The organism is Eikenella sp. NML99-0057, assembly GCF_001648535.1.
GTDB lineage: Bacteria > Pseudomonadota > Gammaproteobacteria > Burkholderiales > Neisseriaceae > Eikenella > Eikenella exigua.
Genome location: NZ_LXST01000001.1, coordinates 1 through 56,049, shown reverse-complemented (window position 1 = coordinate 56,049; position 56,049 = coordinate 1). Strand labels below are relative to the sequence as shown.

Annotated in this window: 55 protein-coding genes, 3 pseudogenes and 1 riboswitch (1 of these 59 only partly in view); of the genes and pseudogenes, 19 read left to right on the top strand and 39 right to left on the bottom strand. The window is 54.4% G+C overall.

The annotated features are described in order from the left end of the window. A protein-coding gene (locus A7Q03_RS10485; protein ID WP_231863688.1) for a DUF6348 family protein crosses the window boundary here: on the top strand, positions 1 to 86 show its end. The gene continues 274 nt to the left of window position 1, outside the view; only the last 86 of its 360 coding nucleotides appear in the window; its start codon lies beyond the left edge, outside the window; the stop codon is at positions 84 to 86. A gap of 354 nt (positions 87 to 440) precedes the next feature. Here A7Q03_RS10485 and A7Q03_RS00250 read toward each other — a convergent pair whose 3' ends face one another. Next, positions 441 to 1,136, bottom strand: a complete 696-nt coding sequence (locus tag A7Q03_RS00250) for a Bax inhibitor-1 family protein (RefSeq protein WP_067447318.1) — start codon at positions 1,134 to 1,136, stop codon at positions 441 to 443. Between the two features lie 204 nt (positions 1,137 to 1,340). Here A7Q03_RS00250 and aroE point away from each other — a divergent pair, with 204 nt between their 5' ends. From aroE to A7Q03_RS00225, 5 genes are all read left to right on the top strand, one after another. After that, positions 1,341 to 2,156, top strand: a complete 816-nt coding sequence (gene aroE / locus A7Q03_RS00245) for a shikimate dehydrogenase (RefSeq protein ID WP_082880663.1) — start codon at positions 1,341 to 1,343, stop codon at positions 2,154 to 2,156. Between the two features lie 170 nt (positions 2,157 to 2,326). After that, positions 2,327 to 2,797: a preQ(1) synthase gene (queF, locus tag A7Q03_RS00240; RefSeq protein WP_064105635.1), complete on the top strand. Its 471-nt coding sequence runs from the start codon at positions 2,327 to 2,329 to the stop codon at positions 2,795 to 2,797. 391 nt (positions 2,798 to 3,188) lie between these two features. After that, positions 3,189 to 3,632, top strand: a complete 444-nt coding sequence (locus A7Q03_RS00235; protein WP_067446234.1) for a hypothetical protein — start codon at positions 3,189 to 3,191, stop codon at positions 3,630 to 3,632. 122 nt (positions 3,633 to 3,754) lie between these two features. Then, the gene (locus tag A7Q03_RS00230; RefSeq protein WP_067438517.1) at positions 3,755 to 4,474 is read left to right on the top strand and encodes a 7-cyano-7-deazaguanine/7-aminomethyl-7-deazaguanine transporter; all 720 of its coding nucleotides are present in this window, start codon (positions 3,755 to 3,757) and stop codon (positions 4,472 to 4,474) included. 212 nt (positions 4,475 to 4,686) lie between these two features. Further along, positions 4,687 to 5,364 carry a M48 family metallopeptidase gene (locus tag A7Q03_RS00225; RefSeq protein ID WP_067446231.1) on the top strand — a complete coding sequence of 226 codons (678 nt, stop codon included), beginning with the start codon at positions 4,687 to 4,689 and terminating at the stop codon, positions 5,362 to 5,364. Between the two features lie 529 nt (positions 5,365 to 5,893). On the opposite strand, the pseudogene A7Q03_RS10480 reads toward A7Q03_RS00225, so the two are convergent. The 3 genes and pseudogenes from A7Q03_RS10480 to A7Q03_RS00215 all read right to left on the bottom strand — a co-directional run. Beyond that, a pseudogene (locus A7Q03_RS10480) lies at positions 5,894 to 6,070 on the bottom strand (peptide chain release factor-like protein); the annotation flags it as partial. 163 nt (positions 6,071 to 6,233) lie between these two features. After that, positions 6,234 to 7,082 (bottom strand): RtcB family protein, encoded by an 849-nt coding sequence (locus A7Q03_RS00220; protein WP_231881744.1) that lies wholly within the window; start codon positions 7,080 to 7,082, stop codon positions 6,234 to 6,236. 450 nt (positions 7,083 to 7,532) lie between these two features. Further along, on the bottom strand, positions 7,533 to 7,889 hold the full coding sequence (locus tag A7Q03_RS00215; RefSeq protein ID WP_067438504.1) for a hypothetical protein: 357 nt from the start codon (positions 7,887 to 7,889) through the stop codon (positions 7,533 to 7,535). Positions 7,890 to 8,412: 523 nt separating this feature from the next. Here A7Q03_RS00215 and folP point away from each other — a divergent pair. The 4 genes from folP to yecR all read left to right on the top strand — a co-directional run bounded on the left by folP (position 8,413) and on the right by yecR (position 11,508). Continuing rightward, positions 8,413 to 9,255 carry a dihydropteroate synthase gene (gene folP / locus A7Q03_RS00210; protein WP_067446227.1) on the top strand — a complete coding sequence of 281 codons (843 nt, stop codon included), beginning with the start codon at positions 8,413 to 8,415 and terminating at the stop codon, positions 9,253 to 9,255. 121 nt (positions 9,256 to 9,376) lie between these two features. Beyond that, on the top strand, positions 9,377 to 9,604 hold the full coding sequence (locus A7Q03_RS00205; RefSeq protein WP_067446224.1) for a sulfurtransferase TusA family protein: 228 nt from the start codon (positions 9,377 to 9,379) through the stop codon (positions 9,602 to 9,604). Positions 9,605 to 9,724: 120 nt separating this feature from the next. Beyond that, the gene (pyrC, locus tag A7Q03_RS00200) at positions 9,725 to 10,762 is read left to right on the top strand and encodes a dihydroorotase (protein WP_067446221.1); all 1,038 of its coding nucleotides are present in this window, start codon (positions 9,725 to 9,727) and stop codon (positions 10,760 to 10,762) included. A gap of 329 nt (positions 10,763 to 11,091) precedes the next feature. Next, positions 11,092 to 11,508, top strand: coding sequence for a YecR family lipoprotein (yecR, locus tag A7Q03_RS09600; protein WP_082880628.1), 417 nt, complete (start codon positions 11,092 to 11,094; stop codon positions 11,506 to 11,508). 218 nt (positions 11,509 to 11,726) lie between these two features. On the opposite strand, the gene xth is transcribed toward yecR, so the two are convergent. The 7 genes from xth to yihA all read right to left on the bottom strand — a co-directional run bounded on the left by xth (position 11,727) and on the right by yihA (position 17,207). Next, the gene (gene xth, locus A7Q03_RS00195) at positions 11,727 to 12,494 is read right to left on the bottom strand and encodes an exodeoxyribonuclease III (protein WP_067446213.1); all 768 of its coding nucleotides are present in this window, start codon (positions 12,492 to 12,494) and stop codon (positions 11,727 to 11,729) included. 99 nt (positions 12,495 to 12,593) lie between these two features. Further along, positions 12,594 to 12,788 carry a Fe-S cluster assembly protein IscX gene (iscX, locus tag A7Q03_RS00190; RefSeq protein ID WP_003822048.1) on the bottom strand — a complete coding sequence of 65 codons (195 nt, stop codon included), beginning with the start codon at positions 12,786 to 12,788 and terminating at the stop codon, positions 12,594 to 12,596. A gap of 54 nt (positions 12,789 to 12,842) precedes the next feature. Then, a complete protein-coding gene (fdx, locus tag A7Q03_RS00185; RefSeq protein WP_003822051.1) occupies positions 12,843 to 13,184 on the bottom strand; it encodes an ISC system 2Fe-2S type ferredoxin in 342 nt (113 codons plus the stop codon). Positions 13,185 to 13,382: 198 nt separating this feature from the next. Then, entirely contained in the window at positions 13,383 to 14,438 is a 1,056-nt protein-coding gene (mltB, locus tag A7Q03_RS00180) for a lytic murein transglycosylase B (protein ID WP_153705632.1), read from the bottom strand. 148 nt (positions 14,439 to 14,586) lie between these two features. After that, a complete protein-coding gene (locus tag A7Q03_RS00175; RefSeq protein ID WP_067446210.1) occupies positions 14,587 to 15,864 on the bottom strand; it encodes an N-acetylmuramoyl-L-alanine amidase in 1,278 nt (425 codons plus the stop codon). Next, complete coding sequence (gene tsaE / locus A7Q03_RS00170) at positions 15,834 to 16,316, bottom strand: tRNA (adenosine(37)-N6)-threonylcarbamoyltransferase complex ATPase subunit type 1 TsaE (protein ID WP_067446208.1); 483 nt, start codon at positions 16,314 to 16,316, stop codon at positions 15,834 to 15,836. The genes A7Q03_RS00175 and tsaE overlap by 31 nt, the downstream gene beginning before the upstream one ends. 231 nt (positions 16,317 to 16,547) lie before the next feature. Further along, entirely contained in the window at positions 16,548 to 17,207 is a 660-nt protein-coding gene (yihA, locus tag A7Q03_RS00165; protein ID WP_067446206.1) for a ribosome biogenesis GTP-binding protein YihA/YsxC, read from the bottom strand. A gap of 573 nt (positions 17,208 to 17,780) precedes the next feature. Here yihA and A7Q03_RS00160 point away from each other — a divergent pair. Continuing rightward, the gene (locus tag A7Q03_RS00160) at positions 17,781 to 18,134 is read left to right on the top strand and encodes a YgiW/YdeI family stress tolerance OB fold protein (RefSeq protein WP_067446204.1); all 354 of its coding nucleotides are present in this window, start codon (positions 17,781 to 17,783) and stop codon (positions 18,132 to 18,134) included. 170 nt (positions 18,135 to 18,304) lie between these two features. Next, the gene (locus tag A7Q03_RS10315) at positions 18,305 to 18,436 is read left to right on the top strand and encodes a PepSY domain-containing protein (RefSeq protein WP_167738617.1); all 132 of its coding nucleotides are present in this window, start codon (positions 18,305 to 18,307) and stop codon (positions 18,434 to 18,436) included. A gap of 136 nt (positions 18,437 to 18,572) precedes the next feature. On the opposite strand, the gene A7Q03_RS10475 is transcribed toward A7Q03_RS10315, so the two are convergent. The 11 genes and pseudogenes from A7Q03_RS10475 to A7Q03_RS00115 form a co-directional block, all read right to left on the bottom strand. Next, the gene (locus tag A7Q03_RS10475) at positions 18,573 to 18,830 is read right to left on the bottom strand and encodes a hypothetical protein (RefSeq protein WP_231863685.1); all 258 of its coding nucleotides are present in this window, start codon (positions 18,828 to 18,830) and stop codon (positions 18,573 to 18,575) included. An 18-nt stretch (positions 18,831 to 18,848) separates the two neighbouring features. Further along, positions 18,849 to 19,067 carry a hypothetical protein gene (locus tag A7Q03_RS10470; RefSeq protein ID WP_231863684.1) on the bottom strand — a complete coding sequence of 73 codons (219 nt, stop codon included), beginning with the start codon at positions 19,065 to 19,067 and terminating at the stop codon, positions 18,849 to 18,851. Between the two features lie 69 nt (positions 19,068 to 19,136). Then, positions 19,137 to 19,484 (bottom strand): class I SAM-dependent methyltransferase, encoded by a 348-nt coding sequence (locus tag A7Q03_RS10465; protein ID WP_231863683.1) that lies wholly within the window; start codon positions 19,482 to 19,484, stop codon positions 19,137 to 19,139. Positions 19,485 to 19,756: 272 nt separating this feature from the next. Continuing rightward, a complete protein-coding gene (gene serC / locus A7Q03_RS00150) occupies positions 19,757 to 20,860 on the bottom strand; it encodes a 3-phosphoserine/phosphohydroxythreonine transaminase (protein ID WP_067446202.1) in 1,104 nt (367 codons plus the stop codon). A 336-nt stretch (positions 20,861 to 21,196) separates the two neighbouring features. Continuing rightward, positions 21,197 to 21,450, bottom strand: a pseudogene (gene ilvN, locus A7Q03_RS10005) (acetolactate synthase small subunit); the annotation flags it as partial. A gap of 501 nt (positions 21,451 to 21,951) precedes the next feature. Next, positions 21,952 to 23,991, bottom strand: coding sequence for an ATP-dependent DNA helicase RecG (gene recG / locus A7Q03_RS00140; RefSeq protein ID WP_067446200.1), 2,040 nt, complete (start codon positions 23,989 to 23,991; stop codon positions 21,952 to 21,954). A gap of 153 nt (positions 23,992 to 24,144) precedes the next feature. Continuing rightward, positions 24,145 to 24,738 carry an SMC-Scp complex subunit ScpB gene (gene scpB, locus A7Q03_RS00135; RefSeq protein ID WP_067447314.1) on the bottom strand — a complete coding sequence of 198 codons (594 nt, stop codon included), beginning with the start codon at positions 24,736 to 24,738 and terminating at the stop codon, positions 24,145 to 24,147. A 93-nt stretch (positions 24,739 to 24,831) separates the two neighbouring features. After that, a complete protein-coding gene (locus A7Q03_RS00130; RefSeq protein WP_067446197.1) occupies positions 24,832 to 25,215 on the bottom strand; it encodes a hypothetical protein in 384 nt (127 codons plus the stop codon). A 157-nt stretch (positions 25,216 to 25,372) separates the two neighbouring features. Further along, positions 25,373 to 26,428, bottom strand: coding sequence for an alanine racemase (alr, locus tag A7Q03_RS00125; protein WP_067446193.1), 1,056 nt, complete (start codon positions 26,426 to 26,428; stop codon positions 25,373 to 25,375). A gap of 208 nt (positions 26,429 to 26,636) precedes the next feature. Continuing rightward, complete coding sequence (locus tag A7Q03_RS00120) at positions 26,637 to 27,590, bottom strand: peptidylprolyl isomerase (RefSeq protein WP_067444928.1); 954 nt, start codon at positions 27,588 to 27,590, stop codon at positions 26,637 to 26,639. Next, complete coding sequence (locus A7Q03_RS00115; RefSeq protein ID WP_231863682.1) at positions 27,587 to 29,938, bottom strand: LPS-assembly protein LptD; 2,352 nt, start codon at positions 29,936 to 29,938, stop codon at positions 27,587 to 27,589. Before A7Q03_RS00115 ends, A7Q03_RS00120 begins: the two co-directional genes overlap by 4 nt. 20 nt (positions 29,939 to 29,958) lie before the next feature. Between A7Q03_RS00115 and amgK the strand changes: the two genes are divergently transcribed. Next, entirely contained in the window at positions 29,959 to 30,963 is a 1,005-nt protein-coding gene (amgK, locus tag A7Q03_RS00110; protein ID WP_067446192.1) for an N-acetylmuramate/N-acetylglucosamine kinase AmgK, read from the top strand. Between the two features lie 187 nt (positions 30,964 to 31,150). Beyond that, entirely contained in the window at positions 31,151 to 31,960 is an 810-nt protein-coding gene (locus A7Q03_RS00105) for a CPBP family intramembrane glutamic endopeptidase (RefSeq protein ID WP_067446187.1), read from the top strand. A 184-nt stretch (positions 31,961 to 32,144) separates the two neighbouring features. Here the strand turns inward: A7Q03_RS00105 and aroB are convergent, their stop codons facing one another. The 7 genes from aroB to pilM are packed head-to-tail and all read right to left on the bottom strand — an operon-like array spanning position 32,145 to position 38,935. After that, positions 32,145 to 33,221, bottom strand: coding sequence for a 3-dehydroquinate synthase (gene aroB, locus A7Q03_RS00100; RefSeq protein WP_067446185.1), 1,077 nt, complete (start codon positions 33,219 to 33,221; stop codon positions 32,145 to 32,147). Next, on the bottom strand, positions 33,221 to 33,769 hold the full coding sequence (locus tag A7Q03_RS00095) for a shikimate kinase (RefSeq protein ID WP_067446183.1): 549 nt from the start codon (positions 33,767 to 33,769) through the stop codon (positions 33,221 to 33,223). The genes aroB and A7Q03_RS00095 overlap by 1 nt, the downstream gene beginning before the upstream one ends. A gap of 29 nt (positions 33,770 to 33,798) precedes the next feature. Beyond that, positions 33,799 to 35,922, bottom strand: coding sequence for a type IV pilus secretin family protein (pilQ, locus tag A7Q03_RS00090; RefSeq protein ID WP_193563047.1), 2,124 nt, complete (start codon positions 35,920 to 35,922; stop codon positions 33,799 to 33,801). 21 nt (positions 35,923 to 35,943) lie between these two features. Further along, positions 35,944 to 36,483, bottom strand: a complete 540-nt coding sequence (locus A7Q03_RS00085) for a pilus assembly protein PilP (protein WP_067446180.1) — start codon at positions 36,481 to 36,483, stop codon at positions 35,944 to 35,946. 30 nt (positions 36,484 to 36,513) lie between these two features. Beyond that, positions 36,514 to 37,128, bottom strand: coding sequence for a type 4a pilus biogenesis protein PilO (locus tag A7Q03_RS00080; RefSeq protein WP_067446176.1), 615 nt, complete (start codon positions 37,126 to 37,128; stop codon positions 36,514 to 36,516). A 15-nt stretch (positions 37,129 to 37,143) separates the two neighbouring features. Beyond that, positions 37,144 to 37,833 (bottom strand): PilN domain-containing protein, encoded by a 690-nt coding sequence (locus tag A7Q03_RS00075; RefSeq protein WP_067446171.1) that lies wholly within the window; start codon positions 37,831 to 37,833, stop codon positions 37,144 to 37,146. A gap of 1 nt (position 37,834) precedes the next feature. Beyond that, the gene (gene pilM / locus A7Q03_RS00070) at positions 37,835 to 38,935 is read right to left on the bottom strand and encodes a type IV pilus biogenesis protein PilM (RefSeq protein ID WP_067438439.1); all 1,101 of its coding nucleotides are present in this window, start codon (positions 38,933 to 38,935) and stop codon (positions 37,835 to 37,837) included. 131 nt (positions 38,936 to 39,066) lie between these two features. Here pilM and A7Q03_RS00065 point away from each other — a divergent pair, with 131 nt between their 5' ends. Continuing rightward, positions 39,067 to 41,433 carry a penicillin-binding protein 1A gene (locus A7Q03_RS00065; RefSeq protein ID WP_067446168.1) on the top strand — a complete coding sequence of 789 codons (2,367 nt, stop codon included), beginning with the start codon at positions 39,067 to 39,069 and terminating at the stop codon, positions 41,431 to 41,433. A 585-nt stretch (positions 41,434 to 42,018) separates the two neighbouring features. Next, positions 42,019 to 43,236 carry an aromatic amino acid transporter gene (locus A7Q03_RS00060; protein WP_067447308.1) on the top strand — a complete coding sequence of 406 codons (1,218 nt, stop codon included), beginning with the start codon at positions 42,019 to 42,021 and terminating at the stop codon, positions 43,234 to 43,236. A gap of 134 nt (positions 43,237 to 43,370) precedes the next feature. Here A7Q03_RS00060 and cytX read toward each other — a convergent pair whose 3' ends face one another. The 7 genes from cytX to A7Q03_RS00030 all read right to left on the bottom strand — a co-directional run bounded on the left by cytX (position 43,371) and on the right by A7Q03_RS00030 (position 48,410). Then, positions 43,371 to 44,582 carry a putative hydroxymethylpyrimidine transporter CytX gene (cytX, locus tag A7Q03_RS00055; protein ID WP_067446167.1) on the bottom strand — a complete coding sequence of 404 codons (1,212 nt, stop codon included), beginning with the start codon at positions 44,580 to 44,582 and terminating at the stop codon, positions 43,371 to 43,373. Positions 44,583 to 44,746: 164 nt separating this feature from the next. After that, a riboswitch (TPP riboswitch) is annotated at positions 44,747 to 44,841 on the bottom strand. Positions 44,842 to 45,238: 397 nt separating this feature from the next. After that, positions 45,239 to 45,802, bottom strand: coding sequence for a hypothetical protein (locus tag A7Q03_RS00050; RefSeq protein ID WP_082880627.1), 564 nt, complete (start codon positions 45,800 to 45,802; stop codon positions 45,239 to 45,241). Between the two features lie 138 nt (positions 45,803 to 45,940). Next, a complete protein-coding gene (gene ruvX, locus A7Q03_RS00045) occupies positions 45,941 to 46,387 on the bottom strand; it encodes a Holliday junction resolvase RuvX (protein ID WP_067446158.1) in 447 nt (148 codons plus the stop codon). After that, a complete protein-coding gene (locus tag A7Q03_RS00040; RefSeq protein ID WP_067446155.1) occupies positions 46,380 to 46,928 on the bottom strand; it encodes a YqgE/AlgH family protein in 549 nt (182 codons plus the stop codon). Before A7Q03_RS00040 ends, ruvX begins: the two co-directional genes overlap by 8 nt. 375 nt (positions 46,929 to 47,303) lie before the next feature. After that, entirely contained in the window at positions 47,304 to 47,468 is a 165-nt protein-coding gene (locus A7Q03_RS10000; protein WP_156496181.1) for a hypothetical protein, read from the bottom strand. Between the two features lie 115 nt (positions 47,469 to 47,583). Beyond that, the gene (locus A7Q03_RS00035; RefSeq protein ID WP_067446154.1) at positions 47,584 to 47,796 is read right to left on the bottom strand and encodes a hypothetical protein; all 213 of its coding nucleotides are present in this window, start codon (positions 47,794 to 47,796) and stop codon (positions 47,584 to 47,586) included. An 11-nt stretch (positions 47,797 to 47,807) separates the two neighbouring features. Then, the gene (locus A7Q03_RS00030) at positions 47,808 to 48,410 is read right to left on the bottom strand and encodes a C40 family peptidase (RefSeq protein ID WP_067446150.1); all 603 of its coding nucleotides are present in this window, start codon (positions 48,408 to 48,410) and stop codon (positions 47,808 to 47,810) included. A gap of 166 nt (positions 48,411 to 48,576) precedes the next feature. On the opposite strand from A7Q03_RS00030, the gene A7Q03_RS00025 reads away from it, so the two are divergent. Further along, positions 48,577 to 50,244, top strand: a complete 1,668-nt coding sequence (locus tag A7Q03_RS00025; protein WP_067446146.1) for an AarF/ABC1/UbiB kinase family protein — start codon at positions 48,577 to 48,579, stop codon at positions 50,242 to 50,244. A 270-nt stretch (positions 50,245 to 50,514) separates the two neighbouring features. Here A7Q03_RS00025 and A7Q03_RS10795 read toward each other — a convergent pair whose 3' ends face one another. Beyond that, the gene (locus tag A7Q03_RS10795; protein ID WP_304438732.1) at positions 50,515 to 51,306 is read right to left on the bottom strand and encodes an L-serine ammonia-lyase; all 792 of its coding nucleotides are present in this window, start codon (positions 51,304 to 51,306) and stop codon (positions 50,515 to 50,517) included. 54 nt (positions 51,307 to 51,360) lie between these two features. Continuing rightward, positions 51,361 to 51,806 (bottom strand): annotated as a pseudogene (locus A7Q03_RS10790) (serine dehydratase beta chain). A gap of 506 nt (positions 51,807 to 52,312) precedes the next feature. On the opposite strand from A7Q03_RS10790, the gene A7Q03_RS00015 reads away from it, so the two are divergent. Beyond that, the gene (locus A7Q03_RS00015; RefSeq protein WP_345840829.1) at positions 52,313 to 52,486 is read left to right on the top strand and encodes a hypothetical protein; all 174 of its coding nucleotides are present in this window, start codon (positions 52,313 to 52,315) and stop codon (positions 52,484 to 52,486) included. Positions 52,487 to 52,659: 173 nt separating this feature from the next. On the opposite strand, the gene xseA is transcribed toward A7Q03_RS00015, so the two are convergent. After that, complete coding sequence (gene xseA, locus A7Q03_RS00010) at positions 52,660 to 54,012, bottom strand: exodeoxyribonuclease VII large subunit (protein ID WP_067446142.1); 1,353 nt, start codon at positions 54,010 to 54,012, stop codon at positions 52,660 to 52,662. A gap of 166 nt (positions 54,013 to 54,178) precedes the next feature. On the opposite strand from xseA, the gene A7Q03_RS00005 reads away from it, so the two are divergent. Next, positions 54,179 to 55,774 (top strand): peptide chain release factor 3, encoded by a 1,596-nt coding sequence (locus A7Q03_RS00005; protein WP_067446140.1) that lies wholly within the window; start codon positions 54,179 to 54,181, stop codon positions 55,772 to 55,774. Positions 55,775 to 56,049: the final 275 nt, after the last annotated feature.

The window sequence follows — 56,049 nt, the reverse complement described above, 5'->3', positions numbered from 1 at the left end:
TACACAACTTCTGCACCAACAACCTGCACATTTTGCTCGATGCGTTCAATACCGGTGAAAACCTTGCCCACACGAAATCTGGATAAGCTGCAACGGTGAAAGTTTTCAAGCAATTCTGGGTTACTGGGTGACCAAAGGCGCCAGTGATAGTGGTATGGCAAACCATGAAAACGCAATACCATTAATCCACTTTTTTATGCCCAAGCCGAAAACGAAACACTGAATGCAGAGTTTATGATAGACAACCAAGACAATGCCGCTGCCGAGAAACAGCTTGCCCAATTCCCCTAGCCGCGCAAAGAAGCCTATTACAGCATATGGTGGTGCATCATGCTCAAGCCGTTGGCTTCAGCGTAATAACGTTGAGCTATATATTTTTCCATAACAAAAGGCTACCTGAAATTTTTCAGGTAGCCTTTATCCAATCTACTTAAAGCGACTTAGTCTTCACCGGCAAATGCCAACAGCAGGCGCAGCAGGCTGACGAAGATGTTGTAGATGGCAACAAACAAAGTCAGCGCGGCACTAATGTGACTGTCTTCACCGCCTTCAATGATCACGCGCACCTGCCACATAATCAGCACAGAGCTCACGATCACAAACAGGGCGGATACGGTGAGCGAGAGCGCGGGAATCTGCAGGAAGAAGCTGGCAACCATGGCAATAACGGCCACCACGAAACCCACGCTAACGAAGCGGGCGATGCTGTTGGTTTGGAAGGTGGGCGATTTGGCCATGGCTGCCATGCTCAGAAATACGGCGGCAGTCATGACGGCGGCAATGCCGATGAGTTCTATGCCGTTGGAAAGCGCCAGGCTGTAGTTCAAAATCGGACCCAGCGTGAAGCCCAGGCCGAAAGTGAGCACCATCAGCAGGGCAGCACCCACATTGCTGTGGCGGTTTTTCTCGATTAGAAAGCTAATGCCGTAGAAAAAGGCGAAGAAAATGCCCACAGCAATCCAATAGTTGCCGGTAAAGCTGAACAGGCTCAGACCGGTGGCCATGGCGACGAATGCGCCGGCAGCCGCCGGAAGAAACGAGAGCCCGAGTAAGCCGTAGGTTTTACGCAAAATGGTGCTTTGTGCGGAAACGCTGCTGCCCACGTCGGTGTAATCGTAAACATTGCGTGGTTGCATGTGGAAAAACTCCTCTTGAATATCAAATAAAAAAGAAACGAATATTGATTGTAGCAGCAAATACGCCGTTTGCAAAAAATTCAGCCGGCCGCTGCTGCCTGCTTCGGCAGTCAAACAGTAAGATGGGGCGACATGGCAGATTTGCAAGCGTTGAGGCATATATTTGGCTATAATTCAGCACTTTTCTTTTCTCTGCTGCACACCATGCCTGCTTCCCATTACGCCGTTTTCGGCAACCCCGTGGCTCACAGCCGCTCACCAACTATCCACCAAATGTTTGCCGCCCAAGAAGGCGTGACCATCAAATATGAACGATTGCTGGCCGAACCGAGCTGCTTCGCCCAAACTGCCGCCGCCTTTTTCGCTGCGGGCGGCGTGGGCGCAAACGTAACTGTGCCTTTCAAAACCGATGCCTATGCCTGGGCAGACAGCCTTTCCGAGCGCGCCCGCGCCGCCGGCGCAGCCAACACGCTGATTAGGCAGGGGAACAGCCAAATCCACGCCGACAACACCGATGGCTTCGGCTTGGTGGCCGATATTGGCCGCAACTTTCAGGTAGCCCTAGCCGGCAAGCGCATCCTCCTCATCGGCGCCTGCGGTGCAGCGCGCGGCGTGATTCTGCCTCTGCTCGAATGCCGCCCAGCCAGTCTCACTATTGCTAACCGCACCGCTGCCAAAGCGCAAGAGCTGGCTGCCATTTTCGGCATCCGTGCCGCCGAGGTGGGCGAGCTGCCTGCCGCCGGTTTCGATATTATTATCAACGCTACCTCCGGTAGTCTGAGTGGCCAAGTGCCCGCCATTGCCCCTGCCGTGTTTGCCCAATGCGAACTCGCCTACGATATGGCCTACGGCCGCGAGCCCACCGCCTTTATGCGCTTCGCCGCCGAAGCAGGCGCACGGCAGAGCGCCGACGGCTTGGGCATGCTGGTGGAGCAAGCCGCCGAATCCTACCGCCTCTGGCGCGGTTTTTCCCCAAAAACCGCGCCCGTACTCGCAGCCCTGCGCGCCGGAGAGATTTAGCGCAAACCTGCCAAAGGCTACCTGAAATTTTGGCCTTGCAGAAACTCAGCTTCCTTTGGAAACTTCGTTGAAGCTGCGCTTTCAGGTAGCCTAAAAATCCTTTATAATCCGCTCCTTTTTTCCAAACCGCGGTTCGCAACCCTCCCGCGTTACCAAAACTAAGGACTCCCATGCGCAACAAAGAAGAGCTCAGCGGCCTTTCCCTGCTGGGCAACACCGGCACGCAATATCCCTCAACCTACGCCCCCGAAATCCTCGAAGCGTTCGACAACAAACACCCCGGCAACGATTACTTCGTCAAATTCGTCTGCCCCGAATTCACCAGCCTGTGCCCGCTTACCGGCCAGCCCGATTTCGCCACCATCCTCATCCGCTATATCCCCGACATCAAAATGGTGGAAAGCAAATCGCTCAAACTCTACCTCTTCAGCTTCCGCAACCATGGCGACTTTCATGAAGACTGCATCAACATCATCATGAAAGACCTCATCAAACTGATGAACCCGAAATACATCGAAGTGTTCGGCGAATTCACCCCGCGCGGCGGCATCGCTATTCATCCGTTCGCCAACTATGGCCGCCCCGGCACGCCGTTCGAGCAAATGGCGCGCGAGCGGCTATTTACACACGATATGCAGTAAGCCTGCGAGCTACCTGAAACCCATGTCGATTGCTGAGATTAAAAACCGTGCCGTCTCTCTTCCCCCGCTGGATAACGCAGCACTGGCCGTCGAAATCTGCCGGCTGAAACAGCACAGTACAGCATTGCTAGCCTGTATTGCATTTTACAAGCCAACCGCCGCATCAGCCTGAACAAAGCCAACCAGCTCACCCTCTCCCTGCCGGTTGTCAGCAATCAAAAGAAAGCCGCTTTTGAACAGGTCTACCGCATCATGCAGACAGAATTTGAACAAGAAACATAGCGGCAATATTTTTCAGGTAGCCTATACTGGTTTACTAACCTCACTTTTTCCTTTGAAACCAGTGGCAAAATTAAATTATCCCATCCACTAATTAAGAAAATTCAGCATAATGAATCAATTCATCCGTTTCCAACAAATTACTAGTGATAATGACTTACTGGAATGGGAAATTATCGCATCAAATAACCAGTCCACATTCTGTACGAAGATTTATACTGGCAAAAAGAACTGTATATCCATCTTGAACGATCTCCGCACCTTGAGTAAACAACTTAATGGAATTTATGATTTACGATTAGGTGGTTTGGGGGAAGAGTATGCAGGAGGAGCTTTCGCTGCACGATTACACTTTTCAGAAATTTATCATAGTAGATTATTTATTAAAATATATTTAGAAACTGAGTATTTTAGGTTCAAATCCAGAATGGTTGGCAGCATGGCAACAATGTATTTTGTAACAGAACCGGGTTTATTCAATACTTTCATCACCCAATTTTCCGGTATGCTAAATGAGTTTCGTGATGATGCAATATTGCCTTGCATTGAATTTTGAGCCTATTAATATTAATTAATTATATAATTTAAAACTCGATATTTTTAGCCAGTTTCCAACCCCCGCGCTGTTCGCAACCCTCCCGCGTAGATTTTTATCTAAACCAAAACTAAGGACCATTCATGCAAAACTATCGCTTTACCCCCGCCCAACAGCAGCAAGCCCTCCGTTGGCTCATTTTCTTCCACATCCTGGTGATTGCCGCCAGCAACTATCTCGTGCAGTTTCCCTTCAGCGTCACCCTGCCCAACGGCTTCGAAGTGCATTCCACCTGGGGCGCGCTCAGTTTCCCCTTCATCTTCCTCGCCACCGATTTAACCGTGCGCATCTTCGGCCAAAGCCTCGCCCGACGCATTATCTTCTTCGTTATGTTCCCCGCCTTGCTCGTTTCTTATGCCTTTTCCGTGCTGTTTCAAGAAGGCGCGTGGACAGGCTGGAGCGCGCTTGCTGTGTTCGTGATGCCCGTGTTCCGCATCGCCCTGGCCAGCTTTGCCGCCTATGCCGTGGGCCAAATCCTCGATATTGTCGTGTTCAACCGCCTGCGCCAGCTGAAATCCTGGTGGATTGCCCCCACCGCCTCCACCTTCGCCGGCAACGCCGTGGATACCGTGCTTTTCTTCTCCATCGCCTTCGCCGGCAGCAGCGATGCCTTTATGGCCGCCAACTGGCCGCACATCGCCTTTGTTGATTACTTGTTCAAACTCGTGATCGGCACACTCTTCTTCCTGCCCGCCTACGGCCTCATCCTCAACATCCTCACCCGCAAGCTCACCACTTTGCACCAAGCTGTTGTCACCGAAGCCGTATCCGCCCAGCCGGAAGCCGCCGGTCAATCCAATTAAACTTTCAGGTAGCCTTTTGTTTGCTCAAAGGCTACCTGAAACTAAAACCGTAGGCCGGGCATTCATGCCAAATAGCAGTTTTAGGCACAAATATCGGGCATAAGCTTACCAGCCATCGGCTGGTGTAGCTGTACCAGCATAAATATTTTCAGGTAGCCTTAGGCTACCTGAAACCATATAAATCAAACCCCAAAGCCGACCTGAAGTCTACCATGCCCCTCCTCACCCACACCCTCGCCAACGGCCACACCATCCAGCTCCACCTCAGCCGCCGTGCCAAGAAAAACATTATCCTGCGGGCGCACAGCGAACATAGCCTGCGGCTCAGCATTCCTCCGCAGCTAAGCCTACCCGAGTTGCGCCGCTGGCTACAACATAACGAAACTGCCCTGCAGCAAATGCTCCGGCGCCGCCCCACCCCGTCCGCTGCCCCCAGCCACCTCTGGCTCTATGGCCAGCCGCACCAACTGCAATCCCACGCCCAAGCCGCCGTCCAAATCCAGCCCGGCCGTATCCTCTTGCCCGCAGCCGAATGGCCGCAACAGCAAGCCCTCCTGTGCCAACACCTCCAGCCGCTGGCCGAAGCCTACCTTCTCCCCCGCCTCGCCACACACGCCCAGCGCCTGCAACTCATTCCCGAGCACACCGCCCTCAGCCGCGCCAAAACCTTCTGGGGCGTATGCCGCCGCCGCAATATCCGCCTCAACTGGCGGCTCGTCGGCGCACCCGAATACGTGGCCGACTACGTCTGCGTGCACGAACTCTGCCACCTGCGCCACCCCAACCACAGCCCAGCCTTTTGGGCAGAAGTCGAACAACACTCTCCGCACCGACCCGCCGCTACCGCCTGGCTCAAACAGCACGGCCGCGAGTTGTTCCTACTGGGCTAAAACAATTTCAGGTAGCCTTTCCGTTGCTGGACGCGCAAAGTGCGCGGAAACACACACATGCGGTTTTAATACTCAGACAACAGCCCGCCTGCCCACGCCCCCACGACAACCAACCGTTTTCAGGTAGCCTTTCCCTTTGCGGGGTGCATAGGTATGTGCGGAACCACACGCACGCGGTTTGAAACATCGGGCGACAGCGCGCATGCCTGCGGCAAAACCCTACACACCGCTCAAACAACACGGCATCGCCATACCGGCTGCCAATGTGCCGAATAAGGAAACGCTACCTGAAAACCTGTAGGTCGGATTCTTGAATCCGACTTCCCGAATGGCGGCCTATCCACCAGATACGGCTATTTAAACCACAAAGGCTACCTGAAATTTAAGGTAGCCTTTCCCATTGCCCGCGCCGTCAAGCCTGTTCGCGGAAATCTTCCCCCTTAAATACCCGTCTCGGGTTGCCGCGCTCCACTTGATAGAGTAATTTGTGTGCATCGGCGGCGTGTTGGCGCAGGGCGGTTTAGTGGTGTTCGGCCAGTTTGAGCGCGAGCAGCCTCAGTGTGCGTTTTTTGTTGGCGTGCTGACCGCATTCGCTCTCGGCACGCACGGCGATGCCGCTAGCGAGGTGGACTGCGCGCACGGCGGAGTCGGTTTTGTTCACGTGCTGCCCGCCTTTGCTGCTGGCACGGTAGGTTTGGAATTCGATGCCTTCGTCTCTGCCGGCAGCGCGGAAATCTCAAATAAACTAAACACGCCGATATACCAGTTTTGCATGGGTGCTGCCACACGGTATCGGGGTCGAGGTACACGCCGAGGCTGGAGAGCTGCGGATCTTCGGCGAAATCTTGGCGGCTGTCGAGCCGAGTGGGCTAGTTCGGGTCGGCGTAATAGACGAGCAACAGCGGCGTATGGCGGTATTTGGCGATGGCGGGCTGGCTACAGTTGCAGCGGGCTGGGCTGAGGTCGGGCGCTTGGAAGTGGCGATACCCGGGCCAGTAGTAGTTATGGCATTGCGGCAGGCAGTATTTGCTGCCGTCGAGAAAGCGCACCATCTGCAGAGGGAGGCGGTGGCGACGGTGTTGCGGATACACAGTGTCGATGTCGTATGAACTGTACACCTGCTTATCGGCTTCGGGGCTGTTTTCAGGTAACCCTTGGTGGCCGTGCGCCTCCACATGGCGGCGCAAAACCTGCTGGCCGAGCCCGCGCGAGCCGCTGTGCACGAGCAGTTGCAGGCAGCCTGTATCGAAGCTTTCAGGTAGCCTCTCGGAGCGGTAAACGGTATCTACGGTTTGCAGTTCGGCAAAATGGTTGCCGCCGCCGATGGTACCTAAGGCTACCTGAAAAGGATGCTGCGGCAAGATTTCGTTAATCCGCTCCTGCCAGCTTTCATCCAGCGGCGCATCGATGCTGCCGAGCTGTTTGGCCAATTTGGCGGGTTTGGCTTTGTGTGCGGGCAAATCGGTTTGCCACAGCGCCATACCGCAGCCGATGTCGTTGCCGATGAGCGCGGGATAAAAACAGCCGAAGCTAAAAAATGCCGCGCCGACGGGATAGCCGCGCCCGGCGTGCAAATCGGGCATACCGGCCACCCGGCGCATCTGTGGCAGGCAGGCGGTGTTTTGGAACTGTTGGATGGCGTTGCCTTCAATCCAGGTATTTGAACCGGCTATTAAAACAATGTTTTCAGAAATGATTTGGGGATTTTGTGTGCCCATAATGTACTTTCTTGCGGCGGATAAATCCGTTTGCGCACAGCTCTGCCACAAACGTGCACATACAGTGGAGACAGGTTGAAACAGCAAGTAAATTCATCTGCAGAGTGCAAACGGCAGGTGCGGCAAAGCAGCGCATTAAATACAGTTTACAAAATAGGAAGAAAGCAACCCGAAGCGGGTGGCACAAAAAAAGGAATAGCCTCAGGCTTCTGAGCTGCAAAGAGTTGAGAGTTGAACGGAGGATTGAAGCGTACGGCATGATAAACTCCTTTCTTTGCAGTGATGAATGAATAATTGAAAACCTGTGCGTGGTAGCGGTCGATACCGGCTACGGCAAGTGCATAATAGAAAAGGTGCATAGGTCATTGTATTTTTCCCGCACCATGCCCTGTGTAGCAAACAATAAAAACCGGCTGTCTGGTAATAGACAGCCGGTTTCGAATATTGCAATTAGCCCAAGTTGCGTTCGGCGTTAATCAGAGAACGGCGAGCCAAAGCCAAGTTAGCTTTGCTTCTGTCCAGCACAGAGTACAAAAACAGACCGTCATGACGGGGCAGCGGACGCAGCAGGTGATATTGGGTACCCAGGGTCATCAAAACGTCTTCTACTTCATCCTTCAAACCAAGCATTTGCATGGTTTTCTTTTTGGCACGGATTACTTCTGTGTTACCTGCGGCGGCAATTTCCAAATCGATTGAGGGGCTACCGCCACCGGCCAACAACATACCGCTGGAGTAATCCACTACTGCGGCAGCCAGGGCGCCATCCACGTTCAACATTTCCGCTACGGTTTTATCGTAATTCATTTTCGACAAGATCTCCACAAAAACAAAATAAAAACAAATAATTTAAAGATTCCCGAAACCAATTCATACTCTCTACTTTGTAACTCAGGAAGGCTTGGCAGGCCTTATTATCCAAACAACATCACCTGCTTCTATTAGTTGGCTGGACTAGGCAGCTGGCTGTATAAAGCTTCTCCACTACCCTCAACGCTGAATCGCAGTATATGCCTTTTACTTTTCAAAGTAAATATTAACACCGACAGATATTGTATGCATTTGATGCACAGCAACTTCTGGCACCCACACCCAAGTGCCATGATATTTTTGTTTCTTAATCCCATAAGGCCAAAAATATCCGCGCCCTAGCCACCGCTAAACACTGTTCAAGCTGACTATTTTTTCACTGCATAATATCATTTTTTTCAGCTATTTTCGTTTCAAACACACCGCACTAATCCTATTTCCACTACCTAGCACAACAAAGAAGACCTTTTCTCAGCGCAGGCTTATAATTCTGTTTTCCCTCTTTTTCAGGTAGCCTCACATGACACAACCCACCTGGCAAGCCGGGCGTTTCCGCATCGATTTATCCACGCCCAAAATCATGGGCATCATCAACCTCACCCCCGATTCCTTCTCCGACGGCGGCACATACTCCCGCAGTAGCAGCGCCGCCCTCGCCCATGCCGAACGCCTGCTCGCCGAAGGCGCACACATTCTCGATATCGGCGGCGAATCCACCCGCCCCGGTGCCGACCACGTTTCCCCCGAAGAAGAATGGGCACGACTGCAACCTATCGTGAGCGAAATCATCAAATGGAACGTCCCGCTCAGCGTGGACACCCGCCGCACCGCCATCATGCAACGCCTGCTCGGCAAGGGCCTGGCCGACATCATCAACGACGTATCCGCCCTGGAAGACAGCGGCGCCATCGAACTGCTCGCCGCCTACCCCAACTCCGGCATCTGCCTAATGCACATGCAGGGCCTGCCCGAAACTATGCAAAACAACCCGCAATACCAAAACGTAGTAAGCGAAGTGGCGGGCTACCTGAAAGCCCGTGCCCAAGCCTGCCAAGCCGCCGGCATCTGCTCTGAACGCATCGTGCTCGATCCCGGCTTCGGCTTCGGCAAAACCCTCCAACACAACATCCAACTCATGCACCACCTGCCCGATTTGCAGGCACAAACCGGCCTACCCCTGCTCATCGGCGTATCGCGCAAACGCATGATCGGCGAAATCACCGGTGAGGCCGACCCCGCACAGCGCATCCACGGCAGCGTAGCCGCCGCCCTCTATGCCGCCGAACGCGGCGCCGCCATCCTGCGCGTGCACGACGTGAAAGCCACCGCCGACGCGTTGAAAGTGTGGCAGGCTTTGCACTAGGCTGTTGCCACATTAAAAAGGCTACCTGAAAATTCAGGTAGCCTTTTTTCACCACAGGCTCAGTCCACACCCCACTTTCCGCTATAATCCACTCCCATCCAACCATATAGAAACCACCATCATGTCCCCCACCCTGGAGCTCGACCTCAGCGGCCTCAAATGCCCTTTGCCCATCCTCCGCGCCAAAAAAGCGCTGGCCACTTTGGAAGCCGGGCAGATACTCTCCGTGCGCGCCACCGACCCCGGTGCCCCCGACGACTTCGCCGCCTTCTGCCGCCAAACCGGCCACCAGCTGCTCGCTTCCAGCACTGATAACGGCGTGTTCGTTTTGGTGATCCAACACAAATAGCCCGGCTTCACCGCAATATCGTTTTAACCAACCTTGCAACACAGTTTCAGGTAGCCTAATCCGCCCGGCATCCAAAGGCTACCTGAAAATATAACGCTCCAAATCACGAAAGCCCCCACCATGCAAACCCTCACCCTCCTCCGCCCCGACGACATGCACCTGCACCTGCGCGACGGCGACACCCTGCGCCACGTTTTGCCGCACACCGCCCGCCAGATGGGCCGTGCCGTAATCATGCCCAACCTCAAGCCCCCGGTGATTAGCGTGGCCGATGCCTTGGCCTACCGCGAACGCATCCTCGCCGCCCTGCCCGCCGGCAGCCGCTTCCAACCGCTGATGACGCTCTATCTCACCGACCACGCCACCCCCGCCCTGGTGCGGGAAGCCAAAGCCGCCGGCATCGTTGCCTTCAAACTCTATCCCGCCGGCGCCACCACCAATTCCGACAGCGGCGTAACCGACCTGTTCAAACTCCTGCCCGTGCTCGAAGAAATCGCCGCCCAAGATATGCGCTTCCTGGTACATGGCGAAGTAACCGATCCCGCCATCGATATTTTCGACCGCGAAGCCGCATTCATCGAGCGCATCCTCCTGCCCGTGCTGAATAAAGTGCCCGGCCTCAAAACCGTGTTCGAGCACATCACCACCGCCGAAGCCGCCCGCTTCGTGTGCCAAAGCGGCGAAAACCTCGCCGCCAGCGTTACCCCGCAGCACCTGCTGCTCAACCGCAACGACCTCTTGGTGGGCGGCATGCACCCGCACCACTACTGCCTGCCCGTGCTCAAACGCGAAAGCCACCGCCAAGCCCTGCTCGAAGCCGTATCCGGCACACAATCGCACAAATTCTTCCTCGGCACCGACTCCGCGCCGCACCCGCAACACGCCAAGGAAAACGCCTGCGGCTGCGCCGGCATGTTCAGCGCCGCCACCGCCATCGAGCTCTACGCCGAAGCCTTCGAGCAAATCGGCGCGCTCGGCAAACTCGAAGCCTTCGCTTCGAAAAACGGCGCCCGCTTCTACGGCCTGCCCGAAAACACCGATACCATCACCTTGGTGAAACAAGCGCAAATCGTGCCCAACAGCTTCCCCATCGGCAACGGCGGCAACCTCGTCCCCATGCGCGCCGGCGGCAGCGTGGCTTGGACGATGCAATCGTAAGCCCCGCCCGCTCTGATTTTGATACAAAAAGGCTACCTGAAAATAAGCGGAGCGAATTTCTGCAACGCTCACATTTTCAGGTAGCCTTTTTCATGTATAACAAGTAGCCCAAACTAATGGAAATAGCCTGGATAATGTTGGGTTTACAACCCAACCTACCTACTTCCACCCGCTTACCTTTCTTCACAAACAACAACTTATCCATATAAAACAAAGAAAATTTGTAAAAGGAAAAGAACGAAGTTAAAATTTTAATAAGAATAGTTTATTCTTAACTTCCTTATGCAACCAATAATTAAACCTATTTACTTAAGACCCAGAGGCTAGCTATGACTCCAATCAAATCAAGTATTCTAAGACTTTCCGCTCTTATCCTGTTAACCACATCATTATCAGGCTGTATCGGCGCAATGGTGGCTCAAAGTAGAACAACCGATTGGGGCGCATCAGGCGGTAGCCGGGCTGATGGTTTCATCCAATTATCCTATGACCGCAGCCCGCTCGATAAAGAGAAACCCGTCGATAGCAGAGTAAAGCAATTAGCAGTTACACGGTGCTCAGTATGGGGCTACCAAGATGCCGAACCTTTTGATTATGTGAAAACCTCATGCGTTGAACCTGGACACGGTATATTTACCTGCGATTTATATAGACACAGTGTCCAGTTCCAGTGCACCAAACCCAGCAATATCCAATCTGGTAATACCCAATCCAGCAGTACAGTGATTTCTCCTATATCCAATTAACTATTGCTAATACAACATCATCATTTTACCGAGTGTAGTATGTGTAGGTTGGGTTAGCCGTTTACGGCGTAACCCAACACAATGAAAATAGCCCAGACATGTTGGGTTTCCAACCCACCCCCACTCCGATTTCGATACAAAAGGCTACCTGAAAGCCCAGCCTCGGTTTCGCCAAGGCATTGCTTTCAGGTAGCCTTTTCTATTGCGGCAACGATGTGCTATTCAAACTCCGCCCACACCGGCGCATGGTCGCTGGGGCGTTCCAGCGCGCGCGGTACGGTGTCTACGCCAGCGGCGGCAAGGCGTGGCAGCAGGGCTTGGCTGGCGAGGATGTGGTCGATGCGCAGGCCAAGTTTGCGGCGGAACATATTCATGCGGTAGTCCCACCAGGTGTAAAGCGGTTCGGCGGGGTGCAGGCGGCGCAGGCTGTCGGTGAGGCCGAGGTCGAGCAGGGTTTGAAACCAGGCGCGCTCTTCGGCGGAGCAGAGGATTTTGCCCTGCCATTTCTCCGGGTCGTACACATCCAAATCGGCGGGGGCGATGTTGAAATCGCCAAGCAATACCAATTCCGGGTATTGCGCCAATTCGCTGCGGATAAATTCGGCCAGCGCGGCAAACCATTGCTGCTTATAGGTAAATTTTTCGCTGCCCACGGCCTCGCCGTTCACGCAATATACGTCCACCACGCGCACGCCGCCGATGGTGGCGGCAATCACGCGCCGCTGCGGGTCGTTGGGCAGGGCGGGCAGGCCGGTATGCACGTTTTGCGCTTCTTCTTTACTGAGGATGGCCACACCGTTGTAGGTTTTCTGCCCGCTCCACACGGCGCGGTAGCCGAGCATTTCAAAGGCGGAAAGCGGGAACTGGTCTTGATCCAGCTTGAGCTCTTGCAAGCAGAGCACGTCGGGCTGATGCTGAATCAGCCAGTCGCTCACGTGCGGCAGGCGCACTTTGAGGGAGTTTACGTTCCAAGTGGCGATTTTCATGGCGTTTGCTTTCGGAATGAATTTTTCAGGTAGCCTGCATCGATAGTGAGGCTACCTGAAAATATGCGCTTCAACGGAATTGAAACATTGGCTGGCTGTTTACTCGGCTTCGTCTATCCAAGCCTGCTGCACGGCTTCGAGAATGCGTTCGCCGCAACGCTGCGGGTCGTCATCAAACTCGGGCAAATCGAGGATGAGCTGGCGCAGCTGGGTGAAGCGGACGGTTTTCGGGTCGATGTCGGGATGGCGGTCGAAGAGCTCTTCGGCGATGCGTTGGGTGTCGGTCCATTTCATGATGAGGCTACCTGAAACTAGATGTGTACGGCCGGCGGCTGGGGAGCGCCAAGCTTAATGATGCTCGCGGGCGTGGTTGATGGTGTATTTGGGGATTTCCACCACCAAGTCTTCGCCGGCCACTTTGGCCTGGCAGCTCAAGCGCGATTCGGCTTCCAAGCCCCAGGCTTGGTCGAGCAGGTCTTCTTCGATTTCGCTCGGTTCTTCCAGGCTGTCGAAGCCTTGGCGCACGATCACGTGACAGGTGGTGCAGGCGCAGGATTGCTCGCAGGCATGCTCGATTTCGATGCCGTTGTCGAGCAACAGGCTGCAAATGCTTTCGCCTTCGGGGGCGTTTTCGATGATTTTGCCTTCGGGGCACAATTCGCTGTGCGGCAAGACGGTTACTTTGGGCATGGTGTGTGCTTTCTTGGCTGAATTTTTTGAGTGGCGTATTGTAACGGAAAAGGCTACCTGAAAACAGTTGATTGCTTTTCAGCCAGCCTCTATCGCTGCACAGATGGCCCAATACAAAAACAGCGTTTTATTTGTACAAACCAAAGGCTACCTGAAAACAGCCAATCGCTTTTCAGGTAGCCTTTGTTGCAACGTGGTCTACAGCTTGCCACCGCCCACGCCGTTGGCGATTTCACGCACCGCGCTCACATACAGGCGGCTGTGGTTATATTGCCAAACGACGAAGAAATTGTTGAGGCCGATATAGTAATCATACTGGCCGGGCGCGGTTTCCAGGCGGAACAGCACGGCTTTTTCGTGGTCGGCCACTTCCTCCAGCGGCGTTACCCCCATCCGCCGCAGCTCGCCCACGGTTTTATTCAGCGCAGTTTTTTCATCAATCAGCGCCAGCAATTCCGGCGTAGGCACCATCGACACCGGCACCATCACTTTGCCGCCGCGCTGCCAGCCGTGTGCCTTCAGATAGTTCGCCACCGAAGCCGCCACATCCGGCACGCTACCCCAAATGTTGCGCTGGCCGTCGCCATCGTAATCCACCGCCCATTTGCGGTAGCTCGACGGTATAAACTGCGGCATCCCCATCGCCCCGGCATAGCTGCCGATGAAGCTGAACGGATCGCGCCCTTCTTCTTTGGCCATCAGCAGGAATTCATGCAGCTCCTGCTGGAAAAACTCGCCCCGGCGCGGGTAGCCGAACGCCAGCGTGGGCAGCGAATCGGCCAGGCGGAAGCTGCCCATATTGCTGCCGTAGTTAGTTTCAATGCCCACAATTGCCACCAACACTTCCGCCGGCACGCCGTATTCGCGCGCCACTTGGTCGAGCACTTGGCGGTATTGCTGGTAAAAGCGGCGGCCGCCGTTGATTCTGCCCGCGCCGGCATTGCCGCTGCGGAACTCATACCACGGGCGCGACGTGCCGGGGCGGTTCATGATGTTGACAATATTGCCCTTATACACCGACTGCGCGAAAAACTGCTGCAACTGCCCTTCGCCCATCACGCCCAATCCGGCCTGCTGCCGGATAAAACGCTGCACCTCGGCATTTTGGCTGAAACCGGTTTCCGACACCGGCAAGGCCGATGCTTCCGGCACCACCTTCTGCGCCTCCGGCACAGGCGTAATCGGCTGCTCGCTGCTGCATGCGGCCAACACAAACAAAACGGCTAAAGCGGGGGCAAATTTCAATTTCATCATAGTTTCCAAGCAAACAAACAATGCACGAAGTGTAGCACAGGCAGCCAACCCGGCGCGAATGCAAAGGCTACCTGAAAAAACAAACCCATCTGCCTCTACAAACGGGTTTGCCTTTTCAGGTAGCCTTTAAAGCATGCCGGACAAGCACCTAACGCCTTGCCACCGCTGCCGTAGCCAAATATTGCTGTGCACCGGCGGCAATGGCGCGGGCGGCTTTTTGACGGAACTGGCTGCTGGCCAGCATCCGCTCTTCGGTGGGGTTGGAGATAAAGGCGGTTTCCACCAGGATAGACGGAATATCCGGCGCTTTGAGCACGGCAAAGCCAGCCTGATCGACATGGCCTTTGTGCAGCCGGTTAATTTTGCCCATTTCGTCAAGCACCGATTTGCCCAGGCGCAGGCTGTCGTTGATGGTAGCGGTTTGCACCAAATCAAACAGCGTGTGGTCCACCTGCCGGTTGCCGCTCACGCGGATACCGCCGATTTGGTCGGAGGCGTTTTGCGATTGCGCCAGCCGGCGGGCGGCGGCACTGGTGGCTCGGCCCCGGCTTAAGGCATACACGCCGGTGCCACGCGGCTGCGGCGTAGTGAAGGCATCAGCATGAATCGAAATGAAAATATCGGCTTTGCGGCTGCGCGCCTTGGCCACGCGCACGCCCAGTGGAATAAACACGTCTTCGTTGCGCGTCATATACACCTGATAGCCGAGCCGCTCCATTTCGCGTTTGGCTTCGCGCGCAATCGAGAGCACCACGTCTTTTTCACGCAAGCCACTGGGGCCGACCGCGCCGGAATCTTCGCCGCCGTGGCCGGGATCGAGCATCACCACTAGCTTGCGGTTGCCGCGCCGGTTACCACCGGCATGGTTTTGCACCGGCGGCACGCTGGTGGTTCGCGCCTGCGCAGTGGCGGTGCCGTCTTGGCGGATACGGCCGTTGGTGTAGTCTTGCAGGAGCGCCATCAGCGGATCATTGGCTTCCTGCGCCAGCGCCACAGCCTGGGTGGGATAGAGGTCGATCACCAAGCGGTGTTTGAAATTGGCCACCGGCGTGAGTGCGAACACTTGCGGGTTCACGGCGGTTTTCAAATCCATCACCACGCGGATGGTGTCGGGGTTGAACTGCCCCACGCGGATGCCGGCCACATAAGGATCGCTGCGGCTGAGCTTCTGCGGCAGGCTCTGCACCACGCTATCGAGGCTCGCGCCCTGAATGTCCACCACCAGACGGCGCGGGTTGTCCAGCAGGAAGTATTTATGTTGCAGAGGGCGGGTGGATTCGAGCGTGGCGCGGGTGTAGGAAGAAGCTGGCCAAATGCGCACGGCCACAAACTGCGGCGTACCGTGCGCTTCGCCCGTGGGCACAATGCTCAGGAGCAGCAGGCCGGCGCCGCTGCTTAGGAAAGTTCGGCGGGTAAGTTTTGCCATAATTCGATGAGTTGCTTGCCTTTTTCGGAATCGGTGGAAAGGGTGCAGACACGGCCGCTGCCGCTGTTTTGCAGGGCGATGCGCAAATCGGCTGCGGGCGCAAAGCCCTCGGCGCGTTGCGGCCATTCGATGAAATGGATGGCGGGCTCGACAAACAGTTCGCCCAGCCCGGCATCTTCCCACTCTTCCGGCGCAGCGAAGCGGTATAAATCGAAATGGTTTACCGCCAGGCCGTTTGGCCGGTAGCTTTCCACAATGGCATAGGTGGGGCTTTTCACTGCGCCCGCATGCCCAAGCCGGCGCAAAATAGCGCGCACCAGCGTGGTTTTGCCGGCACCCAAATCGCCTTCCAGCCACACCACCAGCGGTGCGGCCAAATCGGGCGCGATGCGGTTGCCGAAGGCTTCAGTGGCGGCTTCGCCGTTGAGAAAGAGAGAGAGAGATTTTTGCATGCGGCGGATTATAACCTGAAATACTGTTGGGAAAGTTTAAGCCATGCGGCTTTCAGCCAGCTTGTTGCTGCTGCTTTCGGCAGCTTTTCAGGTAGCCTCAGCTGAGGCTACCTGAAAAGCTGATTTCGTTCCCCCGTGAGATACAGCTGCAATATTTCATACAGCGCCGCTCGCCCTACAGGAAATTCATTGTTGCAGCTAAAACCAATCGGTTTCCGGCTGCTTCATGTTTCAGGTAGCCTCTTCTCCATTTTCGGCAGCTTGCTCGTTTTCCGGCAAAGCATGCTCCGCCTCCCATTGCGCAAACCATGCGGCCACCACAGTATCCACCTCCTCCATGCCCTGTTTTTTCAGGCTGGAAAACAGTTGCACTCCCACCGCTTGCCGCTCGGCAAACGGCTGTAGGGCGCAACGCACGGCAGCGAGGGTTTTAATCTGCTCGTTTTTGGAAAGTTTGTCAGCTTTCGACAACAAAATATGCACGGGTTTGCCAGTGCTGGCAAAAAATTCCAGCATTTGCTTGTCCAGTTCTTTGAGCGGGTGGCGCGCATCCATCACCAACACCAGCCCGATCAGCTGGGCGCGGGTTTGCAGATAGCCGCCAAGCAGCTGAACCCAATGCGCACGCACGGCTTCGGGCACCTGGGCGTAGCCGTAGCCGGGCAAATCCACCATATAGTGCCCGTTGGGCAGGCTGAAGAAGTTGATATGCTGGGTGCGGCCCGGAGTTTTGGAAACGTAAGCCAGGCGGGTGTGGGCGGTGAGCGTATTGATGGCGCTGGATTTGCCGGCGTTGCTGCGCCCCACGAAAGCAATTTCGGCAGGGGTATTGGGTAGGTCTCTTAAGTGATTAACGGTGGTATAAAATTTGGCGTTTTTAAAAAGCGACATAGCTAGAACAAAAAGTAAAATTTAGTATAGAATACCACGTTTATAAAAATAGAGATTAGGCACGCATCGTGGTAGCTTGCCTGCATGTATGTCGTGGCACGGCTCCTGTGGCGCGGGCATTCCGGGCAACCAAACCCAGAAAGACGGCACAGTGGCTTACCCACGCCTGGCCGGTCAGCACAAATCTTGTGTGGTAGACCAACTCCGCATCCACACAAAGCGGCCAGCGCACCAACTCCATCATGAGCAACATTGCCAAACGCATGAGCAACGAAGAAATGGATGCCGCGGACAACTTTACTCAAGGTTTACAATAAGCCGTGTAGTTCCGCCCGGCCGAATCCCGCAATGGATACGGCCGGATTGTTTTATAGCGGATAAATTTAAACCATACCGCTGCACCCTGATTTAAATTCATCCACTATTAGGCAGCTTTTACCGGTTTGCATAATTTACATTTTTTCACGCAACCCTAATTTTCCGCTAAGCTTGCCTGCCTATAATGCGAGCCATCAACTCAGGCAACACCGGTTGCCGCCCGATAAACCACAATCTTGAATAAGGGAAAACACCATGAAAAACGCTTTGCTCTTCACCGCCCTGTTAGCCGTATCCGCCACTGCTTCCGCCGGCTTCTCCGAAAATGGCCAAGCGTCTGCCTCCCAAAATGCCGTAACCCGCGTTTCTGCCCTGCGCAGCGTACCGGACGACAGCTACGTTATCTTGGAAGGCTACATCGAACGCCAAGTGCGCCACGAACACTATATCTTCCGCGATGCCAGCGGCCGTATCGAAGTGGAAATCGACGATGACGTATGGCGTGGCCTGAACGTTTCCCCGCGCGATAAAGTACGCATCGAAGCTGAAATCGATCAAGAATGGCACCGCACCGAAGTGGATGTGAAAGCTGTTACCCGCATCCAGTAAGCAAGAAGGCTACCTGAAAGCGCAAGCTTCAACGAAGTTAAAACGAACACATTAGAGTCTCGTTAAAATCGACGCCATATCCTTCAAGTAGCCTTTCCCGGTTTCCTCAACCTCCGAACTTTGATTCGAGCACCTGTGCTGCCCGCCACACCCGTGCCCGCGTAACCGACGTGTACCTCACCACCTGGCACGACCGCCGTGTGTATGAAGTGGATTTAGACGGCCGGCATGGCGATTATGAAGTGATTGTGGACGCCCGCAGCGGCCGCATCCTCTCTTCCAAATTCGATCCCGACGATTAAACCGTTAGCCCGTTCCATAGATAAAGGCTACTTGAAACCATAGCCGCGCATAAACCCGCGTTGCTCGTTTTAACTTCGTTGAAGCTTGCGCTTTCAGGTAGCCTTTATTTCCACCAAACAAAGGGCAAGGCCGCGTTCAATCAATCCGATAGTGCAATATGCGGCTACTTTCGCGGATAACGCGCACCAGGCGCATAATCAGGCTAGAGACGAAGCCGATGCGTTTCCACTCGTCAGGGAAGTCGCCAACGATATAGCTGTTGGAAATGAAGCACAGATTATCTGCCCATTTCTCCGGCTCGCGTTCGTTGTCGCAAAAGGATTCAAAGCGGGCACTAACATGCCTCATGGCATCGTGGCGGGCAGAGTTTTTTACCGCCCAGCGGTTGCACATAGACAGCCAAAGCGGCAGCTACGGGCGCATCAATGGCGGACTGTGGCACGGACGCAGCGCGGAAGAAGCCAAACTTGCGATTGTGCAAGGCAAGTCGAAGGCGATTTCGCTACCGTGGAAACGGGCGGCAAGGCTTTGGAACAAGGCGCGTACCGTGTCGTTGGGAAAATACATCAGCACGCCTTCAATCACGAACAGGAATTGGGCATCGGGGTGGCGGACATGCAAATCATCCATCCATTCAGTGTCGAAGGCGGAGGCGGCAATCAGGGTTTCGTTGCTTTGCGACGGCAGGATGGCGCGCCGTCATTGGATAACGTCTTCCAAATCAAGCTGATAAAACGGTATGCCGTCTGCTTCGCTGCCGAGCCGTTCGCGGCGGCTGTCGAGCCCGCAGCCGAGGATAACGACCACCGGGCGGCTTTGACGTCGGATGAAATCGGCGGTGAGCCGGTCGAAATAGCGGGCACGGATGGCTGTGCCGATGAGAGTGGGCTTGGCGCGGTCGAACTTGGCAAAATCATAGTCGATCTGCGGCACCAAGCGGCAGGCGGCGGGGTCGGTGAGGATAGGATTGGCCTGCTGGGAGGCACGGTATTTCATATAGAGCGGAATCAGCAGGGTTTCGCTGATGGCATTTTCTATTTTAATCATGGCTTTTTCCTGTGAACTATCTGTTTGCACACCAGAAACAAACCAAATAAGAGGCTACCTGAAAGCGTCAGCTTCAACGAAGTTAAAACAAGCGTAGCGCGTTTCTGCGGAGCTAAAACGAGACTTCCACGAAGCAAAAACAGAGGCTACCTGAAAATAATTATCAGATAGCCTCATTATACGCCCATCACCAAAATTCTTGTTTCCTCCTACGGTGTCGGCCAACCTTGCATGAAAAAACAATCACTTCAGCACATCAGTTTAAGCACATCTCAGCCGTAGCGTTTCTGAAATTCGCGCATAAATTCAATCAACGCCTCCACCCCTTGCAAGGGCATGGCGTTGTAGATACTGGCACGCATACCGCCCATGCTCTTGTAGCCGCCCAGCAGGCGTAGGCCGCGGGTGGTGGATTCTTGAACGAAAAGTTCGTCCAATTCTTTGTTACCGGTGGTGAAGATCACGTTCATTTTGGAGCGTGCGGCAGGCGCAACTCGGTTGCGGTAGAAGCCGCCGCTGTTGTCGATGGCGGCATATAGGGTTTTGGCTTTGAGGGTGTTGATGGTTTCCATCTGCCCTACCCCGCCCTGCGACTGCAACCAGCGGAAAACGAGGCCGGAAATGTAGATGGGATAGGTGGCGGGGGTGTTATACATGCCTTGGCGGTCGATGTGCGAACGATAGTTCCACACATCGGGCACGTGGCTGGAGCAGCGCTCGAGCAGGTCTTCGCGGATGATGACGATGGTGGTGCCGGAGGGGCCGATGTTTTTCTGCGCGCCGGCATAAATCACACCGAAATCGGCCACATTGATGCGGCGGGAAAGAATCTCGCTCGACATATCGCACACCAAGGGCGGCATATCCGTACCCAGTTTGGGCACTTCATGGTATTGCAGGCCATGCACGGTTTCGTTAATCACGAAATGCACAAAGGCAGAGCTCGGATCGATATCCCAAGACGCAACAGGCGGCAGGTCGGTGTAATCAAACTGCTCGCCGCCATGCGCGGCCAGATGGATGTTTACATCAGACAGCTTGCCCATTTCCTGATGAGCAATGCGGCTCCAGTTGCCGCTCACTACGGAATCAATACGCTTGAAGCCGTTGCTCAGGTTCATCACGGTCATGTTGAACTGTGCGCTGGCACCGCCTTGCAAAAACAAAACTTTATAATTGTCTGGAATATTCAGTAGCTGGCGCAAATCCTGCTCGGCATGATAGAGGATACTCATGAACACATCAGAGCGGTGGCTCATAGTCATCACGGAAAAGCCCGTGCCGTTGTAGTCGAACATTTCGCTTTGCGCGGTACGCAATACGGATTCGGGCAGCACGGCCGGGCCGGCGGAGAAGTTGTAAACTGGAGTATCCACAGTAAAAACTCGATTGAAAATGTGGCAGGACGCCTTAATGGGTGGGGATTCTATCGTTTGCAAACCCGTTGCAGCAAGGATTTTCGCCATTTTCCACCAAACAGCATGGCAGTGAAAAACTATTCATTACCTACAATTCCAAGCTACCAAAAGTGATTCTCCCCATTTAACTCATATAAACAGAATTTATCGCCAACAATTCAATAGCAGCAAGTGAAGCCCACCCTGTCATTATTTTGGTCTTCGGTATGCGTTGTGGTGGCTGGTTTCAGGTAGCCTGTGCAGCAAAAGGCTACCTGAAAATTCACAGCAGGCTTTAAGCCGGCCAAACAAACATCAAATCTTCAAAATCCGCTCGCCGCGCCCGATGCTGGCGGCGCCGGTGCGCACGGTTTCCAGAATCAGGCCTTTGGGTACGGTTTCGAGGAAGCTGTCGAGTTTGTCGCTGGTGCCCGTGATTTCAATCACATAGCTCTTATCGGTTACGCCACTACCTGGCCGTGGTTAATATCGGTGAGACGCAGGAGCTCGTTGCGGTCTTTGCCCAAGGCCCGCACTTTTACCAGCTTGTTGAGCTGTTTGGTAAGACGGCGAGGGCGGCATTGTACATGCCAGCCGTCATGGCATTTACAATGCCGGGGCAAGCAGATTGTTTGTGCATCATGTGCAAATTGTCCGTTTACTGCTTTGCCGTACTGAAGAGCGGAAAGCCATACCAACCCAAAGCAGCCTGAATGCTTTTAGCTCCGTAGGAGATAGAGGCAGGCAGGTCGCCGCCAAGCTAAGTGCAGCAGGAATAATGACCCTGCCCGATAGGATAGGATTTTGAGTTTTAATGTGTCGGCGACATAATCCGAGAAATGTAATAAAACCAAAAGGTGTATATTTATTTATCCATCCTTTATACAGTGAGAATTTGACAAAATATGTAGCAGTATCTTTTCTCCCATCCAATTCCGCCCAAACGGCAGCGTGGTCACACCTCCCTACCCTCCACTTCCTTTGTAGGCCGGTGTTGCCACACCGATATTTTGAATTTGCCTACTTCTTCCAATTTTAACGGAATCCGTTCTCAGGTGGCCTTTCCCCGCTCATACCCCTAAATACCCTTCGCGGCTAGCAAGCCAGCGTTCTAGGTGTTTTTCCACAATATCGGGGTGGTGGGCAATGAGTTCGGGAGCGAGCTGGCGGGCGGCTTCCAAGAGGGGCAAATCTTGCTCCAAATCGGCGAAGCGCAGCAGGGGCAGGCCACTTTGGCGGGCGCCGAGAAATTCGCCGGGGCCGCGGATGCTGAGGTCTTGGCGGGCGATTTCAAAGCCATCGGTATTTTCGTAGATCACTTTGAGGCGGGCTTTGGCGGTGTCGCCCAATGGCTCGGCAAACAGCAGCACGCAGCTCGACACCGCAGCGCCGCGCCCCACTCGGCCGCGCAATTGGTGCAGCTGGGAAAGCCCCATGCGCTCGGCATGTTCGATCACCATCAGGGCGGCGTTGGGCACGTCCACCCCCACCTCGATCACGGTGGTAGCTACCAGCACATGAATCCGCCCGGCGGCAAATTCGGCCATTACGGCGGCTTTCTCCAAGCTTTTCATGCGGCCGTGCACTAAGCCGATGGTGAGCTCGGGCAGGGCGGCCTGCAGCTCGGCGAGCGTATCGGTGGCGGTTTGCAGCTGCAGCGCTTCGCTCTCTTCAATCAACGGGCACACCCAATAGGCCTGCTGCCCTTTTTTACAGGTAGCCAGCACAAAGCCTTCCACTTCGCGGCGGCGGATGTTGTTGACCAAGCGGGTTTTAATCGGCGTGCGGCCGGGCGGCAGCTCGTCGATAACCGAAACATCGAGGTCGGCGAAGAAGCTCATGGCCAACGTGCGCGGAATGGGGGTAGCGGACATCATCAGCTGGTGCACGTCGCGGCCTTTGTTTTTCAGGGCGAGGCGCTGCGCCACGCCGAAGCGGTGCTGCTCGTCCACAATCACCAGGCCGAGGTTTTGGAAGGATACGTCGTCTTGAAACAGGGCGTGCGTGCCCACGGCCAAGCGGATACGGCCGTCGGCCAGCGCGGCTTTGGCTTGGTCTTTTTCTTTCTTTTTGAGGCTACCTGAAAGCCAGACCACGCTGATGCCCAGCGGCTCGAGCCATTGGCGGAATTTGATGTGGTGCTGCTCGGCGAGGATTTCGGTGGGCGCCATCACGGCCACTTGCGCGCCCGCTTCGATGGCAGCCAGCGCGGAAAGCGCGGCCACAATGGTTTTGCCGCTGCCTACATCGCCTTGCAGCAGGCGGTGCATCGGGTGCGGCTGCGCCAAATCTTGGCGGATTTCGGCCAACACGCGCTCCTGCGCGGCAGTGAGGGCAAAAGGCAGGCTCTGAACCAGCGGCTCGGCCAGGCTGCCGTCGCCCACCAGCGGCACGGCCTGCCCGCTGAGCCGCTGTGCGCGGGCCAGGCGCATGGAAAGCTGTTGGGCGAGCAGTTCGTCGAACTTGAGCCGCTGCCAGGCAGGCAGGCTGCCGTCCGATAATTGGCTGATGCTGTATTCGGGCGGCGGCGCGTGCAGAAGGTGCAGGCTTTCGGCCAGCGGCGGCAGCTTGAGTTTGTCCAGCAGGCTTTCAGGTAGCGTGTCGGCCAAATCGGTTTGATCGAGGGCTTGCCGGATAATGCGACGCAGCGTGGGCTGGCTGAGGCCGGACACGGTGGGATACACGGGGGTGAGGCTCTCGGCCAGGCTTTGGCTCTCGGCATCGCGGATTTTTGGGTGCACCATTTCGTCGCCGAAAAAGCCGTGGCGGATTTCGCCGATGGCGCGGATGCGCTTGCCCTTGGCGAGCTGTTTTTGCTGGCTGGGGTAGAAATGGATAAAGCGCAGGTGCAGCACGCTGCCGGATTGGTCGCGGATTTGGGCAATCAGCTGGCGGCGCGGGCGGAATTGGATTTCCTGATGTGCCACTTCGCCTTCCACTTGGCAGGATACGCCCACGGGCGCGTCTTTGATCGGGGTGATGTGGGTTTCGTCTTCGTAGCGCAGGGGCAGGTGCAGCACGGCATCCCACAGGCTACGGATATGCAGCTTGGCGAGCTTGCCGGCGGTGGCGTCGGTGAGCTTGAGTTGTTGTTTGAAATCAGTGCTCATGGGGAAGGCTACCTGAAACGAACGGAGTGAGTTTCTGCAAAGCTAAAGCGTGGGCTTGTGCGAAGCAGAAAGATGGCCGGATTGTACTGGAGCAGATGTTTTTCAGGTAGCCTTCATCAGGCTACCTGAAAATATGGTTCGCGCTCGAATGCGCTATTCCTCAGCTTTTTCTTCCGCCATTTCTTCTTCTGCCGTTGCCCCGTGAATACCCAGCTCAGGCAATACCAACTCGCCCAGTTCGGCTAGGGGCGGTAGGGATTCTAGGGTGTCGATTTGCAAATCGGTGAGGAAGGTTTTGGTGGTGGCCCACAGGCTGGGGCGGCCGATGGTGTCGCGCTTGCCCACGCTTTCTACCCAGCCGCGCTCCTGCAGGGTTTGCATCACGTTTTGCGACACCGCCACGCCACGGATGGCTTCGATGTCGCCACGCGTTACCGGCTGGCGGTAGGCGATGATGGCCAAGGTTTCCATCACGGCGCGGGAGTAGCGCGGCGTACGCTGCTCTTCCAGGCTGCCGAGCCGCTCGAAAGCAGCAGGGGCTACCTGAAACCGCCAGCCCTCGTGGGTGCGCACCAGTTGCAGCGCCCTACCCTGCCAGCGTTGTTGCAGGGCTTCGAGCACGTCTTCGAGCTTATCGGCAGAAAGCGGCGGCTCGCACAGGGCGCGCAGGCGGCGTTCGGGCAACGGCTCGGGCTGGGTGAGCAACGCGGCTTCGATCAGGCTTTCGGGGGAAAGGGTTTGCGGCATGGGTGGTTTGATGTGTGTTGGGCGGGTTTGGTAAAACATCGGCGATGAATGTCAGGCTGCTTTTTCAGGTAGCCTCCAAGCAGCGGAACAACTTTACCGCGACGGCGTGCTATTGGCTTCTATTTCCTTACAAACCCCGGCGGCGTAGTCTTCTCTGTCTTTGCTGGCATAGGGTTCGTATTGCACAGCTTGTTGGCCGGCATACACTTGGCCGTTTCTCTGCTGCAAGCGCAGACCGTTGCCGAGACGAATGCTGTTGCCGCTGCGCTGCCACCTGCCCGCGGCGCTGTCTTCTTTGTAGTCCATGATGGAAAGCAGGCAGTACTGGCTGCTGGGCAACACCTCGATCACCAGCATTTTTCGGATGTCGGCACCGCCGTGGACACCCCATTCAACGTATTTATATGTACCTGCACCAAGCGGTTGGGCTTGGGCGCACAAGGGGGCGAAGAGCAGGAAGGGAAGGAGTTTTTTCATGGGTATCGTCATGGGTAGTATTGTCGATGAATGATGGATTTATACAGCCTCAAGCAACAGGCCAAAGGCTACCTGAAAATGCACAACTGTTTTAACTGCGTTGAAACTTCGCAGAAACGCTGTTGAAGTTTTTTTCAGGTAGCCTTCAACTTATTGATTACTCTTGATACACATAGTTGGCCCGTTTGATGTGGCACAGCAGCTCGTAGGAAATCGTACCGGCGGATTGGGCCACGGTGGCTACGGAAACGGCGTCGCCCCACAGCTCCACTTCGCTGCCCACGCCTTGGTGGTGATCGAGCTCGACGGCAAGCATATCCATGCTCACGCGGCCGATGAGGCGGCTGGGTTGGCCGTTTACGGTGAGCGGGCAGCCGTTTTGTGCGGTGCGGGGGTAGCCATCGGCATAACCGCAGGAGGCAATGCCGATGCGGGTGGAGCGTTCGGTGATGAAGGATGCGCCGTAGCCGACAGGCTCGCCGGGCTGGAGGGGGCGTTCAGCAAAGATGCGGCTGGTGAGGCGCATCACGGGTTTGAGTTCGGGGCAGGCACCCGGGAAGGGCTCGATGCCGTAGAGGGCAATGCCGGCTCGCCCCCATTCGCGGCGGGCGGCGGGGTGGGCGATGATGGCGGCGGAGTTGGCGAGGCTCTGCGCACCGGACAAGCCGGCCACGGCGGTGTCGAAGGCAGCCAGCTGGGCGGCGGTCATCGGTTGCTCCGGCTCGTCGGCGCGGGCGAAGTGGGTCATGCTCACAATATGCGCCACCTGCGGGCTTTGACGCAGGGCTTGATGGGCGGGGGCGAAGTTTTGCGGGAAGAAGCCCACGCGGTGCATGCCGGAATCCATTTTCAGCCAAACGGTTACCGGCTCGCGCCAGCGGTGTGCCAGCAGGCTTTCGAGCTGCCATTGGTTTTGTACGCCAGGCCACAGGCGATATTTGTCTACCGCAGCATATTCGGCGGGCTCAAACACGCCTTCGAGCATCACGATGGGCGCGCTGATGCCGGCTTCGCGCAGTTCGATGCCCTCATCCAGCGTGGCCACAGCAAAACCATCAGCCAAATCGGCCAGCGCACGGGCGCAGCGCACGGCACCATGGCCGTAGGCATCGGCTTTCACCACGGCGAGCATTTTGTTGCCGTGCAGGCGTTTGAGTAGTTGGTAGTTGTGGCGCAGGTGGCTGAGGCGGATGGTGGCGGTAAGCGGGCGCATGGTAGTTCTCTTCTATTAGGCTTCTGTTACTTGGGTTTACGGGTTTCAGGTAGCCTTGGAGGCTACCTGAAAAGAAGTGTGGCATTGGTATGGTCATACCAAATCTATGGCAGCACGATTTGGCCAAACCTGAGGCTACCTGAAACTTTCAGGTAGCCTGTAAATTGGCCGCAAAGGATAGGCCAATCATCCTCTGCGGCCAATCCGCCTACTGCATCCGAATGGAAATAAAGCTGTTTTGATGCAGCTGCTGGAGCAGGCTCTGCATAGCGGCTTGGGTTTTCTGGGCGGCAATGGCATCGTGCACGCCGGCGCGGATGCGGGCATCGGGCGTGTTGGGCGTGCGGGCTTCCACCAGGCGGATCACATGCCAGCCGAACTGGGTGTGCACCGGCGCGCTTACCTGACCAGGCTTCAGGCCGCGCATGGCGCGCTCGAACTCGGGCACGGTTTCACCTTCAGAGAGCCAGCCCAAATCGCCGCCGTTGGCAGCACTGCTGTCTTGCGAATACTGGCGCGCCAAGGCGGAAAAATCGGCGCCGCGTTGGGCATTTTGCGCCAGGCGTTGCGCCAGCCGCTGGGAGCGTTCACCCTGGCTGGCAATCAGGATGTGCTGGGCATGATATTGGGTTTTGGGCGTAGCCTGCGGCAAGGCAATGCCTTGGGCGCGGGCGCGAGCGATAGCGGCATTGATTTCCTCTTCGCTCACTTTAGTCTCGCCGGCGGTCTGCCCCTGCTGTACGCGCTGGGCGAGCATGCTATCGCGTACTTGGCGACGCAGGGCACTTTTGTTGATGCCAAAGCGGGCTTGGGCAGCTTCAAATTGAGCCACGCTTTTGCGGCGGGAGGCGGCGATGCGGGCGATTTCTGCTTCCACTTCGGCATCGGGCACTTGGATATTGTTGCGCCGACCGGCCTGCACCAAAAGCGATTGGTTCACCAGCTGCATCAGGGTTTGCCGCTGCAATTCCTGCTCGGATACTTGCGTACCGCGCGGCATTTGACTGCGGGTGTGGGCCACGGCCTGATCGAGCTCACGCTGGGTGATGACTTCGTTCTCCACCACGGCCACGATGTTGTCTACCGACCGCACGGTGTTGGCCGAGGCTACCTGAAAAGCCAGGCTCATGCCCAGCGCCAAAACCAAAGTTTTCATTTTCATTTACGCATTACCTCATCAATGTTGGTGTAGCCAGGAATCGACTGGCGGATTTGTTCAAAAGGATTGTTGCCCAAGCTGCTTAAATCACGCAGGCGCAGCTGGAGGAAGAAGGCGTTTTTGCTAGAGTTCACGCCGTTTACATAATGCTGACCGACGGCACTCAAGCTCCAGCAGCCGCAGCCGCTGATGTATTCCATGCCCAAAAGGTGTTCCACTGGCTTATGTTCGCTGAAGGAATAGCTGTGGCGGCCCACTAGATAAAGATTGCGGCTCACCGGCCATTGGAAATACACGTCGGCCCGGCGCACTTTGCCGTATACGTCGTCGTAAATTTCGCCATGGCGGCGGTATTGATAGCGCGCACCCACAGTTTTGCCTGGCTCCGGGCTGTAGCGCAGGCCGAAATGATATTTGGCCGCGGCATTTTGGCTGGTGTCGTAGTGCACTTCGCTGTTCAGCCAGATATTGTCGGTTACCCGGCCGTCGGCAAAGGCCAGCAAATCGGAATGGCCGCTGCGCCGCTGCACACGGCTGCCGTCGAGCAATACGTCGTCACGAGTGAAATACAGGCGCTGACCAAGGCCGGCGGAGAAACGCTCTGCGCCATTCCGGGCATCATACAGGCGGGTTTGCACCGCCATGGTGAGGAAGTTGGCAGCGTTGATGCGGTCGTGGCCGGAGAAACGGTTCTCGCGGAATAGTTGGCTGTAATTGAAACTGTTTTCGGCAGTATCAAACAGCGGAATATCGTTTTGCTGCTTGGTGGGGATGTAGGTGTAGAACAGGCGCGGCTCTAAGGTTTGCACATAATCACGCCCCTGCCAGCTGGCCGGCCGCTCAAACACCATGCCGCTATCCACGCTGAAGGTGGGCAGTATGCGGCTGAAATTGCGTGCCTGTGCGCCGTTGTGGCTATCGAGGTTGTAATAAGTGGCGTGCAAGCCGAGCTTGGGTCGGACATAGCCCCAGCTGCGGTTGAGTTCCGCGCTCACACTGGGGTTGAGCACCAAACGGCTGCCTTCCTGTTTGCTATCGTGGCGGAAGTTGCTGTATTGACCGAACATTTGGAAGTTGGCGATGCCAAAACGCTTCTGCCACTGGCTGCTTAGGCGCGGCAACAATGCATAGGGTTGGTCGCCTTTGTAGCCGTCGGCATTAGCCAGAGTTTGGTATTTCTGCACAGTGGCGTAGCTGTCGAAGCGGCCAGTCCACAATTCGGTTTGGTGGCGCAGCCACAACTGGCGGTTGAGATTAACATTGGTGGCGATATCAGTACGGTTGTAGAAATCGCGGTAGTAATCGTCATCGGATACTTGGTGGAAATCCACACCGCCGCTGAGGGTGCGGCTGAATTGATGTTGGTGGTTCCAATCGATTTTGCTACGGGTGGCGTGCCGGCTAAGCTGGTCTTTGGGCAGTACGGCCAAACTTATATCTCCCTGGTATTTAGGCCGCAGATAGCGGAACTGGCCGGCCAGCTGCAGGCCACGCCGGCTATAGAGTTTGGGCGTAAGCGTGAAGTCGTAGTTCGGAGCAAGGTTGAAATAATAGGGAATGGTGATTTCCGCGCCGTTGGAGCCGGCTTTGAAGGTAGGTACTAAAAAGCCGCTTTTACGGTTGCCGTTGAGCGGAAAATCAATCCACGGCGTGTAAAACAGCGGCACACCACCTACAACCAGCGAGGCATTACGCGCCACGCCGACATTGCGTTCGTAGTCCGCTTCAATGCTTTTGGCACGGATATACCAGCTCTCATCGCCCGAGTCGCAGGTGTTGAAGCGGCCGTTTTCCAAGTGGTAGCGGTTTTCGCCATCTATGCGCAGAGTTCGGCTGGTGCCCTGCAGGCGGCGGCCGCTGCTGCTTTCGACTTCGAAGCGGGCATTGGTGGCCTCACCCTGGCGGGTGTCCATCTTATAACGCAGATTCTCGCCACTCACGCGCCCACCGCCCTGCTCCAAAATGAAGCGGCCACCGGCATGCACGGTATCTTGCGGCTGATTGTAGTCAATCCATTGCGCGTTGAGCACCTGGTTGCCGCGCTCCACCACCACATCGCCCTCAGCACGCACGCGCACATCGCTCTGGCCGATAACACGGTCGGCATTCACGCGGGTAACACCTTCGGCCAATGCACCTTCGCCGCTGGTTTTCACCGGCGCAATCATCTGTTTGGGCGCATCCGGCCTGTGGCAGGCTGCCCCTCCCTCTGCCGCCAGCGACAACGGCTCGGCCTGCAGCATGGCCGGCAGGCTCAAACCGGCCAACACGGCGGCCGCCATCGAGCTCAATCGGAAAAAGCAAGACAAAGAATCACCCCAATTTTTCACAGCGGGTTTAAAATGGCGCATATTTTAACCCGAAAAACATCATGGAACGAGAAAAAGAATTGCAAAACTGGCTGCAGAAACGTTATCCGCAGCGGAGTTTCACCCTTTCCTTCGCTGCAGCGGATGCCGATTTCCGCCGCTATTTCCGCGCCGTATTCGAAAACGGCGAGAGCGTGGTCTGCATGGACGCACCGCCCGACAAAATGAGCATCGAGCCTTATTTGCGCGTGCGCGAGATTTTTGCCGCTGTGCACGTGCCGCAAGTGTTCCATCACGATATCGAACACGGTTTCGCCGCCTTGGAAGACTTCGGCAAAGTGCCCTACTTGGCCGCACTGGAACACGACACCCGTCCCGAAGTGCAACGCGCCCTGCTTTTAGATGCGCTCGACACACTGATCGAACTGCAAAAATCCAGCCACCCCGGCGTGCTGCCCGAATACGACGAAGCCGTGATGCGGCGGGAAATGCAGCTGTTCCCCGATTGGTTTATGGCCAAAGAGCTGGGCAAAAGCTTGAACTTCAAACAGCAACAGCTGTGGCGGCAAACGCTCGACACCCTCCTGCCCATGCTTACCGCCCAGCCGCAAGTGTATGTGCATCGCGATTTCATCGTACGCAACCTGATGCTCACCCCGGGCCGCCCCGGCGTGCTGGATTTCCAAGACACGCTCTACGGCCCGATTACTTACGACCTGGTCTCCCTCCTGCGCGACGCATTTATCGAATGGGAAGAAGAGTTTGTGATCGACCTGGCCGTGCGCTACTGGGAAAAAGCCCGTGCCTCCAGCCTGCCCGTACCTGCCGATTTCGACAGTTTCTACCGCGATTTCGAATGGATGGGCGTGCAGCGGCACTTGAAAGTGGCCGGCATTTTCGCCCGCCTGTGGCACCGCGACGGCAAAGGCAAATACCGCCCCGAAATCCCCCGCTTCCTCAACTACCTGCGCCGCACCGCCCGCCGCTACCGCGAACTCGCCCCACTCTACACACTCTTGCTCGAGCTGGTGGGCGACGAAGAACTGCAAACTGGCTACACGTTTTAAACGGCGAACGGTTTTAACTTCGTTGAAACTTACGCTTTCAGGTAGCCCCAAACCAAGCAGAGGGCTACCTGAAACGGGTAACGGCAAGCAGACAATTTTTCAAGCCGCTATTTTGTTTTTCAGGTAGCCTTTTGTTCTGAGACAGGCTACCTGAAAACTTTTCCAGCATAGCAAATACCAAACTATCATGCGACAAACCTACCACCCCCTCACCTTCTTCTCCCTTTCCCTGCTTCTTCCCTGGCTGATGTGGTTCGTCGCCGCCTACATCAGCCATCATCAGCCTTCGAAGGCTATGAAGTATATACAAATCGGCTTAAGCATAATTGGGCTGGTATCGCCGATGTTGCTGGCATTATGGCTGCTGCGAAGCAACCCCAGCTTGCGTGCCGATGCTGCCAACCGGCTGCTGAAGCTGGGCGGTTTTCCCAAACGCTATCTGCTGTGCACCCTTCTGCTCCTGCCGTTTACTTTGATATTGGCACAATTTATCTCCTTGCTGTTTGGCCACAGCATGGCGCAATTCCACATCTCCGGCAACCCCTCATTTAGCTCAGCTATGGTCTCGCCGTGGTTCCTCCTCATTTCTGCTGCCATCATTGAAGAGCTGGCCTGGCACAGCTATGGCACCGATGCGCTATTGAGCCGATTCAGTATGTTCGCCGCCTCCATGATCTTTACCATATATTGGGCGCTGTGGCATCTGCCGCTGGCCTTTATTCAAGGCTACTACCATAGCCAAGTAGTAGCTGAAGGCGCGCTATATACCGCCAATTTTGTGTTCAGCATGATTGTATTCGTGTTGCTTTCCAACTGGCTGTATCTGAAAAGCGGCCGCAGTATCCTGATTGCTGTGTTGTTCCACCTATCTGCCAACCTCGGCAACGAAATTTTTGCCACTCATCCCGATAGCAAAATCATCCAAACTGGTTTGCTGCTTATATTGATCCTCTGGATTATTACCAAAGACAAAGCCTTATTTTTCAGCAAACCTTAAACTTAAACCATGCCCAACAGCCAAAATAATTTTCAGGTAGCCTGCTGTATGAGAGGCTACCTGAAAGTAAGATTTCCACAAAAAGGCGAGTTTCTGCAAAACTAAGATTTTTATTCCCGATATGGCATCGGCCTGTATTGCTGTACCAACTTGATAAATTAGCCAACTCGCTTGCAATGGGCAATCAGATGCTTTGCAGCAAGGCTGCCATGTCTTCACGGCTGAAGCCAGCTTCCACTGCAGCTTGGCCGAGCTGTTTGAGAATAACAAGACGGATTTGGCCGGCTTGATTTTTTTTGTCATGCTGCATGTGGGCAAGCCAGGTATCAATCACAAACTCCGGCGGTGCAACGGGCAATCGTGCGGCTTGCAGCAGGCGGATGATGCGTTCGGTGTCGGCGGTTTTCAGGTAGCCTTTATGCTCGGAAAGTCGCGCAGCAAGCACCATGCCGGCAGCCACAGCTTCGCCATGCAACCAGTTGCCATAGCCCATTTGGGTTTCGATGGCATGGCCAAAGGTGTGGCCGAGGTTGAGCAGGGCTCGGATGCCCTGTTCTTTTTCGTCCTGCTCAACGATGTGCGCCTTCATTTGGCAGCAGTGGCGGATGGTATCAGCGAGAGCGGTTTGCTCTTGCTGCATAATGCTGGGCATGGTTTGTTCGAGTCGGGCGAGAAAATCAATGTCTCTGAGCAGGGCGTATTTGATGACTTCGGCCAAGCCACCGGAAAATTCGCGCGGAGGAAGGGTTTGTAGGGTGGCAGTATCGGCAATGACGGCTTGGGGCTGGTAAAACGCGCCGATCATGTTTTTGCCGAGGGAATGGTTGATACCGGTTTTCCCACCCACGGATGAATCGACTTGGCTGAGCAGGGTGGTGGGAATTTGAATGAAGGGGATGCCGCGCTGGTAGGTAGCGGCAGCAAAACCGGCAAGGTCGCCGATTACGCCGCCGCCGAGAGCGAGGATGGTGGTACGGCGGTCGGCATGGTGCTGCAACAATCCAGTGTAGATTTGCTGGAGGGATTCGTTATTTTTGTATTGTTCGCCGTCGGGCAGGATGATGCTGCAGGTACTGATGCCGAGTTGTCGGCAGGCGGCTTCAATAGAAGCAAGGTAGAGCGGGGCAACGGTCTGGTTGCTGATGATGGCGGCTTTGCTGCTAATGTGTGGGCGGATGTGTTCGGCCAGATTATCAAGCAGGCGAAAGCCGATGTGGATGGGGTAGCTGTGGCCGGGGGTATGGACGTGCAGAGTTTGCATCATCGGTTTTCTTGGCTATATTGTTGAATCAGCTGCAACAGTTGCTTGGTGATTCGCGGGCAGGAGTGTTGCGGCGGAATATTGAAAATGAGGTGGGCGGTTTCGCGGTAGAGCGGGTCGCGCTGTTGGTAGGATGTTTGCAGCTTGTCGAGTGGGTCGGCTACCTGCAACAGGGGGCGGTTTTTGTCGTATTGGATGCGCCGGTATAGAATTTCTGGGGTGGCGTGCAAATAGATCACTGTGCCGCGCGTATGCAGACAACGGCGATTGTCGGGAGACAAGACAGCTCCACCACCTGTGGCAAGGACGATGGGATGGCGGCGGGTAAGTTCGTCAATAATGGCAGCTTCGCGCTTACGAAAACCACTATCCCCTTCCAGCTCGAAAATAGTGGGGATAGAAACGCCAGTGCGTTGGCAAATCAGTTGGTCGCTATCGATAAAATCGCGTTGCAGCAACGCTGCCAACTGCTTCCCATGCGTGGTCTTACCCGCACCCATCAATCCGATGAAAAAAATATTGCCTGCCATGGTATCCATGGCAGGCATTGTAACCGAATCAATCGGTGAAGTGTGGCTTAGTAGCGCAGAACGTTACCTTCACTACCCATGATTCTCGGGGTGATGAAGATCAGTAATTCGTTCTTCTCATTGTTGCGCTTAGTACCACGGAACAAGGGGCCAAAGAGCGGAATATCACCCAGCAAAGGTACTTTATACTGAGTATTGGAGTTATCTTCCTCATAGATACCACCCAAGATAATAGTGCCACCATCTTCTACCATGGCACGGGTAGTCAGCTCTTTGGTGCTGATACATGGAGTACCTAATACGCTACAACCCTGATCCACAGAGTCTTTATTCAGCTTGATATCCATAATCACATTGCCATCAGGCGTGATTTGCGGAGTAACGGTCAATCCCAATACAGCTTCTTTGAAGCTGGTACTGGTAGCACCACTGGAAGAAGCTTCTTGGTAAGGAATTTCCCGACCAGCTTTAATGGTTGCTTCTTTACGGTCTTGAGTCAGCACGCGCGGACTAGAAATAATCTTGCCACGGTTTTGCTCCTGCATGGCAGTCAACTCCAAACCAAGTGCACCGGAAGACAAGGCACGAACAATGGTCAGCGAAGAAGTCGCAGATGCTGCCGGCAGATTCACGTTCGGAGCAAGGTTAAAGATGTTACCGGTGGTGCTGGAGCCCCCACCCAAACCACTACCTACTCGGGTTGAACCGAATTTACGATCATAACCAAATTTCACACCCAATGCACGGGAGAAGCCATCTTTAGCTTCAACAATACGAGCCTCAATCATCACTTGACGGGCAGGAACATCCAACTGTTCAATTAATCGCTCAAACTCTTTAATAACGTTTTGATTATCTTTAATAATCAAAGTATTAGTAGCCGGATCAATAACAGCAGAACCACGACTGCTCAATAAAGAGTTATTGTTATTACTGTTATTGGATCCACCATTCTCATTAATATTCAAAATTTTGCGGAATTCATTAACATCTTTATACTTCAACTGAAATGTACGAGACACCAGCGGACCAAGCTCTTCGATACGTTTAGCACCTTCCAAAGCTTTAAGATCAATTTCTCGAAATTCATCAGCAGGAGCAACACGGATAATATTACCGTTACGACGTGACTCTAGCCCGCGTGATTGCATTACCAAGTCCAAAGCCTGATCCCAAGGCACATCTTTTAATGACAAGGTCATCTTGCCAGAAACACTGTCACTAGCCACAATGTTCATATTGGATTCTTTAGCTAAAATTTGCAGAATGGTACGCACATCTACGTCTTGGAAATCTAAAGAAACACGTTTGCCGGTAAAGTTACGGTTGCGATTACGGTTGATACCATCTTCGGCCACTACAGATTTGGGAGAAACGGTAATAGTATACCGACCAGCAGACTGGCTGGTTTTATGCTCCCAGCCGCCTTGATTTTTAATGGTAATCTCAGTATCGTTACCTAAACGGCGCAAACTGATAGTCCGAACCGGTGTGCTGAAATCGGTCACATCCAAATTGCGCTGCGCAGCAATCGGCAATTGGTTATTTTTCAGTAAAATAACCAGGTTATTTGAACGCTGTTTAATTTCAGGAGCGCCACGATAGCCGGCGGTATTAATTTCAATCACACCTGAATTATTTGCACCTTTGTGAAAATCAACTGCTACGTTTGCAGTATTGCTGCCAAGAGCAGTTTGTCCTGCGGCAGGCTTACTCTCAGTTACACCCAGAGACTCTTGCTGAATCTGGTTGTTGGGTGCAGTAGTTCTGGCAGCTGCAGAAGATGCTTGACCAGACTCGTTCAGATAAATCCAAACTTCGTTACCTTTGATTTCAGCATTGTATTGCCCTGGTCTGTTTAAGTTGAGCAAAACACGGGTCTTATTGCCGTCTTGAGCAACTGCGATTTGACTAAGCAAGGAGTCATTATATTGAAGTACCGGTTGGCTAAGATTAGCACCGGTATTTTGGAAATCCAAAGCAATACGAGCAGGCGTAGTAGTAATGAAACCGCTAGGCTTCAACACATCCCGATCGAAATGGATTTTGATAACTTTTTGATTATTTGGCAAAGCAGAGACATTAATATCTGTAATATTACCAGCTAGTACGCCTTGTATGGCCAAGCCCATACCTAAAGCAGTTAGATATTGCAGTTTTTTGATTTTCATAGCGTAAATCCCTTGATAAGTTTAATTAGGTTTTGATTGATTAGAAGCATCTGGAGTTGTGTTCAGTTCCAACTCCGCTGTTCGACGTTGCCATGCACCATAGCTGTCTTCAGTTACCTCCGATAAAATCAGCTTATCCGGCGTAATAGCTGTAATTTGTCCGTAGTTTTGACCGAGATAATTGCCAACATGTACGGTATAGGTATGCCCACCAGCTTCAACAAAAGCAGAAACCTGTCCACCCCGCTTAATAGAGCCCACATAACGCAAGCTTTCCAAACTAAAGTTCTCCAAAATCTCTTTTGGCCTATCGGGGTTTGGAGCATTAATACCTGATTGCTGATTCACACGAAGCCGCTTTGAATCAAATATATTCAAACCATTAATAACAGGATCGATATACTCAGGCGACTTTGAAATAGTTGGTATCTGAGGTTGACGAACTTTATTTTTTGCTTCAGCCCGGGCGTTATCCATCCACTGCTGCAAATCACCCTCTGCCAAAGAACAGGCCGTCAGCAAAAAAATAATAGCTAAGAACCTTAGTATATTTTTCTTCATTATAAAATCCTTTATAAAGAACCATTCTTATCATTCAGCTTGTGATGCAGCTGATGCAGCAGCCACCTCACTCTGCGCCAACGCCTTATAGGTATTAGCATTAGCAGTCAAAGTGAGTACGCCATTACTATCTTTTGCATCTGCAGGAGCAAGACTGATCTTATCCAAAGTTACGATACGGGACAGACGGCCCACATCACGTATAAATTGTGCAATTTGATCATAATTTCCCGAAATGGAAATTTCATAAGGCAATTGTTGTACGTTATCAAGATCCACCGGGGGTAGAGGCTTCACACTATTCATCCGCATACTGTTTTTGGCCCCAGCTTGATGCAGCTCCTGAATCAGGTTCGGAATTTCTGCATCAGTTGGCAGCTGCTTCAGCAACACATTAAATGCAGTTCGGATTTTTTCCAGTTCATCTTTCAAAACCGGCAGATTAGCCGCTTGATCAGCTTTACTCTGATAGTCCTGCTTCAACTGCTCTTCTTTCTGCTGCAAGGCCTCAAACTCTTCCCACTGCTCTTTAAACAAAACAAAGTAGCCCGCAACTAAAAGAAGAACAACAATAACAATACCAGCCCCAAGCTGAACCAGCTTGTTCTGTTTATATAGGGTGTTAAGGTCAATTTTTTGTGCCATGATTTCATCCTTCCATTAATTCGCAGGGGAGGAAGTGGCTGTAGCAGATGACGCAGGCGCTACAGGTGTATTAGGTATTGATGCGGAAACGTCGCTGGCAGCAGAAGCAGACTCTGACGGCATTACAATAGGAGCAACATTCGCATAGTCGCCATTCATCGGTGCAGAAGCAGAAACTGCTACGGTCAATTCAAATTCTTGCACTGATTCTACTTTATTGATGCGATCTAATGAGGGCTGACCAAATACATTGGTACTCGGGATCACACGCATGAGATCGGCAATTTTGCTATCGCTGGTAGCTTTGCCCGACAGGGTATAAGTACTGACATCTTTTGCCTTAATCCCTGTAAGGTAAACACCTTCAGGTGCAACAGTATTCAGAGAATCAATCATCCTAGCCGCTTCAAAACGTTTATTTTCCAGTTCTTCTACTTTGGCTTTCCGAGCCAAGAAGTCACGTTTCTCAGCTTCCAAGGTTTCTACTTCCTTGATTTGAATATCTAGTTGCTCGATACCAGCAGTTAACTGCTGATTGCGGGACTCTTGGTTCAAAATCAAGCCACTAAGCGATACATAGGTAAACACCAACAAACCAACTCCTATCAAACCGGAAAATACCATCAGCCTGGTAAACTGAGCTTTTTTCTGCTTATCCTGCTCCTCACGATAAGGGAGCATATTCAGTTGAATCAATGGAATCATTTTACAATCCTCTTACAGCCAATCCAAATGCAACGGTTAGTTGCCCGGATTCCAAATTAAATTTCGAAGTTTCGGTTTGTTTGCTGCCTCGTGTGCTAGCAATAGGCTCCACTTGCTGAGTAGAGATATTTGTTTGAGCGTACACGCTTTTTGCAAGACCGAAAGGCTGCATAAACGGACATCCAGAAATCAAGATGTGCTTAATGCTATCTTGGTAATCACTGCTAACCGTGGTGTAATAGAATTGCAGAACCCTTTGGATTTCCTGAGTAAGCTGACTATTAAAGTGATCAGCTACTGCGCCTTGGAAATCTGCGGGCTTATTGCTTTTGAAACGCATACTCCACGCATCATCCTCGCTCAATTTATATTGGCGCTGGATATTGTGGGTCAGCTGCTTGTTGCCAAAATTGGTTTCTTGTTTATAAACAAGATTGCCATTTTGGAGGATCAAAGCTTTGGTCTGATCTTCATCTACATGGAAGATAGCCAGTTTTTGATGTTCCAAATCGGGAGCGAATTGATCGATCCAAACAGAGAAAGCATTTACAACAGCGAAAGTATCCACATCCATTTGTGTCAATGGAATATCAGCATCCGAGAACAAGTCTGTGCGCAAATCCACATCGTCACGCTTGGCGGCAGCCATCACGATTTCCTGCACATTACCGTTTTGCAATTCAGCAGTAACTTGGAAATCATAGCTCAGATTATCGGAGCCGATGGTTTGGCTGGCTTCCAGTTCAACGAACTCATCTATCGGCAAATCAGAACTACGAACATCATAAGTAATCGTTTGTATGTTGGTTAGAGCTTGCGGCAAGGCTGCTGTTACATTCTTGCAACCACTACCGAGCTGTTGGTAAGCTTGTTGTAAATATGACACGAGTTGGTCATGATCTTCGATGTTGCCGTTTATAATAACGCCTTTAGGTAGGGGCTGGATGGTGTAATTTTCCAACCGAAGATTACCCGGAACGCTGCCAACAAGATGTACCATATTAATGGCGGTTGGCGTAATATCCACGCCCAAACAGCCTTTGCTGCCAAAAGATATTTTAGTCTTTTGTTTTGATTTTCTTGGTTTTTTTAATATTCGCATCTTTAAGTCTCCCTTTGAAAGACCAATTGAACGGTCACAGGTAAATTTATATCAGGTTTTGCGTTTTCTTGCATAAATTAAGGTATAGTTTACTTTAATCAAAGTACTTATTGATAGAAAAATTTGTAACTATGTTTAGAAAAATATTTAAAACTGTCTTTGGATTATTATTGGGGCTAGCCTTGTTCGGTATCGGATTGCTGGCTATTGCAGTTTTAGCAACCTACCCGAAACTACCCAGCTTAGAGATAGTAACAAATTATCAACCCAGGATGCCGCTAACTATTTATTCATCAGATGGCAAGCTCATCGGTATGTATGGCGAAGAGCGCCGTGCGTTTACTAAAATCGACGAATTCCCACCGATATTGATCAATGCCGTTATCGCTGCAGAAGATAAACGCTTCTATCAACACTGGGGGGTAGACGTTACTGGCGTGGCGCGTGCTCTGATTGGCAACTTCCGTGCCGGCGGTGTGCAATCTGGTGCCAGTACTATTACCCAGCAGGTAGCCCGCAACTTTTACCTCACCAACGAGCGCAGCTACCGCCGTAAGTTCAATGAGGCATTATTGGCCTACAAAATCGAGCAATCGCTAAGCAAACAACAGATTTTGGAGCTGTATTTCAACCAAATCTACTTGGGTCAGCGTGCCTACGGCTTTGCTGCCGCTTCGCAGATTTACTTCAATAAGCCAGTTAAAGAACTGACTTTGGCCGAAGCCACCATCCTGGCCGGCCTGCCTAAAGCACCTTCTTCTTTCAACCCGATCGTGAACCCCGAACGTGCCCGTTTGCGCCAGCGTTATATTCTCAACAATATGGTTGAAGAAAAGATGATTACGCCCGCGGAACGTGACCAAGCGCTGGCTGAAGAATTGCATTACCGACGCCAACAGGTAGAGATTGACCAAAACTCTCTATATGTAGCTGAAATGGTTCGCCAAGAAATGTACGATCGATACGGCGAAGATGCCTATACTCAAGGCTTCCGTGTGTACACCACCGTTAGCTCAGAAAGCCAAAGAGTGGCCACCCTAGCCCTGCGCCGTGCCCTGAAAGGCTTCGGGCTGGGTGCTTATCGTGGTGCAGAAGCATTTATCGATTTAAAAACGATAGAAGCCGACGCCTTGGATGAAAACCTAGATCAATATCTGGATACAGTTTACACTGTAGCCGGTCTACAACCGGCTGTGGTGTTGCAAGCCAACCGCTCTTCGATAGAGGCCTACACACAAGGCGGCAACCGCATCAAAATCAGCGGCAATGCACTCAACTATGTAGCGCGTACTATCAACAACGGTAAAGACAATGCCATCCGCCCCGGTGCGGTTATCCGCGTGCGCAAACTCGATCGCGGCTGGCAAATCAGCCAAATGCCCGAGCTGCAAGGCGCATTTGTGGCATTAGACAGCAAAACTGGCGCCATCCGCGCCTTGGTGGGCGGTTTCGACTTCCATAGTAAGAGCTTCAACCGTGCCACTCAGGCCGAGCGCCAGCCCGGATCTACCTTCAAGCCCTTTGTGTACTCCGCTGCTTTGGCCAAAGGGATGACTGCCGCCACCACCATCAATGATGCCCCGATCGAATTGCCCGGCATGGGTAGCGGCGGCCGTCCGTGGCGTCCGAAAAACTCTGATGGCCGCTACTCTGGCTTCATCACCCTACGCCAGGCGCTTACTGCGTCTAAAAATATGGTTTCTATCCGCATCGTGATGGCACTCGGTGTGCACGAAGTGCATCAATACGTACAGCGTTTCGGCTTCAATGCCCGCCAGGTTCCCGATTCGCTGTCTATGGCCTTGGGTAGTGGCGTGGCTACCCCGCTGCAAATGGCGCAGGCCTATGCCGTATTTGCCAACGGCGGCTATAAAGTATCGCCCTATGTGATTGACCGTATTGAAAATAACCAAGGCCGTCTGCATGCCCAGATGAAACCTTTGGTGGCCGGCGAAAGCGCGCCGCAGGTTATTGATCCGCGCAACGCCTACATCATGTATACCATCATGCAAGACGTGGTGCGCCGAGGTACCGGTGCCCGCGCCAACGCACTGGGCCGACGTGATATTGCCGGTAAAACCGGTACCACCAACGAAAACAAAGATGCCTGGTTTGCCGGTTTCAATCCCGACTTGGTGGGCGTGGTGTATATCGGTTTCGACAAACCGCGCAGCATGGGCCGCGCCGGCTTTGGCGGCACGATCGCCCTGCCCGTATGGGTGGAATACATGCGCTACGCACTCAAAGGAGTACCGCAAAAAGGCATGCCGATGCCCGCGAAGATTGTCCGCAATGGCGGCGAATACTTCCTGCAAGAGCAGCAGAGCACCAGCCCGCGCCTGGCTATCGACAACCGTGGCGCCACTCCTGATGCCGAAGATATCCAAGCCGCAGGCGGCGATCCGGTGATCCCGGAAGAAACCGCGGTAGAGCCGGTACAGCCGCAAAACGGCGGTGGCGGCGCAGTACCCTCGCAAGAGATTGACGCTCTGTTCTAAACCAAACGCCCTGCCTGATTGAAAAGGCTACCTGAAACCCTATCCGGTATTTTCAGGTAGCCTTTTTCTCTAGTTGAAACATATGCAGCATTACACAGCCAATACAGTTGCCACGTGAGCAGCAAGTTACTTGTTCTACGCCACATGCTACCTGAAAACATAAGGCTTCAACAAAGTTCCAACGAGCTTTGCCCGTTTCTGCAAAGCTAACAATTTATTTTCAGGTAGCCTCTGGCTCAAACAGTATGATCTGCCTGCTAGACAACATCCAAGCAACAACATGACAACAAAACTGCATATTAAAAACTAAACGCCATTAAATAAGCAATAACGTGAGAATATGCCAAAAACCAGGTTCACAAAAATCGCAAATCATATAGTCAAGCCAAGCCCCTGCCCTGTATAATTTCGCCTCCGGCCGCTGCAGATTTGGGCGGCCGTTTCATTTTCCTGCCCCAGGGTGTGGCAGAAGCAATGATTTGTTCCTACATGGCGGTGAGCCACAGACAGCAAGGCAAGCCAACGCAGCAGGAAGCAATTCAGTGCTTTAACCATACCCAAAACCCACTCCATACCCACATCGCCATGAATCAAAAACCCTCCGTACTCGGCGGCGCCATGATTATCGCCGGCACCGTAATCGGCGCCGGCATGCTCGCCAACCCCACCGCCACCGCCGGCATCTGGTTTGCCGGTTCGCTCATCGTGCTGCTCTACACCTGGTTCTCCATGCTCTCCAGCGGCCTAATGATTCTCGAAGCCACCACCCACTACCCGCCCGGCGCCAACTTCGACACCATCGTTAAAGACCTGCTCGGCCGCGGCTGGAGCATCATCACCGGCCTCTCCGTAGCCTTTGTGCTCTATCTGCTCACCTATGCCTACATCTTCACCGGCGGTAACCTCACCGCCCAAGCCCTCCAAGCGCCGCTATGGGTGGGGCAGATCGTGTTTGCCCTCATCTTCGCCGGTTGCGTATGGTGGTCCACCTTCTGGGTAGACCGCGGCACCACCATCCTCATCGGCGGCATGATTATGACCTTCCTCTGGGCCAACGGCGGCCTGCTCCTTTCCGCCCAGCCCGCCGTATTATTCGATACTGCCAGCAGCGGAAACGGCAGCTACTGGATCTACCTCGGTACCGCCCTGCCCGTCTGCCTCGCCTCCTTCGGTTTTCACGGCAACGTGTCCGGCCTATTCGACTACTTCCGTGGCGACGCCAAAAAAGTGGCCCGCTCGCTCTGGCTCGGCACCTTGGTGGCGCTGGCGATCTACGCCCTCTGGCAATTCGCCGTGCAAGGCAACCTGCCGCGCAGCCAATTCGGCCCCGTGATTGCCGCGCAAGACAACGTGGCCGCTCTGCTCACCGCCCTCTCCCAAGTGGCCGGCAGCGGGCTGGTGCGCGTGCTCTCACTGTTTTCCTACATGGCCATCGCCTCCTCCTTCCTCGGCGTAACCCTCGGCCTGCTCGACTACCTCACCGACCTGTTCGGCTTCGGCACCAGCCGCGCCGGCCGCAGCAAAGCCGCCGCCCTCACCTTCCTGCCCCCGCTCGTTGCCTGCCTGCTGTTCCCCACCGGCTTCGTGCTCGCCATCAGCTACGTCGGCTTCGCAGCCACCGTGTGGACCGCATTCGTGCCCGCCCTGCTGCTCTACGCCTGCCGCAAAAAATTCGGCGAAGGCAAAGGCTACCGCGTGTACGGTGGGAAATGGCTGATGGCTTGGGTGTTCTTCTTCGGGCTGGCCAACGTAGCCGCCCAAATCCTCAGCCGCGCCAATATCCTGCCCGTGTTTAATGGCTGATACCCGCCAAAAATTTCAGGTAGCCTTCGGATAGCGGCTACCTGAAAAATGGTGGGGAACAGACTTTCCTCCATCTACAACAAAACGAAAGGCTACCTGAAATTTTTCAGGTAGCCTTTTGCTCTTGGTTCTACTCAACTTTCGTGCACTGCCGCCCCGTCCGACGCCGGCAGCAACTTACGCACCAGCAGCGTCAGCGCAAACGTGGCCGCAATCACCGGCAGCGTGGTGCCCAGCGGCGGCTGCCATTGCAGCATCAGGCGGTAAAACACAAAGCCCGCCAGCCACAAGACCAGGCTCACCCAATCCACTTCCCCCGAAGCCGGCTTGCGTTTCAGCACAAAATAATCCGCAATCTGTACCGCAATCATCGGCGCAAACACCGAGCCGATAAAATACAGAAACCCTTCAAAACGGCTCACATCAAACACCAGCGCCAGCAGCGTGCCCAGCAGCGTAACTGCCGCCGCCACCGCCACTTCACCAAAACGGCTGCTGATGCTGTGGAAGCTCACCCCGGCCGAATACGCATCCAAAAACGTCGTGCTCACCGTGGACAACACCACCACCAAAATCCCGGCCGCGCCCAGCCCGGCATATTGCAGCATCGGCGCGATTTCGCTCTGGCCGGCAAACAGTGCCGCCGCCAGCCCGATAGCATACATCCACGAGCTGGTGCAGAAATAAGCCAGCGTAGCCGAAAGCGTGGCTGCCCGCGCCTTGGCTGCACGGCGCGTGTAGTCCGACACCAGCGGCAGCCACGACAGCGGCATCACCGCCGCCAGCTCCACCGCCAGCCCGAAACTCATCGCCTCCGCATCTGCCTGCCCGGCTGCCGCCGGCTTGCCGGAGGCTACCTGAACACTCAGCCACAGCGTCAGTGTAAACAGCGTCCCCATCGACACAAAATTGATTTTGCTGAAATTCCGCATCCCAATACGCAGCCACAGCAAAATCAGCGCACCGATAATCACGCTCCAGCCTATCTGCGCACCGCTCCAGCCTGCCGTGAGCGCCGCCGCAGCCTGCGCCCCGGTGAAAATCATAATTGCCGTCCAGCCCACCAGCTGCACCACGTTGGCCGCCGAAAACAGCAGCGAGCCGCGCCGGCCGAAGGAAAGCTGCACCGTTTCCATCGCACTGCGCCCCGTTTGCGCCCCGATCAGCCCGGCCAGATAAAACAGCACCCCGCCGATCGCATGGCCAATCGCCACCGCCAAAAGCCCCATGCGCCAACCCAACGGCGCAAACAGCATGCCGGTGAGGATTTCCGCCACCGACACCGCCGCCCCAAACCAAATCACCGCCGAAGCGGTAACCGAAAGTTTATCTGCCTGCTGTTCCATCAAATTGTTTCCTCTATGATATTTAAGAAACCACTTCACCGAGCCGCATATCAAACGCGCATAAAAAGCCCGGCATACCAAGCCGAGGGACAATGCAAAGCTGAGAAGAAGCCCATCCATTCCGGATGAGGGCAAAGTAACCTGAACCGCACACGCCGCCCGCAGCCCTCTGCCTGATAGTTCCCTACGCCGGTGCTAACCGGATCAGGTACAACGGGTATCCTCTCAGCCGCCCAAGGCGGCACCCCGACTAATTGGGCGCGATTATACCCCGCCGCCCTGTTTTTTCAAGCCGCCGCAGCAAAGGCAGTCGAACGCCAAATTGTTGAATGCTTCCACCGGTAAAAATGTTTCCACACCCAGTCGTTGCGGTTCCGCATACCTGCAAATCCAAACGGGAAGCATGATAACGGAACGGGGTAATCGGGGCAGATTGCTGTTTGGCTTCGGAACTGTCGAGAAGCAGCCCATATGTTTTCAGGTAGCCCCTTTCCCCCACAGGCTACCTGAAAAACTTCAGCCAACTCTTACCACATCACCGTAGTTTAGCTTTGCCATACAGACAGTTCCCTGCCCGACAAGCATACAGCAGCATTCAGCTTAAAGGCTACCTGAAAGCGGATATAGTGAGCTTTCAAGTAGCCTTTCCCACATTTCTAACGACGGCCGCAAGGATGCTGGCGTGCCCTACCCGGCCGCGTATCGCACAGCGACATACCGCGCAGGCGGCGGGCCGCATCGGTCAGATCCGCCCGGCTCGGCAAGTGGCGGAAAGCGTATTGCTCCACATAAAGCGCACGTTCGCCCCGCATCGCTTTTATCCAAGTGTATTCCGGCCTGCCGCTTTGCGGGTTGCGCTCGCAGGTCATTTGCCAAAAAGCGAAAGGATAGCCGTTTTCCTGCCCCTCGCTCAGATTGATTGTGTTGCCGCTCGGGCAGGCGCGCCGCCAGCCGTCCGACACCGCGCGGCGAAAATCACTTACCGAGCGGGTGTAGCCGGCGAAGGTTTGCAGGGTAACCATCCGCTCCCAGTTTTGCACTGTCTGTCCTCTCGGCACCAGCTCCACAATCGTCTGCCCGCCCTGCGAAGCCCGATAACCGATTTCAAAACCTGCCGGCGGCGCGCTGAAATAAACGATTTCTTCGCCGCGCGGAGCAGGCTTGGCTAAAGCCACCACGGGCAACAGCACCAATATGGCTGGCCATAATTTTAGTTTCATGTTTTCATCCTTAATTATTTGAGTGGGGATAGATCAAACCAGATGGCAACGGGCAGCATATAGCTCCAAAGATTTGCCTGCACATTGCCAAAAGGCTACCTGAAACCTCACTCCCGTTTTCAGGTAGCCTTCATGCGATCAACCGTGAAACTCTTCCACCCAGCCCCCTTCAAAGAAGCCCTGCAAAATCGCCTGCGCGGCCACTTGGTCGAGCACGGGCTTTTGTTTGCGGCCGCGCAGGCCGGTTTGGTTGAGGAGTTCGGCGGCATAGAGCGAGGTGAGCCGCTCGTCTGCCCAATACACGGGCAGGCCGAAGCGGCCATTGAGGCGGTGGCCGAACTTGCGGGCCAAACGGGTCATTTCGTGTTCGCTGCCGTCGGTGGAAAGCGGCAGCCCCACCACGAATTGCACCGGCCGCCATTCGGCCACCAGGGCGGCAATGGCGGCAAATTTTTTGTCGTTGCCCTCGCCGCTGATGGTGGCCAGCGGGTGGGCAATGCCCACTTCGGCGTCGCCCTGCGCCACGCCGATGCGGGTTTCGCCGAAATCGAAGGCCAGCGTGATACCGTGTGGAATATTAAGCATGGCCGCCGGTTCGGATGAGTTGTTCGGGTGCAATATTAAGCAGCGACATGGCGGCGTGGTAGCGCTGCTCGTGCGGCATGCCGAAGATGATGTGTTCGCTGGCAGGCACGGTGAGCCAGCTGTTTTCTGCCAGCTCGCGCTCGAGCTGGCCGGCGCTCCAGCCGGTGTAGCCCATAAACAGCATGGCCTGTTTCACGCTTTGTTCGTCGTGCAGGTGGGGAAGAATATCGCCGGAGGAGGTGAGGGCGAGGTTGTCTCCCACGATGATGCTGCTCATCCAGTTGCCCGCCGGGCTGTGCAGCACAAACCCGCGGTCCACCTGCACCGGGCCGCCCAAGAAGATATAGTCGTCAAACAAATGCTGCGGCTCGGCGTGCTGCTGGGCAGACAGAATCTGCCGCAACGGCAGCGGCGAAGGCTTGTTGATGATCACGCCCATGCAGCCTTCGGCGGAATAGGAGCAAACATACACCACGCTGTCGGCAAAGAAATTATCCTGCATATCGGGCATGGCGATGAGGAAATGGTTGGTTAAATCCATATGGGTTTCGGCGTGTGTGGAAATAGTTTAATTATATAGTATAGATTATATAGCGGTTATGCCCGATTTAATACCGTGCTGTTTTATATCAGGCCGCCAATTTTCAGGCAGCCTCAAAACTACTCACAAGCACTCCTCCGCATCCGATATATCTTCAACCCCTACTACACCGTCCCCCCAAATAATTCACCAAAATCCCATACGGCTCCGCAATCGGAAACACGCTTTCCCGATAAACAATGCTCCAATTCTCCGCCCCGCCGCTAAACGCAATTTCAGAACAAGAAACGCAATCCCGGCAATCCGCCAATTGCGTCCTCTGCAGCCATATCCAATAAATCGGGGCTATTTCTGGCAATGTGTTCAAAAAACAATTCAGTCTGCCACTTTCATTTGGGCCAACTTGGATACCTTGTCTTGAATAAAATCAAAATCCACCCACTCAACACCAGCTGATCCAAGCTCAACCGACACCGGCATCTCCAAAAACTTCCCCACCAGGGAAACTCTGTCCGTTGTTTCTTCCCGCACCTTTTCCATTCACCCAAATGCGTTTGTATTGTTTTCATTTATTCCGTCTCCATCGCAAAAAGGCTACCTGAAAACACATTTGCGTTTCAGGTAGCCTTTCCTTAATCAGCAGATACCGCCTGCATTAGTTATACGGGTTATGCACGCTGCGTACCAAATCTTGCAGGAATTCGCGCACTTGTTTTTCGCTGCAGCCCATCAATAGGGCGTCTTCGAAGGTATCTTGCGCGAGCTGGTAGAGTTCTTGCATGTTTTCCTGCATCACTTTCACTTTTTCGGTGCACGATACGATGCTGCCGTCGTCACTGTGCCATTTGGGCATGGCGGGCATATTCATGATGCAGGCCTTTAGCGGGTGAAGCGGGTGGAGCGGTCTACCCGTCGGGCGGTAATGTAGCGGTTTTTCCAGTAGGTGCCGTTCATACTGGTGATTTCGATGTCGCGACCGGTGCGCGGGGCGTGGATGAAGCGGTCATTGCCGATATACATGCCGACGTGGGACACGCGGCCGCCGCCGCCAAAGAACACCATGTCGCCAGGCTTGAGATTGGCACGGTCTACCTGCTGGCCCACGGTGGCCATTTCGGCGGAAGTGCGCGGCAGGGTGATGCCCATGCTGCGTTTGAAGATGTACTGCATGAAGCCGCTGCAATCGAGGCCTTGGGTAGGGGAGTTGCCGCCGAAGCGGTAGGAGAGGCCGATGAGGCTCATGGCGTTCATGATGAGGTCGCCGGCTTCGTCTTGTCTGCCGGAGGAGGAGCGTCTGCCGGAAGATGAAGACTGCCGGCTGGGTGCGGGAGCGTTGTTGCCGCCACCATGGCTGGTACGTTCGCGGATCAGGCGCTCGAGTGCGTCGTTATCCAATCCTTCCGGTGCGGCGTATGCGGCGGGAGCGAGGCCGAAAGCCAGGGCGGCCAGGGCGCAGAGGGTTGCTTGTTTTATCCACTTCATCAATCTGAAACTTTCTTGTTTTGCCCATGTTATAGCATAGTGTGGCAAGGGACGGCAATGTGTTTGGCCAGTCGGTGCACTATAGGGGCGGTTTGTGCGCACCGGCGGGCGCGTGTGTTATGCTGTGTGCCTGTTTGAGCGGATGCTGTTTCCGCAAGGGGGCTGTATGGTTAGATCTGCCTTGCCCGCATTGGGCGACATCAATCGTTTGCGTCAAATCGTAGCCACGCTCGCGCGGCACGGTTTGGGCGGCTTTCTCAGCCGGATTAAGCTGAACCGCGCTGCTTGGCTCGGCGGCAAGCCGGCGCAGGAAGATGCCGATGGTTCGAGCACAGCGCACCGTTTCCGGCTGGCATTTGAGGAGCTGGGGCCGACCTTTATCAAGCTCGGCCAGATTTTGGCCACCCGGGTTGATATTTTCAGCGCCGAATGGATTGAGGAATTCGAGCATTTGCAAAGCAGTGCGAATCCCTTGCCCTTCGAGGCAATTCTCTCTTTGCTCACCGAGCAGCTGGGCTGCCCGCTGGAGCAAGTGTTCCGGCACATCGATAGCGAGCCTTTGGGCAGCGCCTCCATCGCGCAGGTGCACCGCGCAGTGTTGTTCGATGGCAGCGAGGTGGCGGTAAAGGTACGCCGGCCGGATATCGAGCCGCTGATTCGGGCGGATTTGCGTATTCTAACCTATCTGGCGCAGCTCACCGAATCGGAAATGCCGGAAACCCGCCGCTATCAGCCGGTGCAGATGGTGCAATATTTTGCCAAAAGCCTAGCCAGGGAAACTGATTTGCTAGCCGAAATGCGCCATTTGCAGCGGTTTGCCGCATTGTATGCCAACCATCCGGCAGTACACATTCCCAAGGTATATCCCGAATACAGCAACCGTCAGGTGCTGGTGCAGGAATACGTGGCTGCCACCCTGCTGAAAGATACCAACATCGAATTGCTGGGCACCGAAGAGCGGCATATTCTGGCCTGCCGCATCACCGACGTGCTGCTCGATATGATACTGGGGCAGGGCCTGTTTCATGCTGATCCGCACCCGGGCAATATCTTTATTTATCCCGATTTGCGCATCGGCCTGATCGACTTCGGCATGACAGGCTACCTGAATCCGGTGCGTCGGCAGGAAATCAATGCGCTGATTGAAGCCCTTATCCACCGCGACCCGTTTGCCGTGCAATATATTCTGAGCAACTGGGCGCAGGGCGATGTTCCCGATGAAGACCTGCTCGGCGCCGACGTGATGGAAATGCTGCTCGACTACGAACACACCGCCGTACGCGATTTGCGCGTTAGCCAGATAATTAACGATTTAACCCGCATCATGCGCGAGCACGAGCTGGCCTTGCCGGGCGATTTGGTGATGCTGTTCAAAGCCCTACTCACCCTCGAAGGCGTGGTGAAAAGGCTGGACGGCAGCTTCCAACTGCTGGAGCACGCCAAACCGATTGTGCAGAAAGTTATCCGTCAGCGCCTTTCACCGCAGCAGCTTTGGCGCAGAAGCCGCACGCAAAGCCGTATGCTGGGGCAGATGCTGGGCGAACTGCCCAAAAACTTGCTGCGCCTCAACCGCAATCTGCAAAGCGGCCGGCTAAACGTGAACCTGGATTTGAAACGCCTCGACAGCTTGAACCGGCACTTGGAATACAGCGCTAACCGGCTGACTATGGGCATGGTAACGGCGGCGTTGATTATCGGCTCATCCATCCTGCTCAGCAGCAATATCGGCCCGAAGCTGTTTGGCTTGTCGTTTGTTGGCTTCCTCGGCTATCTCTTGGCCTTTGCCAACAGCCTGTGGATTATCTGGTCTATCTGGCGTTCGGGCAAACATTAAAACAAAACTTTTCAAGCAAGTAAAAAAGTGTATGGCAAACGGTGGCAGCAATTAGGAGAAGACCGGCAGCGACCAAACCGTTAATATCATATAGCCGAAGCACTTAAGTTCCTACGGCATTGGCTTGCCTTGCCACATTATCCATACTGTCTGCGGCCCGCTGCCTGGCAGGGGATAACTACTTTGGCTATGGCTGCAATCAAAAGGCTACCTGAAAAACAATTTTTCAGGTAGCCTTCTTGTCGTTCTGGCACTGAACAGCATTAAATCTCAGCACAGCACATGCACTACATGCGTGGCCAAGCCGCCGGTGGAGGTTTCGCGGCATTTCCGGTTCATGTCTTTGCCGGTTTCATACATGGTTTTGATTACCTCATCCAGCGACACCACCGGCTCGGTGGTGCGTTGCTGCGCCATGCGTGAAGCGTTGATGGCTTTGATGGAGGAAATGGCATTACGCTCGATACACGGCACCCGCACTTGGCCACCCACCAGGTCGCAAGTGAGGCCAAGATGGTGCTCCATGGCGATTTCGGCGGCAACACATACTTGTTCGACAGTGCAGCCCTGAATCTCGGTCAGTCCGGCAGCAGCCATGGAGCAGGCCACGCCCACTTCGCCCTGGCAGCCCACTTCCGCGCCGGAAATGGAGGCATTCATTTTATACAGGCTGCCGATGGCGCTGGCCGTGATTAAATAACGCAAGATGTGTTCTTCATCGGCGTAGAAAATGAAGTGGTCGTAGTAGGCCAATACAGTGGGCACGATGCCGCAGGCGCCGTTGGTGGGCGCGGTAACCACCCGCCCGCCCGCTGCGTTTTCTTCGTTGACGGTAAAGGCCACCATATTTACCCAGTCCACCACCGCCATCGGGTCTTTATCGTTCAGCCCGTTTTTTTCAAACTGTTTGCGTGAAAGCGGCGCTCGGCGGCGTATCTGCATGAGGCCGGGCAGCACACCTTCGGTATGCAGGCCGCGCCGGATATAGTCACTCATGGTCTGGCACACATAGTCGCATACTTCCTGCTCCGGACGCAGGGCGCATTCGTTGCGAAATATCAATTCGGAGAGAGCTTGTATTCGGCACACTAGCGGATGAGATCGTCCGCATTGGTGTTATGGGTAGAGCACATTTACAGGGGCGGACTGCTTACCGCTATCAGCAAACTGTTTTTCGGTCATCACAAAACTGCCGCCGATGGAGTAAACCACTTCCTGCGCCACCAACTCATCGCCGACATAGGCTTCCAGGCGCATGCCGTTTTCGTGTAGCGGAAGGAAGAATGGAACATGAAGTCGCGTTCGTAGTCAAACGGGGTGTAGTGGCCGCCAATGTCGGTGAGGGTTTCGCCGTGCAATACTTGCGCGATGAATTCGGGGGAGGCGGTGGTATCTACTGTATCCGGCTCGTAGCCCGCCAGGCTGCCGATGATGGTGTGGTCTATGCCGTGGTTTTTGCCAGTGAAAGAGAGCGAGCCGTACACATGGGCGCTAAACCGAGCAATCTTATCCAGCAGTCCCTGTTTGATAAGCTGTTTGCGAAACAGTATACCAGCACGCATCAGTCCCACGGTATGCAAACTGGACGGGCCGATACCGATTTTGAACATGTCAAAAATACTGATCATTTTTCCACCTCTTTATAATAGTGACCCAACAAGAATCAGAACAAGGTGGCAAGTACAAATAGTACACACGTAACGGCAAAGCGAGCCAATGCCTTACTGATTTAAAGTTAATCCACTATAGTTATCCAACTTTGCGTATCCATCAACATCTTACCAAATGCGCCATTGGCAGCATTAGGGTGTGCTGCCACACACCGAGCAACGAATATGGCCCCCCTTAATAATGCTGGACAAGTTGCCGCTACCTAGGCAAAATGTATACATTGCCTGTTTGATGCAGCAAGGATGTTGGGGGAAACGCGTAACAAAGTGTGAACAATATTTTTGTGATACACGGCCGCATAATTGTAAAAAACAGTGCAGTATGGCCAGATCTTTGTTTTCAATCAACTTAATATTTAGAGGTTAATATGCCACAAACGTTGATTCAAGTATCCGGTATGAAGCACAAAACGGATGAGGATCGCTTGGTTTTGAAGGGCGAAACTGTTGCGGGTGTGAGAATGGTGAATGCTAATCATGACAATGGCCGCGTAGTCATTACACACGGCGAAGGCTTCGACCTTGAAACATTCAAAGCTGCCATCTCGGCAGAAGGTTTTACCGTGACATAAACGTATCGGTCAAACAACAAACGGCTTCCGCAAAAGAAGCCGTTTTGCTTTTTCAGGTAGCCTTCCTATAGTGAGGCTACCTGAAAAACTATAACTACAGCGATGATGTTTCTTGATTGCATTGGCTTGTGCCACCTCGCAGGAAAAAATTGCTGCAGCGATATTTGCACGCGCTAATCAAACAAATCCTGCTGCCCGGTACGCTGCGGCAACACCTGCGCCTTGGCCGTGCCGGTTTCGAAATGCAGCTGCAACACCTGCCCGCTGTGCAGTCTGCCCGCATCGCGCACCACTTTGCCCGTACGGTCGGTAATCACGCTATAGCCGCGCGACAACGTGTGTTGTGGCGAGAGGGCATCCAAAATGCCCACCTGCTTTTGGCACTGTGCCTGCTTTTGTGCCAAGAGTGCGGCCATGTAGCGGTTGAGTTGTATAGCCTGTGTTTGTAGCTGCCGCACAGCAGTCTGCACTTGTGGCCGGCTGCGGCGACATAGTTCGACCAAGTAGGTCAGCTGCTCCTGTTTGTGGTGCAGGTGGCGCAGCATATTGTCGGCAAGCATTTGGCGGCTGCGCAACAAGCCAGCCTGCTGTTCCTGCCATTTCTGGCGCGGATGGCGCAACTGCGCGGCATGCCAATCGAGCCGTTGCGCCGCGTCTGTACAGCGCCGTTGCAGCGTGTGGCGCATATGGCTATGCAGGCGGCACATTTTATCCAGTTGCTCCAAACGGTTCGGGCTGGCCAGCTCAGCAGCGGCGGTGGGCGTGGGTGCGCGCACGTCGGCGGCAAAATCCGTGAGCGTGAAATCGGTTTCGTGCCCCACCCCGCTCACCACCGGAATCGGGCAGGCCGCCACCGCGCGCACCGCCGCTTCTTCGTTAAACGCCCACAAATCCTCAATACTGCCCCCGCCACGGCACACAATCAGCACATCTGCCTGCGCATGTTCCGCCGCCGCCGCAATGGCCGAGGCTACCTGAAACTCGCTGCCCGCGCCCTGCACCGCCGTGGGATACACCACCACGCGCACATCCGGCGCACGCCGCCGCAACGTGGTGACCACATCGCGCAATGCAGCCGCCGCTAGGCTGGTGACCACGCCGATACACTGCGGCGCGGTAGGCAGCGGTCGTTTGCGCTCTGCGGCGAACAGCCCTTCCGCCTGCAGGCGCTGCTTCAGCCGCTCATAAGCCTCAAACAGCTGCCCCAGCCCCTTGCGCCGCACTTCCTGCACATTAATCTGAAACTCCCCGCGCGCCTCATACAGCGTGATTTTGCCCAACACCTCCACTTCCTCGCCCTCGCGCAACAGCGCGGCCAGCGAACGGGCGGCATGCTTAAACAAAGTGCAGCGCACCTGGGCGCGTTGGTCTTTTAAAACAAAATAATAGTGCCCGCTCGCCGCCTTCACCAAATTCGACACTTCGCCGCCCACCCACAGCCCGGCAAGCTGGTCTTCCAGCAGGTTTTTGGCCAAATGGTTGAGCTCGGAAACAGAAAGCGCGGCGGGGGCGAATAGGTCGGACATGGCAAGACGGCGGGAAAATAAACAAAGGTGGCATTATACAAGGGGAAGGCTACCTGAAAAATCGGGCGGATAGATTTTTAACTTCATTATTGCTCATGCTTTCAGGTAGCCTTTCCCTACGCGGCAATATGTTAAAATACGCCGTTTTCAATTCGGATTTTCCGCCATGTCCAATATTCCAGACCAAGTGCGCCGCCGCCGCACATTTGCCATCATCTCCCACCCCGACGCGGGTAAAACCACGCTGACCGAAAAGCTACTGCTGTTTTCAGGTGCGATTCAGAGCGCGGGTACGGTAAAAGGCAAGAAAACCGGCAAATTCGCCACCTCCGACTGGATGGAAATCGAGAAGCAGCGCGGCATTTCCGTGGCATCAAGCGTGATGCAGTTCGACTACAAAGACCACACCGTCAACCTCTTGGACACGCCGGGACACCAAGACTTCTCCGAAGACACCTACCGCGTTTTGACCGCCGTCGACAGCGCCTTGATGGTCATCGACGCGGCAAAAGGCGTGGAAGCGCAAACCATCAAACTCTTGAACGTCTGCCGCCTGCGCAATACGCCGATTGTCACGTTCATGAACAAATATGACCGCGAAGTGCGCGATTCTTTGGAATTGTTGGACGAAGTGGAAAATATTTTAAAAATCCGCTGCGCGCCAGTAACCTGGCCGATCGGTATGGGCAAAAACTTCAAGGGCGTGTACCACATCCTGAACGACGAAATCTATCTCTTTGAAGCCGGCGGCGAACGTCTGCCGCACGAGTTCGACATCATCAAAGGCATAGACAATCCCGAATTGGAACAACGCTTTCCGCTGGAAATCCAGCAGTTGCGCGACGAAATCGAATTAGTGCAGGCTGCTTCCAACGAGTTTAATCTTGACGAATTTCTTTCAGGTAGCCTCACACCCGTGTTCTTCGGCTCGGCGATTAACAACTTCGGTATTCAGGAAATCCTCAATTCATTGATTGACTGGGCTCCCGCACCGAAACCGCGCGACGCGACCGTGCGTATGGTCGAGCCGGACGAGCCGAAATTCTCCGGATTTATCTTTAAAATCCAAGCCAATATGGACCCGAAACACCGCGACCGCATCGCCTTCTTGCGCGTCTGCTCCGGCAAATTCGAACGCGGCATGAAGATGAGACACCTGCGCATCAACCGCGAAATAGCCACCTCCAGCGTGGTCACGTTCATGTCGCACGACCGCGAGCTGGTGGAAGAAGCCTACGCAGGCGACATCATCGGCATCCCGAACCACGGCAACATCCAAATCGGCGACAGCTTTTCCGAAGGCGAACAACTGGCGTTCACCGGCATCCCCTTCTTCGCGCCCGAACTGTTCCGCAGCGTCCGCATCAAAAACCCGATGAAAATCAAGCAACTGCAAAAAGGCTTACAACAGCTTGGCGAAGAAGGCGCGGTACAGGTCTTCAAACCGATGAGCGGCGCGGATTTGATTTTGGGCGCGGTTGGCGTGTTGCAGTTTGAAGTCGTTACCTCGCGGCTGGCCAACGAATACGGCGTAGAAGCCGTGTTCGACAGCGCATCCATCTGGTCGGCGCGCTGGGTATCGTGCGAAGACAAGAAAAAGCTGGCGGAGTTTGAAAAAGCCAATGCGGGTAATCTGGCGATAGACGCAGGCGGCAATCTGGCGTATCTCGCGCCCAACCGCGTGAATTTGAACCTGACGCAGGAACGCTGGCCGGATATTGTGTTCCATGAAACCAGGGAACACGCGGCGAAGCTGAGTTGATAAGAGGCTACCTGAAATGGGTTTCAGGTAGCCTTTGTTGAATGAGCGCGAGCTGGTTTGCGCATCTTGGCCTTGTATTCTTTAACTGTTCTTAGGAGACAATCATGGTTATCAGGTAGACTTAATTGCTTGTTTGTGAAGAATGTGCAAGGCTGCCTGAAAAATCGGGTAGGCATATTTTCAGGTAGCCTGAACACCGAATGGAGAAAGCGAAATGGCTTGGTTCAAAATGAGCGAATGGGAATGGTGGAACAAGCTGGCATTGGTGGTGGCGG

Excerpts from the sequence above, each read along its gene's own strand:
- A7Q03_RS00250 (WP_067447318.1), bottom strand. The coding sequence starts at position 1,136 with ATGCAACCACGCAATGTTTACGATTACACCGACGTGGGCAGCAGCGTT.
- aroE (WP_082880663.1), top strand. The coding sequence starts at position 1,341 with ATGCCTGCTTCCCATTACGCCGTTTTCGGCAACCCCGTGGCTCACAGC.
- queF (WP_064105635.1), top strand. The coding sequence starts at position 2,327 with ATGCGCAACAAAGAAGAGCTCAGCGGCCTTTCCCTGCTGGGCAACACC.
- A7Q03_RS00235 (WP_067446234.1), top strand. The coding sequence starts at position 3,189 with ATGAATCAATTCATCCGTTTCCAACAAATTACTAGTGATAATGACTTA.
- A7Q03_RS00230 (WP_067438517.1), top strand. The coding sequence starts at position 3,755 with ATGCAAAACTATCGCTTTACCCCCGCCCAACAGCAGCAAGCCCTCCGT.
- A7Q03_RS00225 (WP_067446231.1), top strand. The coding sequence starts at position 4,687 with ATGCCCCTCCTCACCCACACCCTCGCCAACGGCCACACCATCCAGCTC.
- A7Q03_RS00220 (WP_231881744.1), bottom strand. The coding sequence starts at position 7,082 with ATGGGCACACAAAATCCCCAAATCATTTCTGAAAACATTGTTTTAATA.
- A7Q03_RS00215 (WP_067438504.1), bottom strand. The coding sequence starts at position 7,889 with ATGAATTACGATAAAACCGTAGCGGAAATGTTGAACGTGGATGGCGCC.
- folP (WP_067446227.1), top strand. The coding sequence starts at position 8,413 with ATGACACAACCCACCTGGCAAGCCGGGCGTTTCCGCATCGATTTATCC.
- A7Q03_RS00205 (WP_067446224.1), top strand. The coding sequence starts at position 9,377 with ATGTCCCCCACCCTGGAGCTCGACCTCAGCGGCCTCAAATGCCCTTTG.
- pyrC (WP_067446221.1), top strand. The coding sequence starts at position 9,725 with ATGCAAACCCTCACCCTCCTCCGCCCCGACGACATGCACCTGCACCTG.
- yecR (WP_082880628.1), top strand. The coding sequence starts at position 11,092 with ATGACTCCAATCAAATCAAGTATTCTAAGACTTTCCGCTCTTATCCTG.
- xth (WP_067446213.1), bottom strand. The coding sequence starts at position 12,494 with ATGAAAATCGCCACTTGGAACGTAAACTCCCTCAAAGTGCGCCTGCCG.
- iscX (WP_003822048.1), bottom strand. The coding sequence starts at position 12,788 with ATGAAATGGACCGACACCCAACGCATCGCCGAAGAGCTCTTCGACCGC.
- fdx (WP_003822051.1), bottom strand. The coding sequence starts at position 13,184 with ATGCCCAAAGTAACCGTCTTGCCGCACAGCGAATTGTGCCCCGAAGGC.
- mltB (WP_153705632.1), bottom strand. The coding sequence starts at position 14,438 with ATGATGAAATTGAAATTTGCCCCCGCTTTAGCCGTTTTGTTTGTGTTG.
- A7Q03_RS00175 (WP_067446210.1), bottom strand. The coding sequence starts at position 15,864 with ATGGCAAAACTTACCCGCCGAACTTTCCTAAGCAGCGGCGCCGGCCTG.
- tsaE (WP_067446208.1), bottom strand. The coding sequence starts at position 16,316 with ATGCAAAAATCTCTCTCTCTCTTTCTCAACGGCGAAGCCGCCACTGAA.
- yihA (WP_067446206.1), bottom strand. The coding sequence starts at position 17,207 with ATGTCGCTTTTTAAAAACGCCAAATTTTATACCACCGTTAATCACTTA.
- A7Q03_RS00160 (WP_067446204.1), top strand. The coding sequence starts at position 17,781 with ATGAAAAACGCTTTGCTCTTCACCGCCCTGTTAGCCGTATCCGCCACT.
- A7Q03_RS10475 (WP_231863685.1), bottom strand. The coding sequence starts at position 18,830 with ATGTGCAACCGCTGGGCGGTAAAAAACTCTGCCCGCCACGATGCCATG.
- A7Q03_RS10470 (WP_231863684.1), bottom strand. The coding sequence starts at position 19,067 with ATGGATGATTTGCATGTCCGCCACCCCGATGCCCAATTCCTGTTCGTG.
- A7Q03_RS10465 (WP_231863683.1), bottom strand. The coding sequence starts at position 19,484 with ATGATTAAAATAGAAAATGCCATCAGCGAAACCCTGCTGATTCCGCTC.
- recG (WP_067446200.1), bottom strand. The coding sequence starts at position 23,991 with ATGAGCACTGATTTCAAACAACAACTCAAGCTCACCGACGCCACCGCC.
- scpB (WP_067447314.1), bottom strand. The coding sequence starts at position 24,738 with ATGCCGCAAACCCTTTCCCCCGAAAGCCTGATCGAAGCCGCGTTGCTC.
- A7Q03_RS00130 (WP_067446197.1), bottom strand. The coding sequence starts at position 25,215 with ATGAAAAAACTCCTTCCCTTCCTGCTCTTCGCCCCCTTGTGCGCCCAA.
- alr (WP_067446193.1), bottom strand. The coding sequence starts at position 26,428 with ATGCGCCCGCTTACCGCCACCATCCGCCTCAGCCACCTGCGCCACAAC.
- A7Q03_RS00120 (WP_067444928.1), bottom strand. The coding sequence starts at position 27,590 with ATGAAAATGAAAACTTTGGTTTTGGCGCTGGGCATGAGCCTGGCTTTT.
- A7Q03_RS00115 (WP_231863682.1), bottom strand. The coding sequence starts at position 29,938 with ATGCGCCATTTTAAACCCGCTGTGAAAAATTGGGGTGATTCTTTGTCT.
- amgK (WP_067446192.1), top strand. The coding sequence starts at position 29,959 with ATGGAACGAGAAAAAGAATTGCAAAACTGGCTGCAGAAACGTTATCCG.
- A7Q03_RS00105 (WP_067446187.1), top strand. The coding sequence starts at position 31,151 with ATGCGACAAACCTACCACCCCCTCACCTTCTTCTCCCTTTCCCTGCTT.
- aroB (WP_067446185.1), bottom strand. The coding sequence starts at position 33,221 with ATGCAAACTCTGCACGTCCATACCCCCGGCCACAGCTACCCCATCCAC.
- A7Q03_RS00095 (WP_067446183.1), bottom strand. The coding sequence starts at position 33,769 with ATGCCTGCCATGGATACCATGGCAGGCAATATTTTTTTCATCGGATTG.
- pilQ (WP_193563047.1), bottom strand. The coding sequence starts at position 35,922 with ATGAAAATCAAAAAACTGCAATATCTAACTGCTTTAGGTATGGGCTTG.
- A7Q03_RS00085 (WP_067446180.1), bottom strand. The coding sequence starts at position 36,483 with ATGAAGAAAAATATACTAAGGTTCTTAGCTATTATTTTTTTGCTGACG.
- A7Q03_RS00080 (WP_067446176.1), bottom strand. The coding sequence starts at position 37,128 with ATGGCACAAAAAATTGACCTTAACACCCTATATAAACAGAACAAGCTG.
- A7Q03_RS00075 (WP_067446171.1), bottom strand. The coding sequence starts at position 37,833 with ATGATTCCATTGATTCAACTGAATATGCTCCCTTATCGTGAGGAGCAG.
- pilM (WP_067438439.1), bottom strand. The coding sequence starts at position 38,935 with ATGCGAATATTAAAAAAACCAAGAAAATCAAAACAAAAGACTAAAATA.
- A7Q03_RS00065 (WP_067446168.1), top strand. The coding sequence starts at position 39,067 with ATGTTTAGAAAAATATTTAAAACTGTCTTTGGATTATTATTGGGGCTA.
- A7Q03_RS00060 (WP_067447308.1), top strand. The coding sequence starts at position 42,019 with ATGAATCAAAAACCCTCCGTACTCGGCGGCGCCATGATTATCGCCGGC.
- cytX (WP_067446167.1), bottom strand. The coding sequence starts at position 44,582 with ATGGAACAGCAGGCAGATAAACTTTCGGTTACCGCTTCGGCGGTGATT.
- A7Q03_RS00050 (WP_082880627.1), bottom strand. The coding sequence starts at position 45,802 with ATGAAACTAAAATTATGGCCAGCCATATTGGTGCTGTTGCCCGTGGTG.
- ruvX (WP_067446158.1), bottom strand. The coding sequence starts at position 46,387 with ATGCTTAATATTCCACACGGTATCACGCTGGCCTTCGATTTCGGCGAA.
- A7Q03_RS00040 (WP_067446155.1), bottom strand. The coding sequence starts at position 46,928 with ATGGATTTAACCAACCATTTCCTCATCGCCATGCCCGATATGCAGGAT.
- A7Q03_RS10000 (WP_156496181.1), bottom strand. The coding sequence starts at position 47,468 with ATGGAAAAGGTGCGGGAAGAAACAACGGACAGAGTTTCCCTGGTGGGG.
- A7Q03_RS00035 (WP_067446154.1), bottom strand. The coding sequence starts at position 47,796 with ATGAATATGCCCGCCATGCCCAAATGGCACAGTGACGACGGCAGCATC.
- A7Q03_RS00030 (WP_067446150.1), bottom strand. The coding sequence starts at position 48,410 with ATGAAGTGGATAAAACAAGCAACCCTCTGCGCCCTGGCCGCCCTGGCT.
- A7Q03_RS00025 (WP_067446146.1), top strand. The coding sequence starts at position 48,577 with ATGGTTAGATCTGCCTTGCCCGCATTGGGCGACATCAATCGTTTGCGT.
- A7Q03_RS00015 (WP_345840829.1), top strand. The coding sequence starts at position 52,313 with ATGAAGCACAAAACGGATGAGGATCGCTTGGTTTTGAAGGGCGAAACT.
- xseA (WP_067446142.1), bottom strand. The coding sequence starts at position 54,012 with ATGTCCGACCTATTCGCCCCCGCCGCGCTTTCTGTTTCCGAGCTCAAC.
- A7Q03_RS00005 (WP_067446140.1), top strand. The coding sequence starts at position 54,179 with ATGTCCAATATTCCAGACCAAGTGCGCCGCCGCCGCACATTTGCCATC.